This is a genomic window from Streptantibioticus rubrisoli, assembly GCF_024436055.1.
GTDB lineage: Bacteria > Actinomycetota > Actinomycetes > Streptomycetales > Streptomycetaceae > Streptantibioticus_A > Streptantibioticus_A rubrisoli.
In genome coordinates this window covers 1-57,671 of the sequence record NZ_JANFNH010000036.1, presented here as the reverse complement: position 1 = coordinate 57,671, position 57,671 = coordinate 1, and the positions used below count along the sequence as shown (strand labels likewise).

At 72.0% G+C, this 57,671-nt stretch carries 49 protein-coding genes and 1 pseudogene (1 of these 50 running past the window's edge); 32 read left to right on the top strand and 18 right to left on the bottom strand.

Going from position 1 to position 57,671, the window contains the following annotated elements; translation table 11 throughout:
- The 3 genes from NON19_RS24370 to NON19_RS24360 form a co-directional block, all read left to right on the top strand.
- Positions 1-28, top strand: the final stretch of a protein-coding gene (locus NON19_RS24370) for a CinA family protein (RefSeq protein ID WP_255931203.1). It extends 497 nt beyond the left edge of the window; only the last 28 of its 525 coding nucleotides appear in the window; the start codon falls outside the window, past its left edge; it ends in the stop codon at positions 26-28.
- Between the two features lie 109 nt (positions 29-137).
- A complete protein-coding gene (locus tag NON19_RS24365) occupies positions 138-506 on the top strand; it encodes a helix-turn-helix domain-containing protein (protein ID WP_255931201.1) in 369 nt (122 codons plus the stop codon).
- Between the two features lie 136 nt (positions 507-642).
- On the top strand, positions 643-1,119 hold the full coding sequence (locus tag NON19_RS24360) for a Dps family protein (RefSeq protein WP_255931199.1): 477 nt from the start codon (positions 643-645) through the stop codon (positions 1,117-1,119).
- A 610-nt stretch (positions 1,120-1,729) separates the two neighbouring features.
- On the opposite strand, the gene NON19_RS24355 is transcribed toward NON19_RS24360, so the two are convergent.
- The 3 genes from NON19_RS24355 to NON19_RS24345 all read right to left on the bottom strand — a co-directional run bounded on the left by NON19_RS24355 (position 1,730) and on the right by NON19_RS24345 (position 8,304).
- The gene (locus NON19_RS24355; RefSeq protein ID WP_255931197.1) at positions 1,730-2,533 is read right to left on the bottom strand and encodes an Fpg/Nei family DNA glycosylase; all 804 of its coding nucleotides are present in this window, start codon (positions 2,531-2,533) and stop codon (positions 1,730-1,732) included.
- Positions 2,534-2,548: 15 nt separating this feature from the next.
- Positions 2,549-7,264, bottom strand: a complete 4,716-nt coding sequence (locus tag NON19_RS24350) for an ATP-dependent helicase (RefSeq protein WP_255931196.1) — start codon at positions 7,262-7,264, stop codon at positions 2,549-2,551.
- 86 nt (positions 7,265-7,350) lie between these two features.
- Complete coding sequence (locus NON19_RS24345) at positions 7,351-8,304, bottom strand: hypothetical protein (RefSeq protein WP_255931195.1); 954 nt, start codon at positions 8,302-8,304, stop codon at positions 7,351-7,353.
- 100 nt (positions 8,305-8,404) lie between these two features.
- Here NON19_RS24345 and NON19_RS24340 point away from each other — a divergent pair, with 100 nt between their 5' ends.
- The 3 genes and pseudogenes from NON19_RS24340 to recX form a co-directional block, all read left to right on the top strand.
- Positions 8,405-8,599, top strand: a complete 195-nt coding sequence (locus NON19_RS24340; protein WP_255931194.1) for a DUF3046 domain-containing protein — start codon at positions 8,405-8,407, stop codon at positions 8,597-8,599.
- Between the two features lie 315 nt (positions 8,600-8,914).
- Positions 8,915-10,033 carry a recombinase RecA gene (gene recA, locus NON19_RS24335; protein WP_255931193.1) on the top strand — a complete coding sequence of 373 codons (1,119 nt, stop codon included), beginning with the start codon at positions 8,915-8,917 and terminating at the stop codon, positions 10,031-10,033.
- Positions 9,934-10,602, top strand: a pseudogene (gene recX, locus NON19_RS24330) (recombination regulator RecX); the annotation flags it as partial. The gene recA and the pseudogene recX, both read left to right, overlap by 100 nt.
- Here recX and NON19_RS24325 read toward each other — a convergent pair.
- The 6 genes from NON19_RS24325 to NON19_RS24300 form a co-directional block, all read right to left on the bottom strand.
- The gene (locus NON19_RS24325; protein ID WP_372514266.1) at positions 10,587-11,015 is read right to left on the bottom strand and encodes a rhodanese-like domain-containing protein; all 429 of its coding nucleotides are present in this window, start codon (positions 11,013-11,015) and stop codon (positions 10,587-10,589) included. The pseudogene recX and the gene NON19_RS24325 sit on opposite strands and share 16 nt — an antisense overlap.
- Positions 11,016-11,017: 2 nt before the next feature.
- Positions 11,018-11,572, bottom strand: coding sequence for a cupin domain-containing protein (locus NON19_RS24320; protein WP_255931192.1), 555 nt, complete (start codon positions 11,570-11,572; stop codon positions 11,018-11,020).
- A 236-nt stretch (positions 11,573-11,808) separates the two neighbouring features.
- Positions 11,809-13,524 (bottom strand): FAD-dependent monooxygenase, encoded by a 1,716-nt coding sequence (locus tag NON19_RS24315; RefSeq protein ID WP_255931191.1) that lies wholly within the window; start codon positions 13,522-13,524, stop codon positions 11,809-11,811.
- Between the two features lie 134 nt (positions 13,525-13,658).
- Entirely contained in the window at positions 13,659-14,447 is a 789-nt protein-coding gene (locus tag NON19_RS24310; RefSeq protein ID WP_255931190.1) for an amino acid ABC transporter permease, read from the bottom strand.
- The gene (locus NON19_RS24305; protein ID WP_255931189.1) at positions 14,444-15,094 is read right to left on the bottom strand and encodes an ABC transporter permease subunit; all 651 of its coding nucleotides are present in this window, start codon (positions 15,092-15,094) and stop codon (positions 14,444-14,446) included. The genes NON19_RS24310 and NON19_RS24305 overlap by 4 nt, the downstream gene beginning before the upstream one ends.
- Positions 15,095-15,174: 80 nt before the next feature.
- Positions 15,175-15,963 (bottom strand): amino acid ABC transporter ATP-binding protein, encoded by a 789-nt coding sequence (locus NON19_RS24300; protein ID WP_303654258.1) that lies wholly within the window; start codon positions 15,961-15,963, stop codon positions 15,175-15,177.
- Between the two features lie 281 nt (positions 15,964-16,244).
- Between NON19_RS24300 and NON19_RS24295 the strand changes: the two genes are divergently transcribed.
- Both NON19_RS24295 and NON19_RS24290 read left to right on the top strand, forming a co-directional pair.
- Entirely contained in the window at positions 16,245-16,949 is a 705-nt protein-coding gene (locus NON19_RS24295) for a response regulator transcription factor (RefSeq protein WP_255931188.1), read from the top strand.
- Positions 16,949-18,364 (top strand): sensor histidine kinase, encoded by a 1,416-nt coding sequence (locus NON19_RS24290; RefSeq protein WP_255931187.1) that lies wholly within the window; start codon positions 16,949-16,951, stop codon positions 18,362-18,364. Before NON19_RS24295 ends, NON19_RS24290 begins: the two co-directional genes overlap by 1 nt.
- Here the strand turns inward: NON19_RS24290 and NON19_RS24285 are convergent.
- Positions 18,354-19,340: a TAXI family TRAP transporter solute-binding subunit gene (locus NON19_RS24285; protein WP_255931186.1), complete on the bottom strand. Its 987-nt coding sequence runs from the start codon at positions 19,338-19,340 to the stop codon at positions 18,354-18,356. The genes NON19_RS24290 and NON19_RS24285 overlap by 11 nt on opposite strands.
- Positions 19,341-19,423: 83 nt before the next feature.
- Here NON19_RS24285 and miaB point away from each other — a divergent pair, with 83 nt between their 5' ends.
- The 3 genes from miaB to NON19_RS24270 are packed head-to-tail and all read left to right on the top strand — an operon-like array spanning position 19,424 to position 21,909.
- Positions 19,424-20,902, top strand: coding sequence for a tRNA (N6-isopentenyl adenosine(37)-C2)-methylthiotransferase MiaB (miaB, locus tag NON19_RS24280; protein WP_255931185.1), 1,479 nt, complete (start codon positions 19,424-19,426; stop codon positions 20,900-20,902).
- Positions 20,903-20,933: 31 nt separating this feature from the next.
- On the top strand, positions 20,934-21,149 hold the full coding sequence (locus NON19_RS24275) for a hypothetical protein (protein WP_255931184.1): 216 nt from the start codon (positions 20,934-20,936) through the stop codon (positions 21,147-21,149).
- A 46-nt stretch (positions 21,150-21,195) separates the two neighbouring features.
- Entirely contained in the window at positions 21,196-21,909 is a 714-nt protein-coding gene (locus NON19_RS24270; protein WP_255931183.1) for a class III extradiol dioxygenase subunit B-like domain-containing protein, read from the top strand.
- A gap of 89 nt (positions 21,910-21,998) precedes the next feature.
- Here the strand turns inward: NON19_RS24270 and NON19_RS24265 are convergent, their stop codons facing one another.
- A complete protein-coding gene (locus tag NON19_RS24265; RefSeq protein ID WP_255931182.1) occupies positions 21,999-22,205 on the bottom strand; it encodes a gliding motility protein in 207 nt (68 codons plus the stop codon).
- Positions 22,206-22,325: 120 nt separating this feature from the next.
- Here NON19_RS24265 and miaA point away from each other — a divergent pair, with 120 nt between their 5' ends.
- The 7 genes from miaA to hflX all read left to right on the top strand — a co-directional run bounded on the left by miaA (position 22,326) and on the right by hflX (position 30,511).
- Complete coding sequence (gene miaA, locus NON19_RS24260) at positions 22,326-23,264, top strand: tRNA (adenosine(37)-N6)-dimethylallyltransferase MiaA (RefSeq protein WP_255931181.1); 939 nt, start codon at positions 22,326-22,328, stop codon at positions 23,262-23,264.
- A gap of 96 nt (positions 23,265-23,360) precedes the next feature.
- On the top strand, positions 23,361-23,858 hold the full coding sequence (locus NON19_RS24255; RefSeq protein ID WP_372514265.1) for a hypothetical protein: 498 nt from the start codon (positions 23,361-23,363) through the stop codon (positions 23,856-23,858).
- Between the two features lie 118 nt (positions 23,859-23,976).
- A complete protein-coding gene (gene dapF, locus NON19_RS24250) occupies positions 23,977-24,870 on the top strand; it encodes a diaminopimelate epimerase (protein ID WP_255931180.1) in 894 nt (297 codons plus the stop codon).
- 49 nt (positions 24,871-24,919) lie between these two features.
- Entirely contained in the window at positions 24,920-25,045 is a 126-nt protein-coding gene (locus NON19_RS24245) for a hypothetical protein (protein WP_255931179.1), read from the top strand.
- Positions 25,035-27,155 (top strand): RelA/SpoT family protein, encoded by a 2,121-nt coding sequence (locus NON19_RS24240; protein WP_255931178.1) that lies wholly within the window; start codon positions 25,035-25,037, stop codon positions 27,153-27,155. The genes NON19_RS24245 and NON19_RS24240 overlap by 11 nt, the downstream gene beginning before the upstream one ends.
- Before the next feature lie 268 nt (positions 27,156-27,423).
- On the top strand, positions 27,424-28,869 hold the full coding sequence (locus NON19_RS24235) for a M1 family metallopeptidase (RefSeq protein ID WP_255931177.1): 1,446 nt from the start codon (positions 27,424-27,426) through the stop codon (positions 28,867-28,869).
- A 136-nt stretch (positions 28,870-29,005) separates the two neighbouring features.
- Entirely contained in the window at positions 29,006-30,511 is a 1,506-nt protein-coding gene (gene hflX / locus NON19_RS24230; protein WP_255931176.1) for a GTPase HflX, read from the top strand.
- A gap of 239 nt (positions 30,512-30,750) precedes the next feature.
- Here the strand turns inward: hflX and NON19_RS24225 are convergent, their stop codons facing one another.
- Positions 30,751-31,890: a trypsin-like serine peptidase gene (locus NON19_RS24225; protein ID WP_255931175.1), complete on the bottom strand. Its 1,140-nt coding sequence runs from the start codon at positions 31,888-31,890 to the stop codon at positions 30,751-30,753.
- Positions 31,891-32,260: 370 nt separating this feature from the next.
- On the opposite strand from NON19_RS24225, the gene NON19_RS24220 reads away from it, so the two are divergent.
- The 5 genes from NON19_RS24220 (at position 32,261) to NON19_RS24200 (ending at position 40,460) form a co-directional block, all read left to right on the top strand.
- Positions 32,261-33,655, top strand: coding sequence for a diaminobutyrate--2-oxoglutarate transaminase (locus NON19_RS24220; protein ID WP_255931212.1), 1,395 nt, complete (start codon positions 32,261-32,263; stop codon positions 33,653-33,655).
- Between the two features lie 232 nt (positions 33,656-33,887).
- The gene (locus NON19_RS24215; protein WP_255931174.1) at positions 33,888-35,813 is read left to right on the top strand and encodes an IucA/IucC family protein; all 1,926 of its coding nucleotides are present in this window, start codon (positions 33,888-33,890) and stop codon (positions 35,811-35,813) included.
- Between the two features lie 28 nt (positions 35,814-35,841).
- Positions 35,842-36,600 carry a GNAT family N-acetyltransferase gene (locus NON19_RS24210; protein ID WP_255931173.1) on the top strand — a complete coding sequence of 253 codons (759 nt, stop codon included), beginning with the start codon at positions 35,842-35,844 and terminating at the stop codon, positions 36,598-36,600.
- A 37-nt stretch (positions 36,601-36,637) separates the two neighbouring features.
- Complete coding sequence (locus NON19_RS24205; RefSeq protein ID WP_255931172.1) at positions 36,638-38,392, top strand: IucA/IucC family protein; 1,755 nt, start codon at positions 36,638-36,640, stop codon at positions 38,390-38,392.
- Between the two features lie 82 nt (positions 38,393-38,474).
- On the top strand, positions 38,475-40,460 hold the full coding sequence (locus NON19_RS24200) for an ATP-dependent DNA helicase (RefSeq protein WP_255931171.1): 1,986 nt from the start codon (positions 38,475-38,477) through the stop codon (positions 40,458-40,460).
- Positions 40,461-40,565: 105 nt separating this feature from the next.
- Here the strand turns inward: NON19_RS24200 and lexA are convergent, their stop codons facing one another.
- On the bottom strand, positions 40,566-41,336 hold the full coding sequence (gene lexA / locus NON19_RS24195; RefSeq protein WP_255931170.1) for a transcriptional repressor LexA: 771 nt from the start codon (positions 41,334-41,336) through the stop codon (positions 40,566-40,568).
- A 550-nt stretch (positions 41,337-41,886) separates the two neighbouring features.
- Between lexA and nrdR the strand changes: the two genes are divergently transcribed.
- Together nrdR and NON19_RS24185 are read left to right on the top strand one after the other, a co-directional pair.
- Positions 41,887-42,483: a transcriptional regulator NrdR gene (gene nrdR, locus NON19_RS24190; RefSeq protein ID WP_255931169.1), complete on the top strand. Its 597-nt coding sequence runs from the start codon at positions 41,887-41,889 to the stop codon at positions 42,481-42,483.
- 200 nt (positions 42,484-42,683) lie between these two features.
- Positions 42,684-45,596 carry a vitamin B12-dependent ribonucleotide reductase gene (locus NON19_RS24185; protein WP_255931168.1) on the top strand — a complete coding sequence of 971 codons (2,913 nt, stop codon included), beginning with the start codon at positions 42,684-42,686 and terminating at the stop codon, positions 45,594-45,596.
- A gap of 60 nt (positions 45,597-45,656) precedes the next feature.
- Here the strand turns inward: NON19_RS24185 and NON19_RS24180 are convergent, their stop codons facing one another.
- The gene (locus NON19_RS24180) at positions 45,657-46,061 is read right to left on the bottom strand and encodes a VOC family protein (RefSeq protein ID WP_255931167.1); all 405 of its coding nucleotides are present in this window, start codon (positions 46,059-46,061) and stop codon (positions 45,657-45,659) included.
- A gap of 98 nt (positions 46,062-46,159) precedes the next feature.
- Between NON19_RS24180 and NON19_RS24175 the strand changes: the two genes are divergently transcribed.
- The 3 genes from NON19_RS24175 to NON19_RS24165 all read left to right on the top strand — a co-directional run bounded on the left by NON19_RS24175 (position 46,160) and on the right by NON19_RS24165 (position 48,650).
- Positions 46,160-46,765, top strand: coding sequence for a DUF4937 domain-containing protein (locus NON19_RS24175; protein WP_255931166.1), 606 nt, complete (start codon positions 46,160-46,162; stop codon positions 46,763-46,765).
- The gene (locus NON19_RS24170; protein WP_255931165.1) at positions 46,753-47,718 is read left to right on the top strand and encodes an RNA polymerase sigma-70 factor; all 966 of its coding nucleotides are present in this window, start codon (positions 46,753-46,755) and stop codon (positions 47,716-47,718) included. Before NON19_RS24175 ends, NON19_RS24170 begins: the two co-directional genes overlap by 13 nt.
- 122 nt (positions 47,719-47,840) lie before the next feature.
- Positions 47,841-48,650 carry an SDR family oxidoreductase gene (locus tag NON19_RS24165; protein ID WP_255931164.1) on the top strand — a complete coding sequence of 270 codons (810 nt, stop codon included), beginning with the start codon at positions 47,841-47,843 and terminating at the stop codon, positions 48,648-48,650.
- Here NON19_RS24165 and NON19_RS24160 read toward each other — a convergent pair.
- Positions 48,623-49,249, bottom strand: a complete 627-nt coding sequence (locus NON19_RS24160) for a TetR/AcrR family transcriptional regulator (protein WP_255931162.1) — start codon at positions 49,247-49,249, stop codon at positions 48,623-48,625. The two genes, NON19_RS24165 and NON19_RS24160, sit on opposite strands and share 28 nt — an antisense overlap.
- A gap of 163 nt (positions 49,250-49,412) precedes the next feature.
- Between NON19_RS24160 and NON19_RS24155 the strand changes: the two genes are divergently transcribed.
- The 3 genes from NON19_RS24155 (at position 49,413) to NON19_RS24145 (ending at position 51,871) form a co-directional block, all read left to right on the top strand.
- Positions 49,413-50,318, top strand: a complete 906-nt coding sequence (locus NON19_RS24155; RefSeq protein WP_255931161.1) for an ADP-ribosylglycohydrolase family protein — start codon at positions 49,413-49,415, stop codon at positions 50,316-50,318.
- 201 nt (positions 50,319-50,519) lie between these two features.
- Positions 50,520-51,215: a ribonuclease HII gene (gene rnhB / locus NON19_RS24150; protein ID WP_255931159.1), complete on the top strand. Its 696-nt coding sequence runs from the start codon at positions 50,520-50,522 to the stop codon at positions 51,213-51,215.
- 47 nt (positions 51,216-51,262) lie between these two features.
- Positions 51,263-51,871, top strand: a complete 609-nt coding sequence (locus NON19_RS24145; RefSeq protein WP_255931158.1) for a hypothetical protein — start codon at positions 51,263-51,265, stop codon at positions 51,869-51,871.
- Between the two features lie 41 nt (positions 51,872-51,912).
- Here the strand turns inward: NON19_RS24145 and NON19_RS24140 are convergent, their stop codons facing one another.
- Both NON19_RS24140 and NON19_RS24135 read right to left on the bottom strand, forming a co-directional pair.
- Positions 51,913-52,506, bottom strand: coding sequence for a hypothetical protein (locus tag NON19_RS24140; RefSeq protein WP_255931157.1), 594 nt, complete (start codon positions 52,504-52,506; stop codon positions 51,913-51,915).
- A 195-nt stretch (positions 52,507-52,701) separates the two neighbouring features.
- A complete protein-coding gene (locus tag NON19_RS24135) occupies positions 52,702-54,873 on the bottom strand; it encodes a RecQ family ATP-dependent DNA helicase (protein ID WP_255931156.1) in 2,172 nt (723 codons plus the stop codon).
- Positions 54,874-55,039: 166 nt separating this feature from the next.
- Between NON19_RS24135 and NON19_RS24130 the strand changes: the two genes are divergently transcribed.
- Positions 55,040-56,317: a DUF4192 domain-containing protein gene (locus NON19_RS24130; RefSeq protein ID WP_255931155.1), complete on the top strand. Its 1,278-nt coding sequence runs from the start codon at positions 55,040-55,042 to the stop codon at positions 56,315-56,317.
- A gap of 50 nt (positions 56,318-56,367) precedes the next feature.
- Here the strand turns inward: NON19_RS24130 and NON19_RS24125 are convergent.
- Positions 56,368-57,671: alpha/beta fold hydrolase (locus tag NON19_RS24125; RefSeq protein WP_255931154.1), on the bottom strand; the 1,304-nt coding region annotated here is incomplete at its 5' end.

Below are 57,671 nucleotides of genomic sequence, written 5' to 3'. Positions count from 1 at the left end.
GGATACGGAACAGCACGGGGGAATTTGATGTTTGCAGCCCTTAGTGAACACGTCATCGCTCCCCGCACGGCTGCTGCCGGAGGCGGTACGGTGGGGCGAGAAGCTTACGGATCCGCGGTCCGAGGAGGGAGCCACCGATGATCCTGCTCCGTCGCCTGCTGGGTGACGTGCTGCGTCGGCAGCGCCAACGTCAGGGCCGCACTCTGCGCGAGGTCTCGGCATCGGCCAGAGTCTCGTTGGGCTACCTGTCTGAGGTAGAGCGCGGCCAGAAGGAAGCTTCCTCCGAACTGCTCTCCGCGATCTGCGACGCCTTGGACGTGCGGATGTCCGAGGTCATGCGCGAGGTCAGCGATGAGCTGTCGCTCGCCGAGCTGGCGCAGTCGGCGGCCTCGGAGGTGGCGGCCGTGCCGGTGCGGTCGATGTTGGAGACGGTCACCCATGTGCCAGGCACTCGTGTGACGATCAAGCCACCGCAGGCCGAGGCCGTGGATGTGGTCGCGGCCTGATCGTTTGCGGCGGTGAAAGCCGTTGGGGCCGGGCTGTCATGGCAGCCCGGCCCTTCGCGTGTTTCACGCGGCCGGAGTGGGCAGGCGCACGGACGAAACGGACTTAAGGCTCCCGCCCGCCCGAGGAGGTAACACCATGGCTGTCGTGAAGACCGCGCTGTCCGACGAGGCCCGCAAGGTGGCCGCGGACACGTTGCAGGGTGCGCTGGTCGACCTCGTGGACCTCGCCCTGCTGGCCAAGCAGGTCCACTGGAACATCGTCGGACCGCGCTTCCGTTCCGTGCACCTCCAGCTCGACGAGGTCGTCAGCACCGCGCGAAGCTACTCCGACACCGTCGCCGAGCGGTCCGCCGCGATCGGTGTGCCACCGGACGGCCGAGCGGAGACGGTCGCCAAGACCAGCGGCGTCGCCACCGTGAAGGACGGCTGGATCAACGACAAGGACGCGGTGGACATCCTGATCGCGGCACTGGCCGCGATCATCGAGCGGATGCGCGAGCGCATCAAGGCCACCGAGCAGCCCGACCTCGTCACGCAGGACATCTTCCTCGGGCTGACCGCCGCGCTGGAGAAGCACTACTGGATGTTCCAGGCCGAGAATGTGAGCGTTTGAGCGATCACTCGATGTAGTGAACCGTCGCTGTATGTGTTCGCATGGTGCTCCCATCGAGTGAAGACCGCTCCGCTCGTCGTACCAGAGGGCTAATGATCACTCGCACGGGGCATCGCACCCTGTATGGGAGCCCGGTCGGCTCCTTGTCGCAGCCTCGGGGATGTCGGAGGCGGCCATGGACGCTCGATGGGTGGCGGATGCTTCCCAAAGGGAACGGCGCGGCGCGGTCGTGTGGCGTCGCGTACGGCGGATCGCGGCTGGGGTCTTCGCTCTGCTGTGGTGCTGGGCGGTGCTGCGGGTGGCGGTACACCCCGCGCAGACCGGCCCGGTTGAGCAGGGGTTCGCGGTGAGCGGCTGGACGCTGGGGCTGCTGCCGGTGCATGTCACGCCATGGCGGCGCGGCCGGTGTGGGCGCGGGGGTACGCGGTGTGCGACCGCGCGGGGCGGTAGCGGGAGTGCGCCCGCGCGGCCGCTGCCGCCGCCGCGAAGGCCGGGCGGATACCCGCCCGTTGGCGCCACGGCGGTCTCCGCGGTGGGCGCGGAGCCGCGAATACGGCGGCCCGGAAAGGGGCGTTGAGCCGCGGCGCCCTCAACTGGCCCGCTGCGCGCCTCAACCGCGGGGCGGAGACGGGCCGTTCTGGCAGCTCGGGCACCAGTAGCTGACACGGGCCTCGTCGGACGGCCCCTGGCTCGCCCGGCGTACGGCCGTACCGCAGCGTAGACACGGTTGGTGTTCGCGGTTGTACACCCAGAGGGTGCCGCCGCGCCGGGGGTTGCCCGTGGTGATACGGCTGTGGCGGGCCTTGTTGGCGTCAAGGAGCTTGTGCGCCAGCGCCACCAGCCTTTCCGGAGCGGTGAGTTGACCCACCGGCGTCCAGGGCGTGACACCGCGCAGGAAGCACAGTTCCGACTTGTAGACATTGCCGACCCCGGCGAGATTGCGCTGGTCCAGCAGTGCCTCGCCGACCGGGCGGGCGGGGTCGGCGAGCAGTCGGCGCACCGCCTCGGCCGGATCCCAGTCAGGGCCCAGCAGGTCCGGGCCGAGATGGCCGACGGCACAGTCCTCCTCGGCGGTACGCAGCAGCTCAAGCACCGGCAGCCGGTAGCCGACGGCCACCGACTCGGCGGTGGCCAGCACCGCCCGGATCTGGTGGTGCGGCCCACCGCGCCACCGCTCACCGGCGGCGTAGACCCGCCAGGAGCCGTCCATCCGCAGGTGCGAGTGGAGCGTCCAGCCGCCCTCGAAGCGGGTCAGCAGATGCTTGCCGCGCGACAGCACCTCCTCGATCCGCCGCCCGGAGAAGTCCGTGGTGGCCAGCTTGGGCACCCGCAGGTCGCAGCGGACCACCGTGCGTCCCGCCAACGCCTCCCGCAGTCGGCGCGCGGTCAGCCAGACGGTGTCTCCTTCGGGCATACCTCCATCATGCCGTCAGCCGTGGTCGGCGAGGTCGCTGGAGGGCCTCAGCCGCAGGCCGCGCGGGGTCGCGTGGAAACCGGCGGCCTCCAGGGCCCTGCCCAGCGGTGAGACCAGCGCCGGCTCACCGTTGGTGCGCTCCACCGTCAGTCGGCCCAGCGCGTCGTCCCGCACCGCGTCGGCCAGCGCCCGCACCGCCGCCCGCAGCCGAGGGCTGTCCGCATCGGCGCTATCGTCCCAGGCCAGCAGCGTCTTGCCGCCGCGCTCCACGTACAGCGTCAGCTCCCCGTCCACCAGCACCACCAAGGCGCCCGCCTTGCGGCCCGGCTTGTGGCCGGGGCGGCCCTCGGTGCCCGACGGTGGATCGGGCCAGGGCAGGGCGGCGCCGTACGCGTTCGCCGGGTCGGCCGCGGCCAGGACGACGGCGCGCGGCGTCGTGGACTGCGGCTGCTCACGCTCGCGCGCGTTGTACACGGCGCGCAGCCGGTCCACGGCGCCGTCCATGGCGAACTGGGCCGCGCCCAGGCCCTCCACGACATAGCCGCGACGGGCCTGCCCGCTCTCCTCGAACGCGGACAGCACCCGGTACACCGCCGAGAAGCCGCCCTCGACGCCTTCGGCCGCGACCGCTCCCCGGGTCACCACACCGTGCCGGTCCAGCAGGGTGTGCGCCAGCGCGTGCGCCCGCACCGTCGGGTCGGCCTCGGCCTGCGGGACCAGCGACCACCGCCCGGCCGCGGTCGGCGGGCCGGTACGCGACGCGGTGGGCCGCGGTATCGCGGAGCCGTACCGGCCGCGCGGGATGGCCCTCGGCGCCCGATGCGCCGTGGAGCCCGCCGTGCGGCCCGAACCGAGCAGGGCACGCAGCGGGGTGATCGTGTCATTGGTGAGCCGCCCCGACCAGACCAACTCCCACAGCACATCGACCAGTTGTGGATCGGTCGCCTCCGGCATGGTGGTCCTGACCTGGTCGGCAATCTGCCGGAAGAACAGGCCGTAGCCGCCGGACAGGGCGTCGAGGACCGCTAGGTGCAGCGGTGTCAGCTCCAGCGGCAGCGCGGGCGGCAGCAACACCCCGGCGGTGTCGGCGAGATGGAGCGTGACCCAGCCGTCCTTACCGGGCAGCGCACCGGCGCCGGACCAGATCACCTCACCGGAGGCGGTGAGCTGGTCGAGCATCGCCGGGGTGTAGTCGACCACCCGCGACGGCAGCACCAGCTTCTCCAGCGCGGAGGCGGGCACCGCGCAGCCCTGCAACTGCTCGATCGCGCGCACCAGTCCGTCGAGGCCGCGCAGCGCCCGCGTACCGACCTGCTGCCACTGGGGGAGGAACGCGCCCAGCGCGCTGGGCGGCACCGGCTCCAGCTCCTGCCGCAACGCCGCCAGCGACCGGCGGCGCAGCCTGCGCAGCACCCCGGCATCGCACCACTCGTGGCCCAAACCGTCAGGCCGGAACTCCCCCTGCACCACCCGGCCGCCAGCGGCCAGCCGGTGCAGCGTGGTCTCGGCCACCGCCGAGCCGACGCCGAAGCGGGCCGCCGCGTCGGCGGCCGTGAACGGGCCGTGGGTGCGCGCGTACCGGGCGAGCAGATCGCCGAGCGGATCCTTCACCGGTTCGGTGAACGCCTCCGGCACGCCCACCGGCAGTGCCGTGCCGAGCGCGTCCCGCAGCCGTCCGGCGTCCTCGACGGCCGCCCAGTGCTCGGCGCCGCCGATCCGGACCCGGATCGCCCGCCGGGCGGCCTCCAACTCCACCGGCCAGCCCGGCTGCGCGCCGCGCTCGGCCAACTCCTCGGTGGTGAGCGGGCCCAGTATCCGCAGCAGATCGGCGACGCCCTCGGCGTCCTTGACTCGCCGGTCCTCGGTCAGCCACTGCAGTTCGCGCTCCAGTTCCGCCATGACGTCGGCGTCCAGCAGCTCGCGCAACTCCGCCTGGCCGAGCAGTTCGGCCAGCAGCCGGGAGTCCAACGACAAGGCGGCGGCGCGCCGTTCGGCGAGCGGGGAGTCGCCTTCGTACAGGAACTGCGCCACATAGCCGAACAGCAGGGAGCGGGCGAACGGGGACGGCTCGGGAGTGGTCACCTCCACCAACCGGACCGCGCGCCCCTCGATGTCGCCCATCAGCTCCACCAGGCCCGGCACGTCGAACACGTCCTGCAGGCACTCGCGGACCGCTTCCAGCACGATCGGGAACGAACCGAACTCCGAGGCCACCGAGAGCAGTTGGGCCGCCCGCTGGCGCTGCTGCCACAGCGGTGTCCGCTTGCCCGGATTGCGGCGGGGCAGCAGCAGGGCGCGGGCCGCGCACTCGCGGAACCGGGAGGCGAACAGGGCCGATCCGCCGACCTGTTCGGTGACGATCTGCTCGACCTCGCCCTTGTCGAAGACCACATCGGCCGCGCCCACCGGGCTTTGCTCGGTGTCGTACTCCGCACCGGCCTTCAGCGGATCGACGTCCAGCAGGTCGAGGCCGAGCAGATCGGCGTCGGGCAGCCGCAGCACGATGCCGTCGTCGGCGTGCATCACCTGGGCGTCGAACCCGTACCGCTCGGCGAGCCGGGCGCCGAGGGCGAGCGCCCACGGGGCGTGCACCTGCGCGCCGAACGGGGAGTGCACCACGACCCGCCAGTCGCCCAGTTCGTCACGGAACCGCTCCACCACGATGGTCCGGTCGTCCGGGACATGGCCGCACGCCCGGCGCTGCTCGTCCAGATAGGCCAGCACGTTGTCCGCCGCCCAGGTGTCGAGTCCGGCTGCCGTGAGCCGGGTCCGCGCCAGCTGTGGGTCCTGACCGCCGATCTCGCGCAGGAACGCCCCCACGGCGCGGCCGAGTTCGAGGGGGCGGCCGAGCTGGTCGCCCTTCCAGAACGGCAGCCTGCCTGGCACTCCGGGGGCGGGGGAGACCAGCACCCGGTCGCGGGTGATGTCCTCGATCCGCCAGGAGGTGGTGCCCAGGGTGAACACATCGCCGACCCTGGACTCGTAGACCATCTCCTCGTCCAGCTCCCCGACCCGGCCGCCGCCCTTCTTCGGATCGGAGCCCGCGAGGAAGACGCCGAACAGGCCGCGGTCCGGGATGGTGCCGCCCGAGGTCACCGCCAGCCGCTGCGCACCCGGCCGCCCGGTGACCGTGCCCGCCACCCGGTCCCACACCACGCGGGGCCGCAACTCGGCGAACACGTCCGAGGGATAGCGACCGGCGAGCATGTCCAGCACCGCGGTGAACGCGGACTCCGGCAGCGCGGCGAACGGCGCGGCGCGCCGCACCAGCGCCAGCAGCTCCTCCACGTCCCAGGTGTCCATCGCCGCCATCGCGACCAACTGCTGGGCCAGCACGTCCAACGGGTTGGCGGGGATCCGCAGCGCCTCGATGCCGCCCTGCCGCATCCGTTCGGTGACCACGGCGGACTGCACCAGGTCGCCGCGGTACTTGGGGAAGACGATCCCCTTGGAGACCGCGCCGACCTGGTGCCCGGCCCGGCCCACGCGTTGCAGCCCGGAGGCGACCGACGGCGGCGACTCGACCTGGACCACGAGGTCCACCGCGCCCATGTCGATGCCCAGCTCCAGGCTGGAGGTGGCGACCACGGCGGGCAGCCGCCCGGCCTTCAAGTCCTCCTCGACCAGCGCCCGTTGCTCCTTGGAGACCGATCCGTGATGCGCCCGGGCCAGCACCGGCGGGGCGCCTTTTCCGCCCCCGGAGCCTCCCATCAGCTGGGCCGGAGCGTGGTCCTCCGGCAACGGCTGGCCGATGGTCCGCTCGTAGGCGATCTCGTTGAGCCGGTTGCACAAGCGCTCGGCCAGCCGACGGGAGTTGGCGAACACGATCGTGGAGCGGTGCGCCTGCACCAGATCGGCGATCCGCTCCTCGACGTGCGGCCAGATCGACGGCCGCTCACCACCGTCCGAGCCACCGGCGTCGGACACCGGGGAGCCGCCCAGCTCCCCCAGGTCCTCGACCGGGACCACGACCGACAGGTCGAACTCCTTCTGCGAGCCCGGCTGGACGATCGTCACCTTGCGCCGCGGCGACAGGAAGCGGGCCACCTCGTCCACCGGCCGTACCGTCGCGGACAGCCCGATCCGCCGGGCGGGCCGGTCCAGCAACTCGTCCAGCCGCTCCAGGGACAGCGCCAGATGCGCGCCGCGCTTGGTCCCGGCGACCGCGTGCACCTCGTCCAGGATCACCGTCTCCACACCGGACAGCGCCTCACGGGTGGCGGAGGTCAGCATCAGGAAGAGGGATTCGGGCGTGGTGATCAGGATGTCCGGCGGCCTGCTGGCCATCGAGCGGCGCTCGGCGGCCGGGGTGTCCCCGGACCGGATGCCGACCCGCACGTCCGGCTCCGGCAGCCCGAGCCGCACCGCCTCGTGCCGCAGCCCGGTCAGCGGGCTGCGCAGGTTGCGCTCCACGTCCACCGCGAGCGCCTTGAGCGGGGAGACGTACAGCACCCGGCAGCGGCGCTTGGCCTCGGCGGGGGCGGGGGTGTTCGCCAGCCGGTCCAGGGAGGCCAGGAAGGCGGCGAGCGTCTTGCCGGACCCGGTGGGCGCGACGACCAGCACGTCGGACTGCTGCGCGATGGCCCGCCAGGCGCCCGCCTGCGCACTCGTAGGCGCGTGAAAGGCGCCCGTGAACCACGCACGCGTGGCGGGGGCGAAGCACTCCAGGGCCGACGCCGGATCCGGCTCCCGCCCCGGATCCGGCGTCTCGCGCCGCTTCCCGATCGACATGCCATCCATCGTGCCTCGCCCCACTGACAATCGGGCTGACCAGCGGGTTCGGGGGTGCGTGTGCGGTGGCGGGGCTCGCGCGGCGGCTAGGCGACCTCCCGCCCGTAGGCGCGCAGGGTGAGCAGGGCCTCGATGGTCCGGACCGGGCGGCGTTCCAGGTGGGCGGTCGGCGTCCAGGAGTGGGAGCGCGCTGGCCAGCCGCCGTCCGGGGCCTGGGCGGCGGCCAGGAAATCGAGGGCGCGGTCCATTTCGGCGCTGGTGAACCACCGGCGTGCGAGCGAGTCGGGGGAGCGCGCGAAGTCGTACGCGTGATAGTGGTGCTCGTGGTAGCGGTGCTCGTCGGGAGCGTGTTCCGGTTCCAGTACCGCCAGCCGCTGCCCGCGCACCAGGCGGCCCAGCCGCTCCGCGGCCGCCTCGGCGCGGGGCCGGTCCGGGACCCCGTCCAGGAACGCCACCGCTGCCTGGATCTGCCGCGGATCGGGGTGCGCCAGGGCCTCCACCGCCGTCCAGCAGAAGTCGGTGGCCCGAAACAGCCAGGCGTGCCAGACGCCGTTGCGGTGCAGTACGCCCACCACCGGGCCGGTGGCCAGCAGGTCGCCCGCGGGCTCCATGGGCGCCGCGGTGGGTTCGGGCGGCAGGCACGCCGCGGGCAGCGCGCCGTCCGGGGTGGACGCCGAGGTGAGGTAGCGGCACAGCCGCTCGGCGCGCTGGCCGCCGCAGCGTCCGATCTCGTCCAGCACCCGCAACGCGTGTACCGCGTGCGCCGGTTGGCTGACCGGGCCGCGCAGTTCGGGCTCCAGGGCGTGCCCGTAGCCGCCGTCCTCGTTGCGGTACGCGGTGAGCGCGGTCTCGACGGGATCGGCGCCGCCGTCCAGGAAGTGGTAGGCGAACCTGCGCTGTTCGAGCACCCGGGCGGTCAGCCACACGAAGCGCTCGGCGCGGGCGAGCGGCGAGGTCAACAGGGTGGCTCCGGTCAGGGAGCCGGGGGCCAGGGGGCTGGTGGGCGGGGAGCTGGAGGAGGGGACTGCGGATCCGGCCATGGCCGCACAGTAGGGCGCCGCCAGCCCGCTGCCTACGGCTGTGACCAGGGTGCACCCGTCGGTGCGAAAGCGGCCGCCTCCAGGGCGGGATACTGGGGGCATGAAGTTGACGGTCTTCTGGGAGCGGATGAGCGCGCACTTCGGGGAGGCGTACGCCGACTCGTTCGCCCGTGACCACGTGATGTCCGAACTGGGTGGGCGCACGGTGTACCAGGCGTTCGAGGCGGGCTGGGAGGCCAAGGATGTGTGGCGGGCGGTCTGCCGGGCGGTGGACGTGCCCGCGGAGCGGCGCTGACCGCCGCGTCTTCGGCGCTGCCGGTACCCCTGTGACCTGCGGCTTCGTGGTTATCCACAGGGGCTGGCGGGCCGCTTGACACAAAAATCGAACATCCATTCTTATGGGGTGTGCTGGACCGCTTCTCCGAGATCTCCCCGAGACTTCTCCGGGCTTCTCCGGGCTTCTCCGGGGTTCTTCGGGCTTCTCCGGGCTTCTCGGGGGTTCTCTGCGGTCCGAAGCGGCCTCGCGGACGGCGTCGGGGCGCATTGTCAGTGGCAGGCGCTAGCGTCGGTGGACGTGAAGCGATCGACTCAAGCGAACCGGGTGGAACCCATGGCAGGAACCGACCGCGAGAAGGCGCTCGACGCCGCGCTCGCACAGATTGAACGGCAGTTCGGCAAGGGCGCCGTCATGCGCCTCGGCGAGCGGCCGAACGAGCCCATCGAGGTCATCCCGACCGGGTCGACCGCACTCGACGTGGCCCTCGGCGTGGGCGGCCTGCCGCGCGGCCGGGTGGTGGAGGTGTACGGTCCGGAGTCCTCCGGTAAGACCACCCTCACCCTGCACGCGGTGGCCAACGCCCAGCGGGCTGGCGGCGCGGTCGCCTTCGTGGACGCCGAGCACGCCCTCGACCCCGAGTACGCCAAGAAGCTCGGCGTGGACATCGACTCGCTGATCCTGTCCCAGCCGGACAACGGCGAGCAGGCGCTGGAGATCGTGGACATGCTGGTGCGCTCCGGCGCGTTGGACCTCATCGTGATCGACTCGGTGGCCGCCCTGGTGCCCCGGGCCGAGATCGAGGGCGAGATGGGTGACTCCCATGTCGGCCTGCAGGCCCGGCTGATGAGCCAGGCGCTGCGGAAGATCACCGGTGCGCTGAACCAGTCCAAGACCACCGCGATCTTCATCAACCAGCTGCGTGAGAAGGTCGGCGTGATGTTCGGCTCGCCGGAGACCACCACCGGTGGCCGCGCGCTGAAGTTCTACGCGTCGGTGCGGCTCGACATCCGCCGTATCGAGACGCTCAAGGACGGCACCGAGGCGGTCGGCAACCGCACCCGGGTCAAGGTCGTCAAGAACAAGGTGGCCCCGCCCTTCAAGCAGGCCGAGTTCGACATCCTCTACGGCCAGGGCATCAGCCGGGAGGGCGGCCTGATCGACATGGGCGTGGAGAACGGCTTCATCCGCAAGGCCGGTGCCTGGTACACCTACGAGGGCGACCAGCTCGGCCAGGGCAAGGAGAACGCCCGCAACTTCCTGAAGGACAACCCCGACCTCGCCGACGAGATCGAGAAGAAGATCAAGGAGAAGCTGGGCATCGGCGTCAGGACCGAGGCCCCGGGCGGTGAGCCGGGCGCCGACGCGGCGACGGCGAGCGCGGCCGAGCCGGTGGTGGCGGCCACCCCGGCCAAGACCGGCAAGGCGGCCAAGTCCGCGGCGGCCAAGGCCTGACCATGGCGTGGCCGGAAGGGTCCGGCGACGGACCCCCCTCGTCCACCGCGGAGCGGGACCTGCCGCGCGATCCGGAGGAGCGGGCCCGTGCGCTGTGCCTGCGCCTGCTCACCGGAACTCCCAGGACCCGTAAGCAACTTGCCGATGCCATGCGGCGGCGGGAGGTGCCCGACGAGGTCGCCGAGCGGGTGCTGTCCCGCTTCGAGGACGTGGGCCTGATCGACGACGCGGCGTTCGCGGACGCCTGGGTGGAGTCCCGGCACCATGGCCGGGGCCTGGCCCGGCGGGCGCTCGCCCGCGAACTGCGCACCCGCGGCGTGGAGTCCGCGGTGATCGAACGCGCCGTGGAGCAGCTTGACTCCGCGCGGGAGGAGGAGACCGCCCGCGCCCTGGTGGAGCGCAAGCTGCGCGCCACCCGCGGTCTGGACCAGGACAAGCGGATACGGCGGCTCGCCGGAATGCTCGCCCGCAAGGGGTACCCGGAGGGGCAGGCGCTACGAGTGGTCCGGCGAGCGCTGGAGGAAGAGGGCGAGGAGGCCGAGTTCCTGGACGGCTATCTGCCGGAGTGAGCGAGCGATGCGGCGACCTGACCGGCGCAGGGGGAGACCGGCAGGCCCGCCGCCCGCCAGGCCTGGAAACCGCCGACCAGATCGGTGGCCCGGTGCAGGCCGAGCGCTTGGAGCGAGACCGCCGCGAAGCTGGACGCGTAGCCCTCGTTGCACAGCACGATGATCCGGCGGTCGTGGTCGGTCGCCTCGGCGATCCGGTGGTCGCAGAGCGGGTCGAGCCGCCACTCCAACTCGTTGCGTTCCACGATGACAGCGCCCGGAACCGTACCGTCGCGCTCGCGGAGCGCGGCATAGCGGATGTCCACCAGCAGTGCCCCATCGTCCACCGCCGCCCGGGCCTGGACGGCCGTCAGCCGAACCAGCCGGGCGCGGGCCTCGGCCAACAGGGCGTCCACGCCATGGAGTTCGGCCACGGTCACCACTCCTGCGGGCGTTCGACCAGCGCCAGGCGCAGCACCCGGCCGCTCCTGCTGTAGCGCCGCATCATCGGCAGCGGCGGGTAGTACACATGCACCGAGACGGCATGATCCTCCTCGGAGGCGTTGACGACCTGGTGCACATGGTACGGGCCGAAGGCGCGGCCGCGGCCGACCGGAAGCCGGCGTGTGCGGTCCACATCGGCGGTGAGCTCCAGCCGCTGCCAACCGGCGGTCGGCAGCGGAACGGCGACCGAATCCTCGGTCAGCTCGCCCACGGCGGTGGCGAACGCACCCCGTGACCCACCGTGGTCATGCCAGCCGGTCTCGGCGCCCGGCGGCCAGCCGATCAGCCATGCCTCACTGCCGCCCGGCCCCTTGAGACGCAGCCAGGTGCGTTCCACCGGGTCGAGCGGCAGCCGGGCCAGTACCTCGGGGTCGGCGGCGGTGCGGCGGGCGAAGTCGAGCAGTTCGGCCTCGGTCACGGCGGCCGGGGAGGCAACGGGTGCGGGGCGCGCCGAACGGTCGGCGCGCGACAGGTCGTTGAGCGGCAAGGGGAACCGTCCCAGAAGATCGCGAGGAAGCGCGGACCATGCCGCGCGGGATGCAGGACCGGATCAACGGGACGGCCGACACACGCAGCCCGCGTAGCGGACCAGGTCCAGATGGACCCTCCGCACAAGGCGCAGCTCGGTGTCAGTCACGCTGTGGAGTGAACCACGGCCCGAAAGAAGGGGTCAAGCCGGGATCGACCGATCTGTCGTGATTCGCCGGGCCGTTCACACACCCGTCATGAGCGCAACTGGGCAGTGGCGCCCGCACTCTCGTCCACCTCCGGCGCACCGGCGTCCGGTGGGCCGTCCACGCCCAGGCCCGCCGCGCCCTCGTCGGCGGGCCGCTGCCGGGGCGGGCCGCCCCTGGCCACGTCGGCGTAGGCGTACAGATCGGTGGGACGGCAGCCGTTCATCGCGCCCACCACATGGCCGTCCGGGCGGATCAGCAACACGGTGTGCGCGGTCGCGCCCGGATAGTTCTCGGCCACCAACAGCTCAGTGCGGGTCGGCAACGCCGCGACAGCGGCGGTCAGTTGGGGCATCAGACCGGCGGTCAGCCAGTGCCTGCTGTCCCACACCCCGGTGCCCGGCGCCACCAGCACCGCCAGCAGATCGCGGCCCAGCCGCTCCCGCAGCCGCCCGCGGGTGCCGTCCAACGCCACCACCGGCACATCCGCGGCCTCCGAGCCAGGACCTGCGACCACGCCGGAGCCCAGCGCCGCGCGGCTGGCGCCACGGGGAGTGGTCAGCGCCAGCGGCGACCGATCGTAGACCGGCGGCGCGCCGAGCAGCCCGCGGCCGAGGTGACCGTCGGCCAGCAGTTCGGTGTGGCGGCTCATCGGCCCGGACAGCAGCGAGCGGCGCACCGTGTGCCAGGCCCCGGAGCTGCGCAGCAGCGGCAGCGCCTGGTCGGCGGCGCGCAGCCGGGCGCCCACCGCGTACCGCCGCTCGGCCTGGTAGCTGTCCAGCAGGGTGTCCGAAGCGCCCTGGTGCCAGGCGATGGCCAGCTTCCAGGCCAGGTTCTCCGCGTCCCGCAGCCCCTCCTCAAGCCCCTGCGTGCCCAACGCGCCCAGCAGATGGGCGGCGTCCCCCGCGAGGAAGGCCCGCCCGGACCGCCAGCGCCGCGCCAGCCGCTGGTGCACCGGGTACTCGGCGGAACCCAGCAGGTCGTACGCGGGCACCGTCCCCTCGCACCACCCGGCGAGGGTGGACCGGATCAGCGCCACCAGGGCGTCCGCGGTCAGCGGCTGACCACCTGGCGGCAGCGACCAGTCCACCCGCCACACCCCCCGCGGCAGCGGACGCGCCAGTACCTGCGAGCCCCGGCCGCCCGGCGGATCGCGGTGCAGCAGCGCGGTGCCGGGCTCCGGCAGGTCGACGCGGAGCGCCGCGACGGCGTACCGCTGCACGGCGGTGCGGCCGGGGAAGCGCACCTCAAGCAGCTTGCGCAGCGTGGAGCGCGGACCGTCGCAGCCGACCAGATAGCTGCCGCGCCACCAGGTGTCAGGCGGCCCGGAACCCCCTGCGGCGCTACGGGTGTGCACGCTCAGGCCGTACTCGTCCTGCTCGAAGGCGTACAACCGGCTGCCGGGCGCGACCTTGATCAGCTCCTGTCCGGCGAGTGCCTCGCGCAGACCCTGCCGCAGCCGGTCCTGCGGCAGGTGCAGCGGCGACGGCTCGGCGTCGGCGTCGAACTCGACGTACTGCACCTCCTGACGGCGGTTCAGGGTGCGCCAGGCCGTCCAGCGCGCCGCGTCGGTGTGCACGGCCGTGTAGCCGAGCCGGGCGAGCAGTTCGGCGGTCCGCGGGCGCAGCACGACGGTGCGCTCCGGCTGCCGCTCGTGCCAGGACGAGCCGTCGTCCAGCAGGATCACCGGGACGTCGTGCCGGGCGAGGCAGAGGGAGAGAGCCAGACCGGTGGTGCCCGCACCCGCGACGATCACCGGGTCCATGCGGCGGATCCTCGGTGTGCGAGGGGAATGGCGGTTGCTGCCCGGCGTTCGATCACATTGTGTATGCAACCCACTGCCGCTACCTGCGTCAAGCGCCGCCACGGCCAGTGCGCCGCCGGGTGCCGCCGTCCGACTTAGCCGCGCCCCCGTGCGCCCAGCCGTTCGATCCAGCGGGCCAGCGCGGACAGCGCCAGGCACAGCGCGACATAGAGCGCGCCGGTGGCGGTGAGCAGCGCGGCGTACGGATGGCCGCCGGACGCCACGGTGTTGGCGGCGGCCAGCCGTCCCACGTGCAGGAGCTCCGGATAGCCGATGAGGTAGCCCAGCGAGGTGTCCTTGAGGGTGACCACCAACTGGCTGACGACGGTCGGCAGTACCGTCCGTAGCGCCTGCGGGACCAGCACCGTCGCCAGCACCCGGTATCCGCGCATGCCGACGGCGTATCCGGCCTCCGTCTGCCCCCTGGGCACCGCGTCGATCCCGGCCCGCAACAACTCGGCCTGCGCACAACCGTGGTGAAGGGCGAGCCCCAGCACCAGCGACCACAGCGGCGGCAGGGCGCCCGCGTACAGCGCGAAGACCAGGACGAGCGGCGGCAGTGCCCGGAAGAACGCCACGACCCCCGTCGCCGCCCAGCGCACCGCCCGGCACCGGGACAGCCGCCCCGCCGCGAGCAGCGCGCCGAGCGCCAACGAACCCACACCGGCCAGCGCGAACGCCTTCAGCGTCGCCAACACCCCGTCCGCCAGGCGCTGTTGCAGCTCGGGGGAGCTGAACAGCTCCCAGGCGCTCCCCTTGGCGGACAGCCGCAGCACCGTGAAGCCGACCAGCGTGAGCAGCGCCGCGGTGGCGGCGACGGCGTGGATCCGGATTCGTCTGCGCGCCTTGGGGCCGGGCGCGTCGAACAGCACGCCAGCGTTCATCCGGCCACCGCCAGCCGCCGCTCAAGCAGCCGGAACGACTCGCTGATGACGAAGGCGAGCAGCAGATACGCCACGGCGATCCAGACGAAGACCCCCAGAACGTCATGGCCGATCGCGCTCAACCGCCGCTGCTGGGCGAACAGTTCGGTGACGCCGAACGCGCCCGCGATCGCGGAGTTCCTGGTGAGCGCGGCCAGCAGGCCGCCGATCGGCGCGACGGCGGCCCGGCCGACCTGCGGCAGCACGACCAGCCGTAGCGCCTGCCAGGAGGTCATGCCCAGGCTGCGGGCCGCCTCGGCCTGCCCCAGCGGCACCGAGCCGACCCCGCGGCACAGCGCCTCGCCGACGAACGCCGAGGTGTGGCAGCCCAACGCGCCCACCGCCAGGGCGAAGTGGCCGACGCCGACAATCCGTGCGGCCGCGAACACCGCGACCAGGAACAACAGCGTGACCGGGGTGTTGCGCAGCAGCGCTGTCCACACCGTCCCGACGAGCCGCACCGGGGGCACCGGGCAGACCCGGCAGGCGGCGACCAGCGCGCCCAGCGCCAGCGAGAGCGCCGCGCTGACCGCGGTGAGCAGCACGGTGCCGAAGAAGCCGCGACGGAACAGGTCCAGGTCGTCGAGGAGGTCGAGGGGTACGTGCACGGGTACACCTTTCCGGCAGACGGCGGACGCGTGGGCGCTGGCGGCCGGTCGGCGGTGTCAGTGCCGGTGACACCGTGACCTCAGTGGTGCAGGACCTTCGACAGGAAGTCCTTGGCCCGTTCGCTGCGCGGACTGCCGAAGAACCTCGCGGGCGGGGCCTGTTCGACGATCCGGCCGTCCGCCATGAAGACCACCCGGTGGGCCGCGGAGCGCGCGAAACCCATCTCGTGGGTGACCACGATCATGGTCATCCCGTCCCGGGCGAGCTGCCGCATGACCTCCAGCACCTCGTTGACCATCTCGGGGTCCAGCGCCGAGGTCGGCTCGTCGAACAGCATCACCTTGGGCTCCATCGCCAACGCCCGGGCGATCGCCACCCGTTGCTGCTGGCCCCCGGACAGCTGTGCGGGGTACTTGTCCGCCTGGCCGCCCACCCCGACCCGGTCCAGCAGGGCGCGCGCGGTGCGCTCGGCCTTCTCCCTCGGCGTCCTGCGCACCTTGATCTGGCCCAGCGTGACGTTCTCCAGCACCGTCTTGTGCGCGAAGAGGTTGAACGACTGGAAGACCATGCCGACCTCGGCGCGCAACCGGGCCAGCTCCCGCCCCTCCTCGGGCAGCGGTCTGCCGTCGACGGTGATGGCACCGGAGTCGATGGTCTCCAGCCGGTTGATCGTGCGGCACAGCGTGGACTTGCCGGAGCCGGAGGGGCCGATCACCGCGACGACCTCACCGCGCGCCACGGTCAGGTCGATGTCCCGGAGCACGTGCAGCGCGCCGAAGCGCTTGTTGACGCCGTCCAGCACGACCAGCGGCTCGCCCGGGGGCGGTACGGCGCGCTCTGGCGCCGGTGACACCTGGGAGTCGCTCATCGGGCGGTCGCTCCATGTTCGACGGGTTGGCTGGACCCTATGATCCCGTCCGGTCCGCGTCAGTACATCTGAGCGGAACTTGAGCATGGGCTGTCGCTACCCTGCGCGACGGTCATGTCGCGCTGTGTAGAAGGCGGTTGGGTACGTTGCGTACCGGCTGGGTAACGGTGTGCGGTTCGCCCCGGGGTCCTCTTGACGGGACACCCGGGTGTCGGGGTGTATTCGATGCGGCCGGGGTGCGCACTCCGGGGTACGGACAGGCACGACTGGGGGAAGAGCGGATGCGGCTGTTGCTGGTCGAGGACGACGACAGGGTCGCCGCCGCGCTGTCCGCGGTGCTCGCCAGACACGGCATCGACGTGGTCCACGCCCGCAGCGGCGAGGAGGCGCTGCGCGCCCTGCTGCCGGACGGCGGCCCGCCGTTCGCCGTGGTGCTGCTCGACCTGGGGCTGCCCGACCAGGACGGCTTCGAGGTGTGCGGCCGCATCAAGCGCAGCACCGACACCCGGGTGATCATGGTGACCGCCCGGGCCGACGTACGCTCCAGGATCCACGGGCTCAACCTGGGTGCCGACGACTATGTGGTCAAGCCCTACGACACCGGCGAGCTGCTGGCCCGCATCCACGCCGTCAGCCGCCGCCCGCCCGAGCACCGGGACCCGCAGGGGCGCGCGGACGACGCGCAGGCCGCGGTACGGCTCGGACCGGTCGCCATAGAGCTGCCCACCCGGCAGGTGGCGGTCGACGGTGAGCTGGTGCAGCTGACCCGCAAGGAGTTCGACCTGCTGGCGCTGCTCGCCCAGCACCCCGGAGTGGTCTTCCGCCGGGAGCAGATCATCAGCGAGGTGTGGCGCACCAACTGGGAGGGCACCGGGCGCACCCTGGAGGTCCATGTCGCCTCGCTGCGCTCGAAGCTGGGGCTGCCCGAGATGATCGAGACGGTACGCGGGGTCGGCTACCGGCTCGTCGTCCCGGCCGCCCGGTAGTGCGCACCCGCCTGCTTCCGCTGCTGCTGGTCCTGATGGCGGCGGTGCTGATCGCGCTCGGGTTCCCGCTCGCCGCCAGTCTGGCCGCCGCCGAGCAGCAGCGGCTCATCGTGGACCGCATCGACGACACCACGCGGTTCGCCGCCATCGCCCAGTACGTCACCGCCAGCAGCGAGCCGGACGGCACCATAGTGGTCAACGAGGGCGAGCGGGAGTCCACCCTGCGCAGCGAACTCGCCCGCTACGAGGACCTGTACGGCATACGCGTCGGCGTCTTCTACCGCAACGGCTCTGTGATGGCGGTGGCCCCCGAGCGCTGGCTCGCCCGCCGCCAGGTCACCGCCGACCCGTCGTTCCAGGAGGCGCTCGCCGGACGCCGCAGCCACAACCCGCCGCAGGTGTGGCCGTGGCAGCACAGCCGGATCACCGTCGCCTCACCCATCGTGCGGGACGGCGACGTGGTCGCCGTCGTCCTCACCGACTCGCCCACCGGCGCCATGCGCTCCCGGGTGCTGCACGGCTGGCTGCTGATCGCGGGCGGTGAACTGGCCGCCACGGTGGTGGCCGTGCTCGCCGCGATCCGGCTGACCGCGTGGGTGCTGCGGCCGGTGAAGGTGCTGGACCGGGCCGCCCACGACATCGCCACCGGACGGCTCGCCTCGCGCGTGGCGGCGGCGGGCGGGCCGCCGGAACTGCGGCGCCTGGCACGGTCGTTCAACGAGATGGCCGACAACGTCGAGGAATCACTGGAGCAGCAGCGCGCCTTCGTCGCGGACGCCTCCCACCAACTGCGCAATCCGCTGAGCGCGCTGCTGCTGCGCATAGAGCTGCTCAGCCTGGAACTCCCCGAGGGCCACGCCGAGATCGCCTCGGTACGGGAGGAGGGCAAGCGGCTCGCCACCGTGCTGGACGACCTGCTGGGCCTGGCCACCGCCGAACACACCGCCGCCAACCTGAAGTTGGTCGATGTCGCCGCGATCGCTATCGAGCGCCTCGACGCCTGGCGGCCCGCCGCCGACCGGGCCGGGGTCAGGCTCCGCCACCGGGGCGCGACGGCGGCGACCGGCTGGGCCGACCCGATCGCGCTGTCCAGCGCCCTGGACGCGGTGGTGGACAACGCGGTGAAGTTCACCCCGAGCGGCGAGGACGTGGTGGTCACCGTGGTGACCGGTGCCGACACCGTCCAGGTGGAGGTGGCCGACGGCGGCCCCGGGCTCACCGAGGACGAACTCGCCCGGATCGGCGACCGTTTCTGGCGCAGCCCGCGCCACCAGAACGTGGACGGCTCGGGGCTGGGCCTGTCCATCGCCCGGGTGCTGCTCGCCAAGGGCGGCGGCACGATCGGCTACGCCCCCAACCAGCCGCGGGGACTGCGGGTGTCGCTCACCGTGCCGCGCAGCGAACCTACGGCTTGACCGACAGGTAGTAGCGGCGTGCGCCCTCGTGCAGCGGCAGCGGATCGGTGAAGATCGCGGTGCGCAGGTCGACCTGCTGTGCCGAGTGCACCACCGCGCCGATGCTGTCCCGGCTGTCGATCACCGTCTGGGTGACCCGCTGCACCAGGGCGGGGTCGGTGCGGTCCGTGGTGACTAAAAGGTTCGCCACCGCGATCGTCTCCACCGACTGGCCGTGCTGCACGTTGGGGTAGGCGTCCGGGGGCATCACCGCCGCCCGGTAGAAGTCGGCGGCGGCGCCGAGCCGGTGCAGTGGCTTTATCACGTCGTCGAGTGGCACCAGCTTGACCGGGTACTGCCCGGCCAGCCGCTGGATGGCCAGGGTGGGCAGCCCGCCGGACCAGAAGAACGCGTCCAGCCTGCCGGACCTCAGCAGGCTCGGCGCGGTGTCCACGCCCGCGGGCACCGCCGTCAGGTCCCGGTCCGCGTCGAGCCCGGCGGCCTTCAGCAGCCGCCGGGCGATCAGGCTCACCCCGGAGCCCGGCTGGCCGATGCCCACCCGCAGCCCGCGCAGGTCGTACACCGATTTCACCTTCGACCCGGCGGGCACGACCAACTGCATGTAGTCGTCGTACAGCCGGGCCACCGCCCGCAGATGCGTAGCGCCGGGCCCGTGGTAGTCGGCCGCGGCGTCGGCCTGCGAGAAGGTGAAGTCGGCCTGGCCCGAGGCCAGGTACTCCAGGTTCTGCACCGACCCCTGCGACGGCTTCAGCCGCACCGCCACCCCGGGCAGGTCACGCCGCAGGTCTCCCTGGAGCAACTGCCCGTACTTCTGGTACACCCCGTCCGGCACCCCGGTGGCGACGGTCACCGGCCCGCGCGGATACGGCTGCGCGGTCGAGTGCAGCACCACCCACAACACCAGCACGACCCCCAGCCCCAGGGCGGTGCCCACCCGAACCGCCCGTCGCCGCCTGACCGGTAGCCGAAACCTCATGACCCGCGATCCTGCCAGCTCGGCCGGGCCTTGATAAGGGCGCGGCGGGGGGTGCGGTGGAACACGTACCCTGGTGGATTGAGATGAGCGCGAAGACATATGAGGTGCGCACCTACGGGTGCCAGATGAACGTCCACGACTCCGAGCGGCTGGCCGGGCTGCTGGAGGACGCGGGGTATGTGCGGGCATCCGGTGGTGACGACGCCGATGTGGTGGTCTTCAACACCTGTGCGGTGCGGGAGAACGCCGACAACCGGCTCTACGGCAACCTCGGGCAGCTCGCGCCCAAGAAGGCCGCGCGGCCCGGGATGCAAATCGCGGTCGGCGGCTGCCTGGCGCAGAAGGACCGGGACACCATCGTCAAGAAGGCGCCCTGGGTCGACGTGGTCTTCGGCACCCACAACATCGGCCAGCTGCCGGTGCTGCTGGAGCGGGCCAGGATCGCCGAAGAGGCGCAGGTCGAGATCGTCGAGTCGCTGGAGACGTTCCCCTCCACGCTGCCCACCCGCCGCGAGTCCGCCTACGCGGCCTGGGTCGCCATCTCCGTCGGCTGCAACAACACCTGCACGTTCTGCATCGTCCCGGCGCTGCGCGGCAAGGAGAAGGACCGCCGCCCCGGCGACATCCTGGCCGAGGTCGAGACGCTGGTCGCGGACGGCGTCATCGAGGTCACGCTGCTCGGCCAGAACGTCAACGCCTACGGCTCCGACATCGGCGACCGCGAGGCGTTCAGCAAGCTGTTGCGCGCCTGCGGCAACGTCGAGGGGCTGGAGCGGGTGCGGTTCACCTCACCGCATCCCCGGGACTTCACCGACGACGTGATCGCGGCGATGGCCGAGACGCCGAACGTGATGCACCAGCTGCACATGCCGCTGCAGTCCGGCTCCGACACCGTGCTCAAGGCGATGCGCCGCTCCTACCGGCAGGAGCGCTACCTCGGCATCATCGAGAAGGTGCGCGCCGCCATGCCGGACGCCGCCATCTCCACCGACATCATCGTCGGCTTCCCCGGCGAGACCGAGGCGGACTTCGAGCAGACCCTGCACGTGGTGCGCGAGGCGCGCTTCGCGCAGGCCTTCACCTTCCAGTACTCCAAGCGGCCGGGCACCCCGGCCGCCACGATGGACGGGCAGATCCCCAAGGAGGTCGTCCAGGAGCGCTACGAGCGGCTGGTCGCGCTCCAGGAGGAGATCTCCTGGGAGGAGAACAAGAAGCAGGTCGGCCGCACCCTTGAGGTACTGGTCGCCGAGGGCGAGGGCCGCAAGGACGACGCCACCCACCGCATGTCTGGCCGGGCCCCCGACAACCGCCTGGTGCACTTCGAGCGCCCGGCGCAGCCGGTGCGGCCCGGCGACGTGGTGACCGTCGAGGTCACCTACGCCGCCCCGCACCACCTGCTCGCCGAGCGCCCCGCCCTGGCGGTACGGCGCACCCGGGCGGGCGACGCGTGGGAGCGGCGCAACGCCGCGCCCGCCGAGCCGAAGGGCGTGATGCTGGGTCTGCCGACCATCGGCGTCCCCGCGCCCTCCCCGGCTCCGGCCAACGCCTGCGGCTGCGACTGACGCGCGGGGCCGGGGGGACGGCAATGGCCAGGTGGGGCTGATCGTCGAGCAGCACGTCGGCGGCCGGGGCGACCACGTGACGTGGCGCGCCGAGGTCGTGGGCTATGCCGACGGTCCGCGTGAGCAGGCGGTGCTCCCGCCTCCCGAGCCCGCTCGCCCCGCGCCGCCTCCCGCCGATCCGGACCGGCTCTGGGACGCCGACGTTCCCGAACGTCCCTCCTGGCTCGGCCGGGACGACCTGCCCTGAGGCCGCCAGCGCGGCGGCGCGCGGCCGCGTTGCTACGCTGCCGAACATGCTGGTCGCCGCCGCCGTAGTGCCCTGTCCGCCGTTGCTGGTGCCCGAACTCGCGGCGGGTGCCGCGCCCGAGCTGGACGAGCTGCGGGCCGCCTGTGCGGACGCCGTCGGGGTGCTGGCCGCCGCCCGGCCCGACCGCCTCGTGGTGCTCGGGCCCGCCGAGCAGTCCGGGCGGGGACCGCACCCGCAGGGCGCCACCGGGTCGTTCCGGGACTTCGGCGTCCACCTCGACGTCACGCTGGGGGAGCGGCAGGGCGAGGCGCCCGGGCGGCTGCTGCCTGCGTCGCTCGCGGTCGCGGCCTGGCTGCTGACCCGTACCGAGTGGACCGCCGCGCCGGTCGAGGGCCTCGGCGTCGGGGAGCCGCTGGCCCCGGAGTCCTGCGCCGAGCTGGGGCGGGAGCTGGCGGCGTCCGCGCGGCGGGTGGCGCTGCTGGTGGCCGCGGACGGCAGCGCGCGGCGCAGCCTGAAGGGGCCCGGCTACTTCGACGAGCGGGCCGAGCCGTTCGACGCGTCGGTCGCCGCCGCGCTGGCGCACGCGGACACCGACGCGCTCGCCGCCCTGGACGCCAAGCTGGCCGCCGAACTGCTGGCCGCGGGCCGGGCGCCCTGGCAGGTGCTGGCGGGCGCGGCGCGGGGCGCCGGACTGCGCGGCGAGTTGCTGTACGACCAAGCGCCGTACGGCGTCGGGTACTTCGTGGCCACCTGGTCCTAAGGCCGGGCGGTCGCATGCGACGGGCCGCGGAGCGTGTGGCGCCGCGGCCCGTCGGCTGGTGCCAGGCTGTCAGGTCCGGGGCGGGCGGCTCAGCTGCGGGCGCCTTCGCCGGTCTCGCTGTCGGCCGCCTTGTCGGCGGACTGCTGCTTGGGGATGCCGACCTGGTCGGCGGACTCCGCGGGCTTGGCCGACTCCTCCGGTGTCTCCTCCGGTGCCGTACCGGCACTCTCGGCCTGCGTCGCCTCGGTCGCCGACTTGGTGGACGAACCACGCCGAAGCCAATCGAAAACACCCATTACATACTCCAGACCTTGCTCGTGCGGGGAAAAACCGCGTCCGCTCGGGCAACGACCGCACACCTGACCAGTCACGTAACTCGATCGAGGGTGGTGCGCGGCATTTGGGAGACTGGGGAGGTGAACAACGCTGTCCCGTCCCCCCGCCCCCCTCGGGTGATCGCCGTCGTCGGCCCCACCGCTGCCGGAAAGTCGGACCTGGGCGTCGCCCTGGCCCAGGCCCTCGGCGGCGAGGTCATCAACGCCGACTCCATGCAGCTCTACCGCGGGATGGACATCGGCACCGCCAAGCTCACCGAGAGCGAGCGCCGTGGTGTCCCGCACCATCTGCTCGACATCTGGGACGTGACGCGGGCGGCCAGCGTCGCCGAGTACCAGCGGCTGGCCCGCGCCGAGATCGACCGGCTGCTGGCGGCCGGGCGCACCCCGGTACTGGTCGGCGGCTCCGGCCTCTACGTACGGGCCGCGATCGACGCCCTGGAGTTCCCCGGCACCGATCCCGAGGTACGGGCCCGGCTGGAGCGGGAGCTCGCGGAGCACGGCCCCGGTCCGCTGCACGCCCGGCTGGCCGCCGTGGACCCTCAGGCGGCGCGGCAGATCCTGCCGAGCAACGGGCGCCGCATCGTGCGGGCGCTGGAGGTGGTGGAGATCACCGGCCGCCCGTTCACCGCCAACCTGCCCGGCCCCGACCCGGTCTACGACGCCGTCCAGATCGGCGTGGACGTACCGCGTCCGGTGCTCGACGAACGGATCACCCTGCGGGTCGACCGGATGTGGCAGGCCGGACTGCTGGACGAGGTGCGGGCGCTGGAGGCCGTCGGGCTGCGCGACGGGCTGACCGCCTCGCGTGCGCTGGGCTACCAGCAGGTGCTGGCGCACTTCGCCGGTGAGTGCGGCGAGGACGAGGCGCGCGCCGAGACGGTACGCGCCACCAAGCGCTTCGCGCGCCGTCAGGACTCGTGGTTCCGCCGTGACCCCAGGGTGCACTGGATCAGCGGCGGCCTAGCGGAACTCGCCGACCGGGCAATGGCGTTGCTCGAACGGGCGGTCACAGCCTGATCACGTGATGGCCACGGGACGCCCCGGCGGGGGTTGACCGCCCTGACGCCGTGCCATTATCAAGCACGGGCTACATCGGACGAGGTGGGAGGGCGTGTGGCGATGGAGGCCGGCCCTCGTGACCGACCCGGGCAGGACCAGCGGCGGACCGCGGACGATCTGCCGCACCGGCGCCCGGACAGTGAGCTGGCGGCCCTCCCGTTGACCGACGACGGCCCCGCCGAACACCAGACGGACCCGGAAGCGGAATCCGACGCGCAGTCCTTCCGGGAACTGCGCCCGCAGCGGCGGATGCGCATCTGGCAACTCGTCCCGATCGTCGCGCTGGGCACCGTGGGTTCGCTGATGTTCGCCTTCCCGCTCGCCTTCGAGTTCGGCGACGGCGGACCGGTGGTCGCCATGCTCGGCCTGCTGCTCAGCTGCTGCTCGGCGGGCTGGGCGATCATGGCCGCCCGCCGGGTCGGCTACACCTGGCCCGGTCTGCCCGCCCGGGGCTCCGGCGAACGCCCCGACTGGCGCTTCGTCGCCGGTTACACCGCCTTCGCCCTCCTGGTCGCCCTGCTGGCGGTCTGGCGCGTCGCCCGGCTGCGCTGACCCGTCACGGCCTCCGCCGCGAGCGGATCCGCGCCGCGACGGCGAGCCACCCCACCCCGTGGCCCGCCGGTCTCCACGCCGCGCACCCCGCCAAAGGCCACCGGATACGATCGAAGGCGTGAACGCCCCAGCGCAGCCCCTGCCCTTCCTCAAGGGCCACGGCACCGAGAACGACTTCGTGATCGTCCCCGACCCGGACGGGCGGCTCGACCTGTCCGCCGCGGCCGTGGCCCGGCTGTGCGACCGCAGGGCGGGCATCGGCGGCGACGGCCTGCTGCGCGTCGTACGGTCCGCCGCGCACCCGGAGGCCGCGGCGATGGCCGACGAGGCCGAGTGGTTCATGGACTACCGCAACAGCGACGGCAGCGTCGCCGAGATGTGCGGCAACGGGGTGCGGGTCTTCGCCCGCTACCTGGAGCGCGCCGGGCTCGCCGAGCCGGGCGACCTGGCCGTCGCCACCCGCGCCGGGATCCGCCGCGTCCACCTCGCCAAGTCCAACCCGGACGGCACCCCCGGCGACGTCACCGTCCACATGGGCCGCGCGCTGCTGCCGCCCGGCGAGGTGACCGTCACCGTGGGCGAGCGGTCCTGGCCCGCCCGGAACGTCAACATGGGTAATCCGCACGCCGTGGCGTTCGTCGCGGACCTCGCCCACGCCGGGAAGTTGTTCGACGCACCGCTGGTGAGCCCCGCCGACGCCTACCCCTCGGGCGTCAACGTCGAGTTCGTGGTCGACCGCGGCCCGCGCCATGTGGCGCTGCGGGTGCACGAGCGCGGCTCCGGCGAGACGCGTTCGTGCGGTACCGGCGCGTGTGCCGTGATGGTCGCCGCCGCCCGCCGCGACGGGGTGGACCCGGCCGTCACCGGCAGCCCGGCCCGCTACACCGTCGACGTGCCCGGCGGACGGCTGCGGATCGCCGAACACCCGGACGGCACCGTGGAGATGACCGGTCCCGCGGTGATCGTGGCGGAGGGCGTCATCGATCCGCACTGGCTCGCGACGGCCAACTAGCCCGCAAATCTGTCGGTATTCGCGTTCCCCCTAAAGGGTGATCCAACGGGTGATCCGGATCACCCTGGGCGAGAGGCCCACAGCAGCCGGTGGCGGGCTCGGTAGCATCAAGCACCGGCGCGGCATCCAGCACGCCGCCGGTGGATGGCTGCCGGAGGTGCCCGATGAGCGCTAAGAACGCCGCCCAAGCGGTGACCGCACCCCAGGAGACCGAGCGCAGGCGCGGTTTGACCCGCCTTGACCTGCGCAGACTGGGCCGCGCCGCGCTGTTGGGCGCGGCAGGCGGCCGCGACCGGCTGCCGGACGCCATCGAACACATCGCCAAAGTGCACCGCGGCCACCATCCACGCGCCGACCTCGACGCGTTGCGCCGCGCGTACGTGCTCGCCGAGGCGTCGCACCGCGGCCAGTTCCGCAAGAGCGGCGAGCCGTACATCACCCATCCGCTGGCCGTCACCTTGATCCTGGCCGAACTCGGCGCGGAGACAACGACGTTGACCGCCTCCCTGCTGCACGACACCGTCGAGGACACCGATGTGACGCTCGATCAGGTAGGCGAGCAGTTCGGCGAGGAGGTGCGCTACCTCGTGGACGGCGTCACCAAGCTGGAGAAGGTGGACTACGGGGCCGCCGCCGAACCCGAGACGTTCCGCAAGATGCTGGTGGCCACCGGCAACGATGTCCGAGTGATGTCCATCAAGCTCGCCGACCGGCTGCACAACATGCGCACCCTCGGCGTGATGCGCCCGGAGAAGCAGGCCAGGATCGCCAGGGTCACCCGGGACGTACTCATTCCGCTCGCCGAGCGGCTGGGCGTGCAGGCGCTCAAGACCGAGCTTGAGGACTTGGTCTTCGCGATCCTGCACCCCGAGGACTACGCGCGCGCAAGGGAGTTGATGCTGGAGCACAACTCCCGGCCGGACCCGCTGGAGAAGGTCGCCGACGAGGTACGCGCGGTGCTGCGGGACGCCGGGATCGCCGCGGAGGTCGCCATCCGCGTCCGGCATGTGCTCTCCGTGCACCGGGCGCGGCTCAAACGCGGCGGACAGTTCGGCGGCAGCGAGTTCGGCCGACTGCTGGTGCTGGTCGGTGAGGACGCCGACTGCTATGCCGTACTGGGGGAGTTGCACACCTGCTTCACTCCGGTGATTGCGGAATTCAAGGACTTCATCGCGGCGCCGAAGTTCAACCTCTACCAGTCGCTGCACACCGCCATCGCCGACCGGCACGGCGCGATCACCGAAGTCCTGGTGCGCACCCGGCAGATGCACCGGGTCGCCGAAGCGGGCGTGGTGGCGCTCGGCAACCCCTATACGACGGCGGACAGTTCGGACGACGGCGAGCGCACCGACCCCACCCGGCCCGGCTGGCTCTCCCGGCTGCTGGAGTGGCAGCGCGACGCCTCCGACCCGGACACGTTCTGGACCGCGCTGCGCGACGAACTCGCCCAGGACCGGGAGGTCACCGTCTTCTCCGTGGACGGCGGAACCATCGGCCTGCCCGCCGGGGCCACCTGCGTCGACGCGGCGTACGCGCTGCACGGCGAGGCGGCGCACACCTGCGTGGGTGCCAGGGTCAACGGCCGCCTGGCCTCGCTGGGCACCGCGCTGCGCGACGGCGACACCCTGCACCTGCTGATGGCCGCGGGCTCCGGTCCCTCCCCGAACTGGCTGGCTCACGCGCACACCCCGGCCGCGCGGATCGCCATCAGCCGCTGGCTGGCCACCCACCCCGAGGAGCGGACCGAGGAGGAGCCCACCGCCCAGCAGGGGGCATCCCGTCCGGTGCGCACCGCCCAGCAGGCACCGGCCGCGGAACCCATCGCGGTCACCGACCGCCCGGGCGCGGCGGTACGGCTGGCCGGCTGCTGCACGCCGGTGCCGCCGGACGCGGTCACCGGGTTCGTCATCCGCGGCGGCACCGTCGCCGTGCACCGCACCGAGTGTCCCGCGGTGGCCCGGATGACCTCCGCCGGGCGGGCGCCGCAGACCGTGCGGTGGCGCACCGGGACGCCCGTCGCCGGATACCGGGTCACCGTCCGTGCCGAGGCGCTGGGCCGCCCACACCTGCTGGCCGACCTCACCGAGGCGATCTCCGCCGAGGGCGTCGGCATCCTGGCCGCCGACGTGGAACCCCCGCAGGAACAGCGGGTCCGCCACACCTACACCATCGAACTGCCCGAGCCGGGCGCCCTGTCCGCGCTGATGCGCGCGATGCGCCGGGTGCCCGGGGTCTACGACGTCTACCGCACCCAGGCCCGCCCGATGGCCGCCGCCCGCGGCTGAGGGCCTCCGGCGGATCGCGTTGCGCCGTCGGGCGCGCCAGAGCTCAAGGGGGTTCCTGGGGGCCTGCCCCCGAGAAGGCCCCGCCGCGATGGTGAGCAACCATGACGTTCCGGACCGGCGGTGCTGAACCAGCGAACCCGCGAACCAGCTGAACCCGCGAACCCGCGAACCAGCTGAACCGGCCGGATTCCTCCGGACAGGCGCCATCGGGCGCGAACCCCGCCGCGCCGCCCGCTGAGGCGGCCGAGGCGCTGATAAGCGGTGTTCCATGTTCGCGACCACTGTCGGCCGGACCCTCGTGGCCGCCGCCACCGCCCTCGCCCTGACCGGCGCCCAGCAGCCCGGCACACCGGTGGTCGGCCGCGGCGACCGGCTCTACCCGGCGGTCGGCGACCCGGGGTACGACGCCACCGCGTACGACATCTGGTTCGGCTACCGGGGTCCCGGCAGGCCGCTGGACGCGGTCACCCGGATCCGGGCGCGCGCGGTGACCGCGCTGGACGGCCTCCAACTGGACTTCACCGGCGCGCGGGTCTCCTCGGTGCTGGTCGACGGGCGCCCGGCGCGGTTCGCCCGGCGAGGGGAGCGGCTGCTGGTCACGCCCTGGCGGCACATCCGCGCCCGGGAACCCATGAGCATCACCATCACCCACACCAGCGACCCGCACGGTCTGCCGGGCGACGGCGGCTGGATCCGCACCCCCGACGGGCTGGCGATGGGCAACCAGCCGGAGTCCGCGCACCGCGTCTTCCCCTGCAACGACCACCCGTCCGACAAGGCCCGCTTCACCTTCCGGATCACCGCCCCCAACGGCGTCACCGTGGTCGCCAACGGGCTGCCGCGGGGCGCGCCGCGGGTGACCCCCGGCGGCACCACCTGGACCTACCGCACCGCGCATCCGATGGCCACCGAGCTGGCCCAGGTCTCCATCGGCCGCTCCGCGGTGCTACGGCACACCGGCCCCGAGGGACTGCCGTTGCGCGATGTGGTGGCCGTCGCCGACCGCGACCGGCTGGCCGCCACCCTGGCGCTGACCGCCGGGCAGATCTCCTGGATGGAGGCCCAGGTCGGCCGCTACCCGTTCGAGACGTACGGGATCCTCGACGTCGACACCACCACCGGCTACGAACTGGAGACCCAGACCCTGTCGCTGTTCGAGCGCCGGATCCTGCTCGCCCCCGAACGCCTGGCCGCGCCGCTGATGGTGCACGAACTGTCCCACCAGTGGTTCGGCGACAGCGTCACCCCCGCCACCTGGTCCGACCTGTGGCTCAACGAGGGGCACGCCACCTGGTACGAGTGGCGCTACCGGGCGGAGAAGAAGTACGGGCCGACGCTGGAGCAGCAGGCCCGCAGCGCCTACCAGCGGGACGCCGCCATCCGCCGCCTGGCGGGCCCGCCCGCGCGGCCCGTTCCGGCCACCCGCGGCCAGCTGTCGATCTTCCGCGACAACGTGTACTCCGGCGGCGCACTCGCCCTGTACGCGCTGCGCCAGGAGATCGGTGACGCGGCGTTCCGGCGGCTGGAGCGCGCCTGGGTCACCGTGCACCGCGACGGCAACGCCTCCACCGCCGACTTCATCGCGCTGGCCTGCCGGATCGCCGGGCGCGACCTGTCCGGTTTCCTGCGCGCCTGGCTCTACGGCACGACCACCCCGCCCATGCCTGGACACCCCAGGTGGCGGCAGGGGGTGCCCCCGGTGAAACACGCGTGACGTGGCCGCCGTACCGTGCGACCATCGTCGAGGCGGCAGCCGTGGGAATCCTCCGGCTCCGCGCGGCGTTGTGCACATACGACGGACGGTCCTGGCCGCCCGCGCCGCAACCCATTTCCCGGACGCAAAGGAACAAATGACCAACTCCACTGCTCCCTCCTCGGCCCACGAGGCCGACCGCCAGCGCCTCAACGAGAGCCGTCGGGCCCACGCCCTGATGGACGAGGGCATCGCGTGGAGCCAGGAGATCGACGGGGAGCGGGACGGCGACCAGTTCGACCGCTCGGACCGCGCGTCGCTGCGCCGCGTCGTGGGCCTGTCCACCGAGCTTGAGGACATCACCGAGGTCGAGTACCGGCAGCTGCGCCTGGAGCGCGTGGTGCTGGTCGGTGTGTGGACCGACGGCACCGTCGAGGACGCCGAGAACTCCCTGGCCGAGCTGGCCGCTCTCGCCGAGACCGCGGGCGCCCTGGTCCTGGACGGCGTGATCCAGCGCCGCGACAAGCCCGACCCGGCCACCTACATCGGCTCCGGCAAGGCCCAGGAGTTGCGCGACATCGTCGTGGAGACCGGTGCCGACACCGTGGTGTGCGACGGTGAGCTCAGCCCCGGCCAGTTGATCCACCTGGAGGACGTGGTCAAGGTCAAGGTGGTCGACCGTACCGCGCTGATCCTTGACATCTTCGCCCAGCACGCCAAGTCCCGGGAGGGCAAGGCGCAGGTCTCGCTGGCCCAGATGCAGTACATGCTGCCCAGGCTGCGCGGCTGGGGCCAGTCGCTGTCCCGGCAGATGGGTGGCGGTGGCTCCGGCTCGTCCGGCGGCGGCATGGCCACCCGTGGCCCCGGTGAGACCAAGATCGAGACCGACCGGCGGCGGATCCGCGAGAAGATGGCGAAGATGCGCCGGGAGATCGCGGAGATGAAGACCAGCCGTGACCTCAAGCGCAAGGAGCGCAAGCGCCACCAGGTCCCGTCGGTGGCCATCGCGGGCTACACCAACGCGGGCAAGTCCTCGCTGCTCAACCGGCTCACCGGGGCGGGCGTCCTGGTGGAGAACGCGCTGTTCGCCACCTTGGACCCGACCGTACGCCGGGCCGAGACCCCCAGCGGCCGCCTCTACACCCTCGCCGACACCGTCGGGTTCGTCCGGCACCTGCCGCACCACCTGGTCGAGGCGTTCCGCTCCACCATGGAGGAGGTCGCCGACGCCGACCTGATCCTGCACGTGGTGGACGGCGCGCACCCGGTCCCCGAGGAGCAGCTCGCCGCGGTGCGCGAGGTGTTCCGCGACGTCGGCGCGCTCGACGTGCCGGAGATCGTGGTGGTCAACAAGGCGGACGCGGCCGATCCGCTGGTCCTCCAGCGGCTGCTGCGCAACGAGAAGCACTCCATCGCGGTCTCCGCCCGCACCGGCCGCGGCATCGGCGAACTGCTGAAGCTGATCGACGACGAACTGCCCAGGCCCGCGGTGCGGATCGAGGCGCTCGTGCCGTACACCCACGGCGCGCTGGTCTCCCGGGTGCACGCCAGCGGCGAGGTCCTCGCCGAGGAGCACACCGGCGAGGGCACGCTGCTCACCGCCCGGGTGCACGATGAACTCGCCGCTGAACTGGAGCCGTTCGCCCTCGCGGTCCGCCGCTGAGCGCTCCGCCGCTGAGCGCTCCGCTGGGGAGTGCGGCGACATGCCTTCGTTCGTCTGCGGCGCCGTCGTGGCTGATCGCTGATCGCGCCCACGCGGCGGAGCCGCACATGAACACAGCCCCGCGCCCCTTCAGGCGCTGCCGAACCGCAGGTCTTCCGCCGACCTGCTTAGCGTGCCCGAGTAGGGCTTGAGGCCCGCTCCCCACCGATCGGGAGCGGGCCTCAACTGGTCTCAGATGCCTACTGGTTGGCGAACTTCTGGCTGATCGCCTGGTAGACACCCTGTGCTTCCGGACCGAGGTGCGGCCCCGCCAGCCAGGTGTTGTCGGCCGGGCCGATGGAGGTGTTGGACACCAGCGCCACCTGGCCGTTCGGCATCTTGGCGAACCAGCCGCCGCCGGAGGAACCGCCAGTCATCGTGCAGCCCAGCCGGTACTCGGTCGGCATGCTCGGGTCCAGCGACAACCGGCCCGGCTTGCCCTGGCAGTCGAACATCTTCTGGCCGTCGAACGGCGGCGCCGCCGGGTAGCCCCAGGCGCCCACCGAGTTGAACTGGTTCACCGGCGGGGCGTTGAACCACACCGGCAGCGCCGCGCCCACCGTCTCCTGGAGCGACTTGCCGTTCGGGTCCTCCGGCTTCACATGCAGCACCGCGAAGTCGTACGGGGAGCCGTAGCCGCCGGTCTCCGACCCCGTGGAGATCCACTGGCTGGAGGTCTGCGCCCAGTCCGCCCACCACACCCCGTACGGGGCGACCTCGTTCTGCGGGGCGCCGTTGATCTGGGAGGCGGGCAGGGCCTGGTCGTTGTAGGACGGCACGAAGGCGATGTTGCGGTACCAGCCGCCCTTGGCCCCCGCGTGCACACAGTGGCCCGCGGTCCATACCAGGTTGGACTTGCCCGGGTGCGCCGGGTCGTCGACCACCGTGCCGGAGCAGACGAACGAGCCCTGCGGGGTGTCGAAGAACACCTTGCCCACCGGTGCCGCGTTGTTGTGGTACGGCGTCAGCACCGGCTGCGCGGCCTTCGGCGCGGGCGCCGGGTCGGAGACGCCCTGGTCCTGGCCGATGCTGGTCGGAACCTCGTTCGGGCTGTCCTTCGCCTGGCTCATCCGGGACGGCTTCCACAGGTTCTTGATGACCGGGTTGATGAAGTCGGCCGCCTGGTGTGCCCAGTGGTCCCACTTCTTCCAGTCGCCCTGCTTCCACTTCTGCAGGTCCTGGGCGCTGGGCGGTTTGGGCGCCGACTGATCGCCCTGGGCGGCGGACGCGCTCGGCTTGGCGTCGGTGCCCGGCTGGTTGGGGCCGCACGCGGTGGCCGACAGCGCGATGACCGCGGTGACGGCCGCCGTGGCGAGGGCGGACCGGCGGATGGCTGGCATTGGGTGTTCTCCCCCTGGTGTCTCACGTCCGAGGACGTCGAGGACGTCGCGGACGTCAAAGCACTGATGTGTCCTTGTCATGCTCCGGCATGGAGCGATGCACCATCATGCCGGTGCTGATGGGGACGGATTCCGGGGGGTGTGTGGTTCCCGTGTGAAGGTTGGGGTCCGTGCAGCGGTGCGCCGCCCGCCCCGTCAAGGATCTGCGCGGCGGCCGTTGCCCGCCGCCGCCAAGGGCGTTGATACGGGGAGGGGGATCCCCCTTCAGACTCCAACGCCGACCTCCCAGGAGGACCCGTCCGTGGCCGCAACGCCATCCACCGCACTCGCCTCCACGCCGACCCAGCCCGCCGATCGGCCCGCAACCGCGGTGCCCGGCACCCGGGTTGACGGTGGTGGCGGCGGGGATGCCGAAGCGATCCTGCGGCGGCAGACGGCACGGGAGTCGGCGGCGCGCACCTACGCCCGGTCACTGCCGATCGTGCCGGTACGGGCCCGCGGCATGACCATCGAGGGCGCCGACGGCCGCCGCTACCTCGACTGCCTTGCCGGTGCGGGGACTTTGGCGCTCGGCCACAACCACCCGGTGGCGCTGGAGGCGATCCGCTCCGTACTGGACTCCGGGGCGCCGCTGCAGGTCCTCGACCTCGCCACCCCCGTCAAGGACGCCTTCACCACCGCCCTGTTCGAGACCCTGCCGCCACAATTGGCCCACGGCGCACGGATCCAGTTCTGCGGCCCCGCCGGAACCGACGCGGTGGAGGCCGCCGTCAAGCTGGTGCGCACCGCGACCGGGCGCGGCGGACTGCTCGCCTTCTCCGGCGCGTACCACGGGATGACCTCCGGCGCGCTCGCCGCCACCGGCGACACCGCCGCCCGGGCCACCGTCGGCGAGGCCGACGCCCGGGTGACCCGACTGCCCTACCCGTACGACTACCGCTGCCCGTTCGGCGTCGGCGGGAGGAGGGGCGCGGAACTGTCGGCGCGCTGGACGGCCAGCCTGCTTGGCGACCCCAAGGGCGGTGTCCAGCCACCCGCCGGGATGATCGTCGAAGCCGTCCAGGGCGAGGGCGGAGTGATCCCGGCCCCCGACACATGGCTACGCCGGATGCGGGAGATCACCGAGCGGCACGGCGTCCCGCTGATCGTCGACGAGGTGCAGACCGGAGTGGGCCGCACCGGCGCCTTCTGGGCGGTGGAGCACAGCGGGATCGTGCCGGACGTGATGGTGCTGTCCAAGGCCATCGGCGGCAGCCTGCCGCTCGCCGCGATCGTGTACCGCGCCGAACTCGACGCCTGGCAGCCGGGAGCACACGCCGGAACGTTTCGCGGCAACCAACTCGCCATGGCCGCGGGGCTGGCCACCCTGCGTTACGTACAGCAGAACCGGCTCGCTGAACGGGCCGCCACCGTCGGCGCCCGGATGCTGACCAGGCTGCGCGGACTCGCCGCCCACCACCCCTGCATCGGCGACGTACGCGGCCGCGGCCTGATGATCGGCGTCGAACTGGTCGACGCCGACGGCGGCCGCGACGAGTACGGCGCACCGCCCGCCGCGCCCCAACTCGCCGCCGCGGTAAGGGCGGAGGCGCTGCGCCGCGGACTGATCGTGGAACTCGGCGGACGGCACGGCAGCGTGGTGCGGCTGCTGCCGCCGCTGATCATCACCGACGAGCAGACCGAGGCGGTGCTCGACCGGCTGACCGACGCCATCGCCGCCGCCGAGCGGCTGGCGCGCAAGTCGAAGGCGAGCGGCGCGAAATGAACCGGGGGCGGTGCGCGGTGCGCGGGACGCGCCCGGAGCACGCGGAGCGCGCGGCGCGCGCCCGGATCCGGTGGCACGCGGTCGCGCACCCAGTGATCCCGAACCGGGGCATCGCACCTCCCCGGGGTGGGGTAACCCTCCGTCGTACCTCGCGCCGCCCCGCTGGACGGCGTACCGCCGACCACCGCTGCCAGGCCGTCCCACCGTCGTCCACCCCCCACGGAGCACAGCGATGACCTCCCACCCGCCCCTGGCCGACAGCGTGGCCGACGCCACCCCCGACGCCGACTCCGACACCACCCGGGCCACCCCGCCCGGCCCCGCCCGCGGCCCCGCCACCCCACCCGCGCCCCGCCGGGCCGACACCGACCCAGCCGAGCACGATGGCGGGACCCACGCCGGGACCCATACCGGGCCGTGGGACGCCGACCCGCTGGAGCAGCAGGACGCCTACGCCACCGCCAACCACGCCGGTGTGGAAAGCCTGTTGCGCTGCTGGGTCCGGGAGACCGGCGGCACCCCGGACCCGGACGGCACGCTGCGGCTCCCGCTCATCGCCACCGGCATCACGCTGCGCGTACCCGTACGGCACTGGTCCGCGGTCGGCACCCACCGCTTCGGCCCGCCCGCCATGCCCTCCGGGGCGCCGGTGGACGCCGTCACGCTCGCGGTGCTGCTCGCCCGCGAGACCGGCGCCGCCGCCGCGGAGGCCGCCGACCTGGCCGCCCGGGTCGCCGACTCGGTGGGCCGCACCACGGTCTTCGTGGCCGACCGGCGGGCCAACCCGGCCGCCCCGCCCGGCACTTCGCCGTTCCTGGACGCCGAGCAGTCGCTGCTGCTCGGCCATCCACTGCACCCCACCCCCAAGAGCCGCCAGGACCTGTCCGGCGCCGAGGCCCGCGCCTACTCGCCGGAGGCTCGCGGCGCGTACCCGCTGCACTGGATGGCCGTGGACCGCACGGTACTGGCCACCGACTCCGCCTGGACCGACCGCGGCCGCACCATCCCCGCCGACCGCATCACCGCCCAACTCGCCGGACCCGCACTCACGTTGCCGCCCGACAGCGTGGCGCTGCCGCTGCATCCCTGGCAGGCCCGTGAGGTACGGCACCGCCCCCAGGTGCGCCAACTCCTCGACGCCGGACTGCTGCACGACCTCGGCCCGTACGGCACCCCCTGGCATCCCACCTCCTCCATCCGCACCGTCTACCGACCCGACGCGCCCGCGATGCTCAAGCTGTCGCTCGCCGTGCGGATCACCAACTCCCGCCGGGAGAACCTGCGCAAGGAACTGGTCCGCGGCGTGGAGGTGCACCGGCTGCTGCGCAGCGGGCTCGCCCGCCAGTGGCACGCCGACCACCCCCGCTTCGACATCGTGCGCGACCCCGCGTGGCTCGCCGTCGACTCGCCCGACGGCGAACCCGTTCCGGGGCTCGACGTCGTACTGCGGCACGTCTCGTTCGGCGCGCACGACGACGTCAACTGCGTCGCCGGGCTGACCTCTGAGCGCCCCTGGCCCGGCTGCCCGCCGACCACCGCCCGCTCCCGGCTCGCCGACCTCATCGCCCGGCTCGCCGCCCGAACCGGCAGACCGGGACCAGCCGTGGCCACCGAGTGGTTCCTGCGCTATCTGCACACCGTGGTCAGCCCCGTGCTCTGGCTGGACGGTCACGCCGGTGTGGCACTCGAAGCCCACCAGCAGAACACCCTCGTGCTGCTGGACGCCGATGGCTGGCCGACCGGCGGACGCTATCGGGACAACCAGGGCTACTACTTCAGGGAGTCCCGGCGCGCGGAACTCGACCAGCGCCTGCCCGGTATCGGCACCGCCAGCGAGACCTTCGTCTGCGACGAGGTGGCGGACGAGCGGTTCGCCTACTACCTCGGTATCAACAACGCCCTCGGCCTCATCGGCGCGTTCGGCGCCCAGCGGCTCGCCGACGAACAGGTGCTGCTCGCCGCCTTCCGGCGATTCCTCACCCAGGCCGCCACCGACAGCCGCTCCGCCCTCCCCGAGCGGCTGCTGCACGCGACCACCCTGCGCTGCAAGGCCAACCTCCTCACCCGCCTGCACGGCCTTGACGAACTCGTGGGCCCCGTCGACACCCAGTCCGTATACGTCACCATCCCCAACCCCCTTGCCGTTCCAGCGGCGTGACACAACCAGGAGAGGAGGGGCGCCGACGATGCCGCCCACCGACTCCAGCACCAACACCGACAGTATCGACGCCACCACTGACAACCGCCCCCACCAGAGCACCGACAGCGGCGACGACACCCTGGACCTCCCCCTGGACCGCGACGCCGTCGACCTGGTCATCCCGCCGACCGTCCCGGCGGCGGGACCGGGCACGCTCACCCGCGGCCTGGTCGACGACCTGCTCGACGACATCAGCGGCTGGGGACCGGTCAGCACCCCGCACGGCGTCTTCCAACTCGTCCCGGTCGTCCCCGACCGCGACGTACCCATCATCACGCGGTGGATGAACGATCCGGCGGTCGACGAGTTCTGGCAACTGGCCGGGCCCGAGGAGACCACCCGGCGCCATCTGAGCACCCAACTCGACGGCGACAGCCGAAGCCGCCCCTGCCTCGGCGTCCTGGACGGCACCCCCATGAGCTACTGGGAGATCTACCGCGCCGACCTCGACCCGGTCGCCCGCTACTACCCGTCCCGCCCGCACGACACCGGAATCCACCTGCTCATCGGCAGGGTCGCCGACCGCGGCCGGGGCCTGGGCACCGCCCTGCTGCGGGCCGTCGCCGACCACGTCCTCGACCACCGGCCCGCCTGCGCCCGGGTCATCGCCGAACCCGACCTGCGCAACACCCCTTCCGTCGCCGCGTTCCTCGGCGCCGGATTCCGCTACGCCGCCGAACTCGAACTGCCCGACAAACGTGCGGCGTTGGTGATCCGCGACCGGGCACTGCGCCATCTGCTGTAACCCGCAACCGCCACTCCCTCGTCCCAGGAGCCGCTACGTGCTACACCGACCCGCAGAACTCGACCCTGGAATCTGGATCCGCTGCGCACGCCGTCTGCTCGCCAAGATGATCGGCGAGTTCTGCTACGAGGAGGTGCTCACCCCGATCCCCCAGGACGAAACGGGCGGCTACCGGCTGGACCTGGCGGACGGCGTCACCTACCGCTTCTCGGCCCGCCGCGGATCGTACGGAAGCTGGCGGGTCGACCCCCGGTCGATCACCCCCACCGGCGACCCACTGCACTTCCTCACCCACGCACACCGCCAGCTCGGTGTCACCGGAGACACCCTCGGCCACCTGGTGCGGGAGCTCAACGCCACACTGATCGCCGACGCCCGACTGGACGCCGCGGCGCTGGACGTCGGCGAACTCGCCGACCTGGACTACGCCGAACTGGAGGGCCAGCAGACCGGCCACCCCTGGATCGTGGTCAACAAGGGCCGCCTCGGCTTCTCCGCCACCGACGCCGCCCGCTGGACCCCGGAGGCCCGCCGCGCCCAGCCGCTGCCGTGGATCGCGGTGCGCACCACCCTCGCCGCCTACCGCGGCGTACCGTCGCTGGACGGGCCCGACCGGCTCTACACCCGCGAACTGGACAAAGACGTACGCGAGGTGTTCGCCCGGACACTGCGCGACCGCGGCCTGGCCCCCGAGGACTACCTCTATCTGCCGGTGCACCCCTGGCAGTGGGACGAGACCGTGCTGCCATTGTTCGCCGCCTCCATCGCCGCCGACGACATCGTCCCGCTGCCCACCGACGGCGACCTGCGGCTGCCGCAGCAGTCCATCCGCACCTTCCTCAACACCAGCCGCCCCGACCGGCACACCGTCAAACTGCCGCTGTCCATCCTCAACACCCTGGTCTGGCGCGGCCTTCCCACCGAGCGAACCCTCGCCGCGCCCGCCGTCACCTCCTGGGTGCACGCGGTACGCGACGCCGACCCCTACCTACGCGACGACTGCCGGGTGATCCTGCTCGGCGAGGTCGCCTCCGTCACCGTCGACCACCCCGTCTACCGGCGGCTGCCCGAAGTCCCCTACCAGTACAAGGAGTTGCTGGGCGCGATCTGGCGCGAACCACTCACCGGACACCTCGAACCGGGGGAGCGTGCCCGAACCCTCGCCGCGCTGATCCACACCGATCCCAAGGGGCGGGCCTTCACCGCGGAACTCGTCCGCCGCTCCGGGCTCGCCCCGCACACCTGGCTGCGCCGCCTGTTCGCCACCCTGCTGCCGCCGCTGCTGCACTTCCTCTACCAGTACGGAACGGTCTTCTCCCCGCACGGCGAGAACGCCATCGTCATCTTCGACGAGGACGATGTACCGGTCCGGCTGGCGATCAAGGACTTCGTGGACGACATCAACGTCAGCGCCGAACCCCTGCCGGAACACCGCACCATGCCGGAGGCGGTGCGCGAGGTACTGCTCACCGAACCGCCCGCGTTCCTCACCCAGTTCATCCACTCCGGCCTGTTCGTCGGCGTCTTCCGCTACCTCGCCCCGCTGTGTGAGGAGCAACTGGGCGTCCCCGAGGAGGAGTTCTGGGGCCTGGTACGCGACGAGGTGCTGCGCCACCAGGACCGCTTCCCCGAACTGAAGGAGCGCTTCGTCACCTTCGACCTGCTCACCCCGCGCATCGAACGGCTGTGCCTGAACAGGAACCGGCTGCACCTCGACGGCTACCGCGACCGCCCGCAGCGCCCGCACGCCGCCGTCCACGGCACCGTACCCAACCCGCTGTACGCACCGTGACCGCGGCGGTTCGCTGAGTGTCCGGCGGGGGTGGCGGTTTCCGGGACCGTTGTCAGTGGCGGCACGTAGGGTGGGGACTCCTATGAGCAAGCCCGACCTCACCGAACTGCTGCACGCCGCCGTCACCGCCGTGGGCGGTGTGGAGCGCCCCGGCCAGGTCGCCATGGCCCAGGCCGTGGCGGCCGCCGTTGACGACGGCAACCATCTGCTGGCCCAGGCCGGGACCGGGACCGGAAAGTCGCTCGGCTATCTGGTCCCGGCACTGGCACACGGCGAGCGGGTGGTCGTGGCCACCGCGACCCTCGCCCTCCAGCGCCAGCTGGTCGAGCGCGACCTGCCGCGCACCGTGGCCGCGCTCGGCCCCCTGCTGCGCCGCGAACCGCAGTTCGCGATGCTCAAGGGCCGCTCGAACTACCTGTGCCTGCACCGGCTGCACGAAGGCGTCCCCAGCGAGGAAGAGGACGGCCTGTTCGACCCCATGGAGCAGATGGGCGGGCCCACCAGCAAGCTCGGCAAGGACCTGGTGCGGCTGCGGGACTGGGCCGACGAGACCGAGACCGGGGACCGCGACGCGCTCACCCCCGGGGTCTCCGACCGTGCCTGGTCCCAGGTCTCGGTCACCTCCCGGGAGTGCCTGGGCGCCTCCAAGTGCGCTTACGGCGCCGAGTGCTTCGCCGAGGCGGCCCGGGAGCGGGCCAAGCTGGCCGATGTCGTGGTCACCAACCACGCGCTGCTGGCCATCGACGCCATCGAGGGCGCCCCGGTGCTGCCCAGCCATGAGGTGCTGATCGTCGACGAGGCCCATGAACTGGTCTCCCGGGTCACCGGTGTGGCCACCGGCGAGCTGACCCCGGGCGGCGTCAACCGCGCCGTGAAGCGGTCGGCCAAACTGGTCAACGAGAAGGCCGCGGACGCGCTGCTGACCGCCGCGGAGGGCTTCGAGCGGGTGATGGAGCTGGCGCTGCCCGGCCGCCTGGAGGAGGTCCCGGAGGACCTGGCGTACGTACTGGCCGCGCTGCGTGACGCCTGCCGACAGGTGATCACCTCGCTCGGTGAGGTCCGCGACCGTTCGGTGGCGGACGAGGACGCGGTGCGCAAGCAGGCGCTGGCGTCGATCGAGAACGTGCACGGCGTGGCCGAGCGGCTGCTGGAGCAGTCCGAGTACGACGTGATCTGGTGTGAGCGGCACGACCGGTTCGGCGCCTCGCTGCGGGTCGCGCCGCTGTCGGTGTCCGGGCTGCTGCGCGAGAAGCTGTTCGCGGAGCGCTCGGTGGTGCTGACCTCTGCGACCCTCAAGCTCGGCGGGGACTTCAACGGGGTGGCGGCCTCGCTGGGCCTGGCCCCGGAGGGCACCGAGGGAGACGATCTGCCGGTGTGGCAGGGCATCGACGTCGGCTCGCCCTTCGAGTACCGCAAGCAGGGCATCCTCTATGTCGCCAAGCACCTGGCCACACCGGGCCGTGAGGGCAGCCGCACCGACATGCTGGACGAACTCGCCGAGCTGATCGAGGCCGCGGGCGGCCGGACGCTGGGGCTGTTCTCCTCGATGCGGGCCGCCCAGGCGGCGGCCGAGGCGCTGCGCGGCCGACTGGACTTCCCCATCCTGCTGCAAGGGGAGGAGACGCTGGGCGAGCTGATCCGTACCTTCGCCGATGACGCCGGTACTTGTTTGTTCGGCACGCTGTCGCTGTGGCAGGGCGTGGATGTTCCCGGTCCCAATTGCCAACTCGTGGTGATGGACAGAATTCCCTTCCCGCGCCCTGACGACCCATTGATGAGCGCCCGGCAAAAGGCCGTTGAGGAAAACGGCGGCAATGGGTTCATGGCGGTGGCCGCCACTCATGCGGCGTTGTTGATGGCGCAGGGGGCGGGTCGGCTGATCCGTGCCACCGGTGACCGGGGTGTGGTGGCGGTGCTCGACCCACGGCTGGCCACGGCGCGGTACGGGGGGTTCCTGCGGGCCTCCATGCCGGAGTTCTGGTACACCACGGACCGCAACCAGGTGCGCCGCTCACTGGCCGCCATCGCGGCGGCCGCGGACACGGCCGCGGCGGACACGGCGGGCTGAGCGGGGCGGGGTCGAGCCCGGCACCGGTGCGACATGGCGGGTCCCCGGAACCGTGCGGGGTTCCGGGGACCGGGCGCATCCTGCGGCGGCGTTCGGGCGGGGCGTTCACACCCGGCGCAGTACGGCCACCACCTTGCCGAGGATGGTCGCCTCGTCACCGGGGATCGGCTGGTAGGCGGCGTTGTGCGGCAGCAGCCACACATGCCCGTTCTCCCGCTTGAAGCGCTTGACGGTGGCCTCTCCGTCCAGCATCGCGGCCACGATGTCCCCGTTCTCGGCGACGGGTTGGCGGCGCACGGTGACCCAGTCGCCGTCACAGATGGCCGCCTCGATCATCGAGTCACCGACCACCTTGAGGACGAACAGCTCGCCGTCGCCGACCAGTTGGCGGGGGAGCGGGAAGACGTCCTCCACCGACTCCTCGGCCAGGATCGGCCCACCAGCCGCGATCCGGCCGACCAGCGGCACGTAGGATGCCGACGGCTTGCCGGTGGTGTCCGTGGGCTGCGAGTGCGGGGCGTCGGAACCGCGCACCTCGTAGGCGCGGGGGCGGTGCGGATCGCGCCGTAGGAACCCCTTGCGCTCCAGCGCCATCAGCTGGTGGGCCACCGAGGACGTGCTGGACAGCCCGACGGCCTGACCGATCTCCCGCATCGACGGGGGGTAGCCTCGGCGCTGTACCGAATCCCGGATGACCTCGATGACCCGGCGCTGCCGGTCGGTGAGCCCAGAGCTGTCGGCACGGATGCCCGGCGGACGGCCGGGCAGCGAGCGTCCTGGCTTCGCGGTGTCGTCGTTCATCGCGTTCATCGGATCAAGCCGGTCCTGGGAGCGGTCCTGGGCGCTGATGGTCGCGCTGTCTGCGGTCGTGGTCACGGCGGCCCCTCTCTGTGTTCTCCCTAGTGAGACAACGGTAGTTGCTTTCGAAAGGTTGCGCCAAACACACGTTCGAGTGAAAATTTATGATTCACCTGTCGTGATCAAGTTATCGGGTGTATAGGCCGGAAATTCCCGTCTCGACGGCGTCGGCCGCCCGAATCAGACCGTCTCAGGTACCGCACGTCTCAGGTACCGCACATCTTCCGGCTCGCCCTCCCGAAGGCCCGCGCCGTACCCCACCGTCGTCCGTGTGGCACCCAGCGTGACCCCCGAGGCCGCCCGCACACCGTACCCGGGCCTCACGTAGGCTCGGGCTGCGCCGCGCCGCCGCGACACGCGAGTACGGCACCTCGGCCTCTGGTACCAGATCTAGTGGTTTGATGTGGGGTGGCTACCCACAAGTTGTGGTTCCCGCGGTCTGCAGGACTCCGGGGATCGCCTATGCTTGAGGCTGCTTCGCGGGGCCCAACAGGCCGTGCGCAGCGTGTTATTCCATACCGCGCGACGGCCGTCCGCGCGCGGACATCAGGGTGAGGAGGGAGAGGACATGCACTGCCCCTTCTGCAGGCACCCAGACAGCCGCGTGGTCGACAGCCGCACCACCGACGACGGAACCTCGATCCGGCGGCGCCGCCAGTGCCCCGACTGCGGTCGGCGGTTCACCACGGTCGAGACGGCGTCCCTGATGGTGATCAAGCGCAGCGGGGTGACCGAGCCCTTCAGTCGGGACAAGGTCATCGCCGGGGTGCGCAAGGCCTGCCAGGGCCGCCCGGTCACCGAGGACGCGCTGGCCCAGCTCGGGCAACGCGTCGAGGAAGCGGTCCGGGCCACCGGCAGCGCCGAACTGTCCACCCATGACGTGGGACTGGCGATACTCGGCCCGCTCCAGGACCTCGACCTCGTCGCCTACTTGCGGTTCGCCTCGGTCTACCGGGCCTTCGACTCGCTCGAGGACTTCGAGGCGGCCATCAACGAGCTGCGGGCTGGCGGCGGCGGGGCCGCCGCGTCCCCCTGCGCCACCCGGCCATCGGCCGACAGCCCAGGTCAGCGGCATGGGGAAGCCCGCGCCCCGCGGTCGGCGGACCCCCGCGGCACCGACGGGGGCGCGGCCGTCCCCGTCCCATCCGGCCCGGCCTCGCCCTGAGGCCGGGCGGCCCGGCGCGCCCCCATCGGGCGCCCGCGGCCCTGCCCCCACGGGGCCACGCGGCGCGGCATCCCGCGAACCGCGACACACAGCAGGACACAGACTTCGTCCGGTGCCACGGGCGCCGAGGCGGCAGACAACACCGTGCGGCGGGAAGAACCGTGGCACTTCAGGGCGTTTTGCCCGTATAGGGAGGCGGCATGACAGAGACGACGAGCGGCTCGGCACGTAGCTCTCGCTCCAAGGACGGAAACGCTGAGAAGGCCGGGAAGGCAGTGAAGACCACCAGGACCGCCAAGCCCGGCAAGGGCCTGCGGATCGAGCGCATCCACACCACTCCCGGCACGCACCCGTACGACGAGGTGGTCTGGGAGCGCCGCGACGTCGTCATGACCAACTGGCGCGACGGCTCGGTCAACTTCGAGCAGCGCGGCGTGGAGTTCCCCGACTTCTGGTCGGTGAACGCGGTCAACATCGTCACCAGCAAGTACTTCCGTGGCGCCGTCGGCTCCGCCAGCCGTGAGAACAGCCTCAAGCAGCTCATCGACCGCGTGGTGAAGACCTACCGGGCCGCGGGCGAGGAGCACGGCTACTTCGCCTCCGACGCGGACGCCGAGATCTTCGAGCACGAACTGGCCTACGCCCTGCTGCACCAGGTCTTCAGCTTCAACTCCCCGGTGTGGTTCAACGTCGGCACCGCCCAGCCGCAGCAGGTGTCCGCCTGCTTCATCCTGTCCGTCGACGACTCGATGGACTCGATCCTCGACTGGTACAAGGAAGAGGGGATGATCTTCAAGGGCGGCTCTGGAGCCGGCCTGAACCTCTCCCGCATCCGCTCCTCCAAGGAACTGCTCTCCTCCGGCGGCAACGCCTCCGGCCCGGTGTCCTTCATGCGCGGCGCCGACGCCTCGGCAGGAACGATCAAGTCCGGTGGCGCGACCCGCCGCGCGGCCAAGATGGTCGTCCTGGACGTGGACCACCCCGACGTCGAGGCCTTCATCGAGACCAAGGTGAAGGAGGAGGAGAAGATCCGCGCGCTGCGCGACGCGGGCTTCGACATGGACCTCGGCGGCGAGGACATCACCTCCGTCCAGTACCAGAACGCCAACAACTCGGTCCGGGTGAACGACGAGTTCATGCGGGCGGTCGAGAAGGGCGAGAAGTTCGGTCTGCGCGCCCGGCTGACCGGCGAGGTCATCGAGGAGGTCGACGCCAAGAGCCTGTTCCGCAAGATGGCCGAGGCCGCCTGGGCCTGCGCCGACCCCGGCATCCAGTACGACGACACCATCAACCACTGGCACACCTCGCCGGAGTCGGGCCGGATCACCGCCTCCAACCCGTGCAGCGAGTACATGCACCTGGACAACTCCTCGTGCAACCTGGCCTCGTTGAACCTGATGAAGTTCCTGCGCGACGACGACCAGGGCAACCAGAGCTTCGACGCCGAGCGGTTCGCCAAGGTGGTCGAGCTGGTCATCACCGCGATGGACATCTCCATCTGCTTCGCCGACTTCCCCACCCAGAAGATCGGCGAGACCACCCGCGCCTTCCGCCAGCTGGGCATCGGCTACGCCAACCTGGGCGCCCTGCTGATGGCCACCGGCCACGCCTACGACAGCGACGGCGGCCGGGCGCTCGCCGGTGCCATCACCTCGCTGATGACCGGCACCTCCTACCGGCGCTCCGCCGAACTGGCCGCGGTCGTCGGCCCGTACGACGGCTACGCCCGCAACGCCGACGCCCACAAGCGCGTCATGAAGCAGCACTCGGACGCCAACGCCGCCGCCACGCGCATGGACGACCTGGACACCCCGGTGTGGGCCGCGGCCACCGAGGCCTGGCAGGACGTGCTCCGGCTCGGCGAGAAGAACGGTTTCCGCAACGCCCAGGCGAGCGTGCTGGCCCCCACCGGCACCATCGGCCTGATGATGGACTGCGACACCACCGGTGTCGAGCCGGACCTGGCGCTGGTGAAGTTCAAGAAGCTGGTCGGCGGCGGCTCGATGCAGATCGTGAACAACACCGTGCCCAAGGCGCTCAAGCGGCTCGGCTACCAGCCGGAGCAGGTCGAGGCGATCGTCGCGCACATCGCCGAGCACGGCAACGTCATCGACGCCCCGGGCCTGAAGCCCCAGCACTACGAGGTCTTCGACTGCGCGATGGGCGAGCGGGCCATCTCCCCGATGGGCCACGTACGGATGATGGCGGCCGCGCAGCCGTTCTTGTCCGGCGCCATCTCCAAGACCGTGAACATGCCGGAGTCGGCCACCGTCGAGGAGATCGAGGAGATCTACTTCGAGGGCTGGAAGATGGGCCTGAAGGCGCTGGCCATCTACCGCGACAACTGCAAGGTGGGCCAGCCGCTCTCGGCGAAGAAGAAGGAAGAGGAGAAGAAGGCCGAGCAGGCCGCCGCCCCGGCCGAGGTGGAGAGGGTGGTCGAGTACCGCCCGGTCCGCAAGCGGCTGCCGAAGGGCCGTCCGGGCCTGACCACCTCGTTCACGGTGGGCGGCGCCGAGGGCTACATGACCGCCAACTCCTACCCGGACGACGGTCTCGGCGAGGTCTTCTTGAAGATGTCCAAGCAGGGCTCGACCCTCGCGGGCATGATGGACGCCTTCTCCATCGCCGTCTCGGTGGGCCTGCAGTACGGGGTGCCGCTGGAGACCTACGTCTCGAAGTTCACCAACATGCGCTTCGAGCCCGCCGGTCTGACCGACGACCCTGACGTGCGGATGGCGCAGTCGATCGTCGACTACATCTTCCGCCGCCTGGCGCTGGACTTCCTGCCGTTCGAGACCCGCTCCGCGCTCGGCATCCACTCCGCCGAGGAGCGCCAGCGGCACCTGGACACCGGCTCCTACGAGCCGGAGGGCGAGGACATGGACGTCGAGGGCCTGGCCCAGTCGGCGCCTCGCCAGGTCGACCCGCCCAAGCAGGCGCCCGCTGCCACGGCACCGGCGCCGAAGGCGGCGCACAACTCCACCGAGCTGCTGGAGATCCAGCAGGGCCTGAACGCCGACGCACCGCTGTGCTTCTCCTGCGGCACCAAGATGCGCCGCGCGGGCAGCTGCTACGTGTGCGAGGGCTGCGGCTCGACCAGCGGCTGCAGCTGAGCCGGGCATGAGGCGGGGCGTGGACCGATCGGTTCACGCCCCGCCTCCGTGCCGCGCCGGTCAGTACGACTGGAGTTCGATGAGGTTGCCCTCCGGGTCGCGCAGATGCGCGGTGCGCAGGTTGGCGCCCCACTCCGGGCGGTCGCGCGGCTCCACCACGACCATGGCGCCGTGCGCGGCGAGCTTGCGCGCGGCCTCCTCCACGTCGTCGACCCTCAGCACCAGCATCGCGGTGTCCTGCCCGGGCGCGTGCGACGGGAGCGCCTCGGTGCCGACGGTACGGGCGATCGCCTCGCGCGAGTACAGTACGAGCACCGCCTGACCGTCCACGTCCCAGTTCGCGTACCCGTGTTCGGGCAGCACCTTCACCGGCTCCACCGCGAGCAGGTCGCGCAGTGCCGCGGACCAGAACCGGGTCGCGGAGTCGAAGTCACGGACCAGCAGGCGTGGGTACAAAGCGTCCATGCGCCTGATCGTACGGCCGTGCCCACAAGGGGAGTTGACCGGGTGACGGGCTCCACCGCGGGCGCGGGGCAGGCACCGCGCGGCCCTAAGATGGCGCGGTGCTGGTGAAGTGGAGTCGCTGCCGCGTGCTGGACCGAGAGGGGTTCGAGCGCGGGCAGCGTGAGTGGTCGGGGTTGCTGGGCGAGCCGGGGTTCCGGGGGCAGGGCGGTGGGTGGGGGCGCGGCCGCCCGAATGAGGCGCATGTCTTCTGCTTCTGGGAGAACCGCCGGTTCTACGACATGTTCATGGCCGGACCGCACGACTCCATAGCCGCGGCCCAGGCGGGCACCTACGACCGCGCCGATGTGCGCCTGTTCGAGCAGCGTCAGGAGGTGAAGGTGGGGTTCCGCGCCCAGTTCCGGGACGCGGACCTGGTGCGCGTCGCACACCTTCGGGTGCGTCCCGAGCAGGTGGAGCACTTCATGACGATGCAGGAGAAGGTGTGGAACCCGGCGATGGCCGGGTCGCCGGGGATGCTCAGGGGCGTCTTCGCGGAGGGCGCGGGAAGCGAGTTCCTGGTGCTGTCGATGTGGGACTCCTCCACCGAGCGCGGCAAGTACCGCCCCGCCGCGGTCGGCAGGCTGGAGCAGCGGGCGGAGTTGGACGCCGACCTGGTGTCGGTGGCGGGTGACATCATCGACGTGGTGCAGGCGTGGACGGTGTGAACTCCTCCCCGGTTCAGACGGTTTCGCCGGGCGCCGGGCGCTCGTGCCGTTCGGCGGCGGTGGCGGATCCGGCCGCCGTCTTCGAGCGGGAGCGCTCGCGGCTGTTCGCGGTGGCCTACCGGATGCTGGGCTCGGCCGCGGAGGCCGAGGACGTGGTGCAGGACGCCTATCTGCGCTGGCAGGGCGCTGACCGCGGTCAAGTGGCCGCTCCCGGCGCGTGGTTGGTCAAGACGGTGGTCAACTTGTGCCTGAACGTGCTGGATTCGGCACGGCTGCGCCGTGAGCGGTACGTCGGCCCGTGGCTGCCGGAACCGGTGCTGACCGCGGACGGCGCGCTGGGACCGCTGGAGAGCGTGGAGCGGCGCGAGTCGGTGTCCTTCGCGCTGCTGGTGCTGCTGGAACGGCTGACCGCGGCGGAGCGCGCGGTCTTCGTGCTCCGTGAGGCGTTCGGTTACCCGCACGCGCGGATCGCCGAGGTGCTGGAGCTGTCCGAGGACAACTGCCGCCAGTTGCTGCGCCGCGCCCGCAACCGGGTGGGCGGGCCGCAGGCCCGCTTCGACGCGCCCCTGGAGCAGCGGCGACGGATGGTCGAGGAGTTCCTGCGAGCCGCCGCGGACGGTGACCTGGCCGGTCTTGAGGAGCTCCTGGCGCAGGACGTGGTGTCCTGGGCGGACGGCGGCGGCACGGTGTCGGCGGCCAGGCGGCCGGTGCTCGGCCCGTCGAAGGTGGCGCGGCTGGTCGCCGGGCTGGTGGTCAAGTCGCCGCCGGGCCTTCGGGTGGAGATCGCCGAGGTGAACGGCGAGCCCGCGCTGGTCGCGCTGCTGAGGTCCAAGGTGCTGGGCGTGCTGGTGCCGGAGTTCAGCCGGCAGGGCATCGTCGGGCTGCGCAACGTGCTCAATCCCCGCAAGCTGGAGTTCTTCGGCCGGCAGTGGGCCGAGCGCACCGCCGCCTGACCCGCGGTGTCACATTCCGGCGGGCTGCGCGGTCTGTTCCGTGAGATCTCTGCCGGGAGATCCGCGGGCGGCCGACCGGTCCTCGCGGGTGGTCCCGGCCCACACGGAGGGAAGGGACGGCGATGGACACGGTTTTGGTGACCGGCGGTACCGGTGTGCTCGGGGCCGCGGTGGTACGGCGGCTGGTGGCCGACGGGCGGCGGGTGCGGGTGCTCAGCCGGCGCGCCGAGCGGCCCGCCACGGTGCCGCGGCGGGCGCAGTGGGCGGTGGGCGACCTGACCAGCGGCAGCGGGCTGGACGCGGCCTTGGACGGGGTGGGCGCGGTGGTGCACTGCGCGAGCGACCCCCGGCACTGGAAGAACGACATCATCGGCACCCGGCACCTCATCGCCGCCGCCCGGGCCGCCGGATCACCGCACCTGCTGTATGTGTCGATCGTCGGCGTCGACCGGGTGCCGTTCGGCTACTACCAGGCGAAGCGGCGGGTGGAGCGGGAACTGGAGGACTGCGGACTGCCCTGGACGGTGCAGCGGACCACCCAGTTCCATGACCTGCTGCTCGCGATGGCGCAGCAGCTGACCCGGCTGCCCGTGGCGTTCGCCGCGCCCGGGCTGGTCTTCCAGCCGGTCGACGTGGGCGAGGTCGCGGACAAGGTGGCCCAGCTCGCCGTCGGCGAGGCCGCCGGACGCGTCCCGGACATGGGGGGACCGGAAGTCCTGAGCGCGGCGGAGGTGGTGGACGCGGTCCTGCGGGCGCGCGGACGCCGTCGGCCGGTGGTGTCGGTGCCGCTGCCGGGCAAGCTGGCGAGGGCGGTGCGCGACGGCGGGCTGCTGGCCCCCGAGCACGCCGTGGGGCAGCGCCGCTTCGCGGACTTCGTGGCGCACGCCCCGCTGACCGACCGCCGCTACGGGGCAGCGCAGCGCTCCGCCTGATGCGGCCCGCCCGGGCTCAGCAGCCGCCACAGCGCGAGGCTGAGCCTCGCGGCCAGGTCGTCGTCGACCGGGGCGTGCTGGCTTATCAGCCGGTACCACATCGTGCCGAAGGCGAAGTCGGCGGCGAGGTCCAGTGGGACCTCCTCGTCGCTGAGTTCACCGCGCCGCACGCCCCGCGCCAGGACATCGCGCAGCGCCGCCCGGCGCGGGCCGATCACGGTGCCCTGGAGCCGGGCGGACAGCTGCCCGTCGTGCTGCGCCTGCGCCATCAGGCCGACGAGCGCGTGCCCGGTCAGCTCCCGTGCGAGCCGGAACGTGGTATCCAGCAGCGTGCGTACGTCTGCCAGGGTGTCGCCGGTGTCCGGGGCGAGCCGGGCACCTTGGCGGTGGACGAGGTCGCGCAGCGCTTCGAGCAGCACGGCCTCCTTCGTCGGCCACCAGCGGTAGACCGTCTGCCGCCCCACGCCCGCGGCGTGCGCGATCCCCTTGATGGTCAACGCCTGGTAGCCGTCGCGTTGGCACAGCCGCAGCGCCGCGTCCAGCACCGCGCGCCGGGCCGTCTCGCTGCGGGGTCTGCCGCGCGCCGCCGTCTCCGCCATGACGCCACTTTACAGGACACCGTGCCTCGTTTTAGGGGGGTCGCGGTGGTCGTTCGGGTGTGGCGGCTCATACGGTGGGCGCGCGCCCCAGGTCGTGCGCCCGGTGAGTTTGCGCACACGGTGATTGACCCTGTTCAGGGGTGATGTCAGAGTTTCCGTCGCCATGACCGTTGACCCTCTACTGCCCGAACGTTTCGAACGGGCCCTCGCCAGCCTGCGCGGACTGTCCGTCGGTGACGCGCTGGGTTCGCAGTTCTTCGTGCCGTCCAACTACCCCGCCCTGCAAAGCCGCCAGTTGCCGCCCGGGCCATGGCAGTGGACCGACGACACCGAGATGGCCTGCTCGGTGTTGAACGTCCTCGTCCGGCACGGCCGCATCGACCAGGACGACCTGGCCCGCTCCTTCGCCGAGCACCACGACTTCGACCGCGGCTACGGTCCGACGGTGAACCGCATGCTGCGGCTGATCCGGCAGGAGGGCGCCGACTGGCGGGAGCTGGCGGCGGGCGTCTTCAACGGGCAGGGCTCCTGGGGCAACGGGGCCGCCATGCGCATCGCACCGCTCGGCGCCTGGTACGCCGACGACCCCGTCCAGGCCACCCACCAGGCGGAGATCTCCGCCTACACCACACACCAGCACCGTGAAGCGGTGGTCGGCACGATGGCGGTGGCCGCCGCCGCGGCACTGGTGGCCGCCCCCGAGCCGCCGAAGGACCCGGCCGAACTGCTCGGCGCCGTGATCGACCTGGTGCCGCGCAGCGCCGTGCAGGCCGGACTGCGCCGCGCACGCGACATGCTCGACTACGCGGACGTGGGAACCGTCGCCGCCGTGCTGGGGTGCGGGCGGCGCACCAGCGCGCACGACACCGTGCCGTTCGCCCTGTGGGCGGCGGCGCGTCACCTCGACAACTTCGAGCAGGCGCTGTGGACCACGGCGCGCGCTGGCGGCGATGTCGACACCACCTGCGCCATCGTCGGCGGTGTGCTGGCCGCCCGGCGCTCGGGTGCCGCCCCCGAGGAGTGGCAGCGCCGCACCGAGCGGCTCCCCGAGTGGCTGGTGCGGCCCTGACGGTCCGCCGTACGGTCCTTCGCCTTTCCGTTCCGCTTGCCGCCGACCTGAACTGTCGAGGGTCGTCGGCCAGTTGAGGGCGCGGTGTGCTCGGCGCGTCCGGCGGGCGGTTCCGCAACGGGTGCTGGCGGGGCGGGGGTGTGCGGCGGGGGGACGGTGCCGGTCCACCGCTCGAACAGGGGGCGTAGGCTTGGCATTGCCATGCCGTACGAACCACCCACCCACAGCGTCGAACGCTCGCTGCGCGCCACCCTCGGCGTCCGGATCGTCGCCGGGATCGACGAGGTCGGCCGCGGTGCGTGGGCGGGACCGGTCACCGCGTGCGCGGTGGTCACCGGGCTGCGCCGGCCGCCGGAAGGACTCACCGACTCCAAGCTGCTCACCGTCAAACGGCGCACCGCCATGGCCGGGCAACTCGCCGACTGGGTCACCGATCACGCGCTCGGCCACGCCTCATCCGAGGAGATCGACGAGCTCGGTATGACCGAGGCGTTGCGGCTCGCCGCCGTACGCGCACTGGAAGGATTGTCGGTGGTACCCGACGCCGTCATCCTGGATGGCAAGCACAACTACCTTGGCGACAGCTGGCAGGTGCGTACCGTGATCAAGGGTGATCAGTCCTGTGTTCCGGTTGCCGCCGCCTCGGTGATCGCCAAAGTGCGGCGCGACGCGCAAATGGCCGAACTCGGCCTGGAATACGCCGCGTTCGGGTTCGCCGAGAATGCGGGGTACCCTTCGCCGGTGCACCGTGCCGCACTGCAGGAGTGGGGGCCCACCCCATACCACCGACTGTCGTGGGCGTACCTTGACTCGTTGCCGCGCTGGCGTCATCTGAAGAAGGTCCGCAACATTATCGACGAGGCGGACGGGTCCGAGCAGTTGGGTTTCGACTTCTGACCCACCCGATGCTGTGTCCGCCCAGTGCATTTGATAGACAACTCACCATGCCTCTCTTCCCCGAGGAGCCACAGATTCACGAGAGTGTCCCGGGCCCGCGCGCCGCAGCGGGGGGAACCCGTACTCCGCAGGCCCCCCGCCCCGCCCCGGTTCCCGGTCCCCGACCCGGCCCGCGCCCGGCGCCGCCGCGCGCGCCCCGCAACCATCCGTCGCCCGGACACCCCGGTGCCGCCCGGACGACCGCCCCGGCGGGTTCGTCCGCCACGCGAGCCGCCGAGGCCACGGCGCAGATCCAACTGGTACCGGCCACCGACGCCACCGCCATCGAGGCGGCCGACAACGCGGTCGACACCCTGCTGGACTCCGGGCGCGCTCCCTCCGACATCCTGGTGCTGACCACCGGTGAGACCCACCCCTGGGCGCAGCACGAGCTGTCGTTCGGCGAGGAGTCCTACTGGCGCCAGCAGGACGAGGCCGACGACGTCTTCTACGCGCGTGCAACCGCCGAACGAGCCGTGAAGCGGCCCGTGGTGGTGCTCGCCGTGAACGGGGGCACCGACGAGGAGTCGGCGCGGGCGCTGCCCGCCGCGATGGCCCGAGCGGAGTCCCTGCTCGTCGTCTGCGGAGACCCCGAGCGGCTGCGCAGTCTGCTGTGACCGGCGCTTCGCGCCACGAGGAACGGGGGGTCGGCCCGCGGTCAGCGGGCCACCTGGCGGCGAACCGCCTGCGGCGCCGCGTCGGTTGAGCCGAGTGCCGCCGGACTTCCGGCGCGCTCCGTCCAGGAACCGGCGTGCGGGCTACGGCCACTGCGCCCGTCGCCCAGTACATGCCAGCCGCTCGGGGTGAGCGTGATGTACGCCCCGCACCGCAGCCCGTGCAGCGTGCAGGCGTCGTGCAGGCCCCACATCCACGCCCCGTCGGCCGTGGTCCAGTCAGGCCCACCGTCCCTGCACACCAGCAGCACCGCCGTGTGTACGGGGGCGCGACGGCGCAGATCGTGCGGGATGACCCGGCGCAGATGGGCGAGTATCGCGTTGCGGTGCTCCCACCCGTCGACGCTGGCCGCGCGCTGGCTGAACGAGGCACTGGCCGCTGCCCGCCCATCCGGGGCGAACACCGCCACCACCACCGTCGACGGCGACGGAAGATGACGGACGTACAGGTCCTTGACGACGTCCCGAGGTCTGGACAACAGCGGTATCCCGCATTCCGCCCACTCTTCGAGGCCCAGAATCCGACTCAGCCGGGAGGCAGCGTCGGCTCCGGTTTCCGCGGCGAAGCCGAAAGCCATGGTCCTCCCTTCGTGCGCGCGCTCAGGTACTGGACACGGGCGTACGCCGGTCGTGGGGCTCGATGAGCCTGCCGGGGGTCCGGTCCAATTCTTCCTTCCGTATGGACATGCGGCAACGAGCAATTGCCGCCACCCGACCGGAATGAACCCCTCCGCCGGTTTGATCCCGCCGGGACCCTCGAAATGGACTTGCGATCACCCCTGCGTGGCCAGGACCAGCGGCAACACTCCCCGAGCGCCGGACCGCAGCAGCAGCCGAGCCACCACCGCCAGCGTCCAGCCGGTGTCCGAGAAGTCATCCACCAGCAACACCGGCCCGGCGGCGCGGGCCAACTCGGCGGCCAGTTCCGGCGAGACGGCGAACGCGCCGTGCAGAACCCGCAGCCGCTGGGCGCTGTTGCTGCGCGGTATGCGCTCCGGCACCCGGCCCTCCGCGTAGCGGACACGGCCCAGCAGCGGCATCCGCCCTACCTCCGCGATCCGGGCCCCCAGCGACTCGATCAGCTGCGGACGCGTACGCGAGTCCACGGTGACCACACCGACCGGACGAGCCGGCGCCCCGGGATCACCACTCGCCCAACCACCAGGCCCCCTCGCCCAGTCGGCAAGCACCCGCACCACCGCGTCCACCGCGTCCGCGGGCACCGGACCGTCCAGCGCGCCCTCGGCGAACATCGGCCGCAACCGGTTGCCCCAGCCGATGTCCGACAACCTGCCGAGCGCCCGACCGGTCAACGCCTGTTCGCTGGCCGGAATCCGCCCCTTCAACTCGACACCCACCGCGGGCATCCCCGTCGGCCACATCCGGCGCGGCTCCAACTGCACACCCGGCCTGCCCAGCGCGGCCCGGGCGGCGTCCAGCGCCTCAGCGGAGACACCACCGGTGAACCGGGCACCGGCACAGTTGTCACACCGGCCACACGGCTCAGCCGCCTCATCGTCCAGCTGCCGCCTCAGATACTCCATCCGGCAGCCCGTGGTGGCCGCGTAGTCACGCATCGCCTGCTGCTCGGCCTCCCGCTGCCGGGCAACCCACGCATACCGCTCGGCGTCATACATCCACCGCTGCCCGGTCGCCGTCCACCCGCCGCGCACCCGGCGCACCGCACCGTCCACATCCAGCACCTTCAACATGGTCTCCAACCGCGAGCGGCGAAGATCGACCCGGGCCTCCAGCGCCGGAAGAGACACCGGCCGGTCCGCATCGGCGAGCACTTGAAGAGTGCGGCGCACCTGCTCCTCACCGGGAAACGCCAGCGAGGCGAAATACCGCCAGATCGCCTCGTCCTCACGGCCCGGCAGCAACAGCACCTCCGCGTGGTCCACACCGCGACCCGCACGCCCCACCTGCTGGTAGTAGGCGATCGGCGAGGACGGAGAACCGACATGCACCACGAAACCCAGATCCTGCTTGTCGAAACCCATGCCCAACGCCGAGGTGGCCACCAAGGCCTTGACCCGGTTGGCCAGCAGATCAGCCTCCGCGGTGCGCCGATCAGCGTCCTCCGTCTTCCCCGAATAGGAGGCGACGCGGTAACCGCGCTGCCGCAGGAACGCGGCAACCTCCTCCGCCGCCGCGACCGCCAACGTGTAGATGATCCCCGAACCAGGCAGCGCCTGAAGATTATCGGCGAGCCAGGCCAACCGGTGTGCGGCATCAGGAAGTTCAAGCACCGCCAGCGCCAGGCTCTCCCGATCCAGCGGACCGCGCAGCACCAACGCGCCCTCATCCCGGTCCGGCAGCCCCCCGGTACCCAACTGCTCGGCCACATCGGCGGTCACCCGGGCGTTCGCCGTGGCCGTGGTCGCCAAAACCGGCGTACCAGGCGGCAGTTCGGCCAGCATCGTCCGCAACCTGCGGTAGTCAGGCCGGAAGTCATGACCCCAGTCGGAAATACAGTGCGCCTCGTCCACCACCAGCAAACCGGTGGTCGCGGCAAGCTTGGGCAACACGTCATCCCGGAAGTCCGGATTGCTCAACCGCTCCGGGCTCACCAGCAGCACGTCCACCATGCCAGCGGCCACCTCGGCCTGCACGGCGTCCCACTCCTCGGTGTTAGCCGAATTGATCGTACGGGCCCGGATGCCCGCCCGCTCGGCCGCCTCGATCTGGTTGCGCATGAGCGCGAGCAGCGGCGAGACGATCACCGTCGGCCCGCTGCCACGCTCCCGCAGCAGCGCCGTGGCCACGAAATAGACCGCCGACTTGCCCCAGCCGGTGCGCTGGACCACCAGGGCTCTACGCCGCTGCGCGACCAGCGCTTCGATCGCCCGCCACTGGTCCTCACGCAGCCGCGCGGAGCCGGTGGCGTCACCGACGAGACGGCCGAGCACGGCATCAGCCGCGGTACGCAGGTTCTCGCTCATGCCCCCATGCAACCCGATGCCACCGACAACGCGCGAACCCCGGCCAGAACCTGTGGACAACCCGTCCCCCGAACCGGTCACCACTTTTCCAGCAGCTCATCGGACGAATTCGCGGAGTTATCCACAGGGCTGGCGGACCAGCGGCACCCCGCGAGATCTTCGCCCCATGACACACAACACCGAATCCTCACCATCCCACCCGCCCCGCGAACCACGGGTCACCCTGCGAGGCCCCGCCGACCTGGCCGAGGCACTGCCCTTCCTCCTCGGCTTCCACCCCGACGACAGCATCGTCATGGTCACCCTGCACGGAACCCGCGGCCGCTTCGGCGGACGACTACGCGTCGGCATCCCCTCCGACCCCGCCGAATGGCACCACATCGCAGCCCAACTCGCCGACTGCCTGATCGCCGAAGCCGGTCGCCCCGGCCGCCCCGACGGCATCGCCGTCTTCCTCTGCCAGGACCCGCACCCCGGCGAACGCCCCCAACAAACCATGGAACGGCTACGACCACTCGCCCAACACCTACGCACCGCGTGCGGCGCCCTCGACGTACCAGTCATGGAAGCCCTCTGCGTCAGCGACGGCCGATGGTGGTCCTACTGCTGCCCCGACATCGGCTGCTGCCCACCCGAAGGAACACCCATCCCACAAGACGGCACCTCCGTCATGGCTGCCGCCGCGGCCTACGCCGGTATCCAAGTACGCGGCTCACTGAAAGAAATGCAGGCCCGCTACGCACCACTCGGCCCACCCCGAGCCGCCCCCCAGGAAACCGCCCTCGACCAGGCCTGCGCCGAACTCGTACCCCGCATGCTCCGCGACGGAGACATCCGCACCGTCCGACACGAGACACTCGCCCTCGCCGAAGCCGCCCTCCACCGCTTCCGCACCACTCGGCCCACCTCCGACGACACCGCGGGCGACGCCCACGACGACAACCTGCTCGGCGACGCCGAGGCAGCCGCGATCATCCTCGGCCTCCAGGACCGCGACACCCGCGACCAGGCAGCCGAGTGGATGGAAGGCCAAGACGCCGCCCCCGCCCTACGACTGTGGCGCGCACTGGCACGCCGCTGCGTCGGCGCCTACACCGACCACTCCGCCGCGCCGCTCACCCTTGCCGGCTGGGTCTGCTGGTCCGTCGGGGACGAACCCGCCGCCCGCGTCGCCTTCGACCGCGCCCTGGACGCCGACCCCGAATACACCTTCGCCCAACTGCTGCACCGGGCCTGCAACCACGGCCTGGACCCGGAACCACTGCGCCAGTGCCTACGCCAGGAACGCCGAAAGCGCCTGTCACGCGGCACCACCAAGCCGCGGCCGACCAGCGGCCCCCAAAAACGCCCGGCCACCGACACCATCCCCGCCAACCACCCAGGCAGCCGCGGCCGAGCGCACCGCCCGGCCCGAACCAGGAAGGGAGACGGACGACGATGCTGAGCGCACCCCAAGAACACACCGTGCCCCGCGACGGCGCAGCCGGATCCCCCTTACAGCTCGCCCCGCGCCAGGCGGATCAACCGATCCAACACCCGACCGCTGCTCACCCGCAGCCCGTCATGCTCGTACTCGTCCGTGACCCAGGTGCGCAACCCCTTGACCGCGGCGGCGGTCTCCAACGAATCGGCGGTGTCGACGTACATGTCGTCGTGGTAGATGGCGGCCACCACAGGCACCTCGTTGCGCGCGAGCTGCTCGGTGTCGTACAGATCCGGCCAGTCCTCACGCAACGCGAGGAGTTGCGCCGCCTCCCACAGCGGTTCAAGGGCGGGATCGGTAGAGAACATCCAAGGATAGATCATCTCCCCGGTGAACAGCAGGGGGTCAGCACCCGACAGCGCCTTGTCGGCGTCGAACTGCGGGAACTCCGCGCGGACCGCCTCCGCCGCCCAGCCCGTGCACTGGCCGGAGACCGACCGCTGGCCGTAGATCGACTCGTGCAGCACCGCATAGAGCGGATTGGCCGCGAACGACAGATGCCCCTGCACCTCGGACAGGAAGGAGTCGGAGAGCGCGGGATCACCCACTCCCGGAACGAAAGCGTCCTCCAACAGGTAGTGCAGCGCGTGCGATCCGTTACCCGTCCCGAGCATGATCCCCAACGACTGGAAGGCCGCTGGCGTCAACACACCTCCGCCGGGCAACCGCACCTGGCGGTCGCGCAGATGGCGAACCACCGCGTGGGCGATCTCGGCGTCCTGCGGATAACGCTCGTAGTGCCGCCGGTTCTTGCGCTCCACACGCGGGTACGCGGCGCGGTAGACGTCCCGGGCGCTGGAACGCAGCCCGGCGAGCCCGCCGGTGATGAACGCCTCCCGCACACCCTGTGGGGCGAACGACAAATACGTCAGCGTGCAGAAGCCACCGAAGCTCTGCCCGAGCACCGACCACTGGGTATCCTCACCCAGCAGTTGACGGCGGATCAGTTCGCAGTCGGCCACGATGGCATCGGCACGGAAGTGTGCCAGATACTCGGCCTGCGCGGCGGCGTCGCCACGACTCGGCAAGGTCTGCCGGTTCGCCGGGGTGGATCGACCGGTGCCCCGCTGGTCCAGTAGCAGCACCCGGTAGTCGTCGAGCGCCCGGGTCAGCCAACCGTCCCGGCCCATCGGGCGGGGAGAGCGCCCGCCCGGCCCGCCCTGCAGGAACAGCAGCCAGGGCAGCGGCTCGCGCTCCCGGCCCACCGCCACCACCTCACGGGCATAGATCTCGATCCGCTCCCCGTCGGGCCGGGAATGGTCCAGCGGAACGCTGAAGGTGTGGTCGGTGAGCACAGCGCCGGGCTGGCGAAGGA

What these genes read in the sequence shown, in the direction of transcription:
- NON19_RS24185 (WP_255931168.1), top strand. Translation starts at nt 42,684, where the DNA reads ATGACAGAGACGACGAGCGGCTCGGCACGTAGCTCTCGCTCCAAGGAC.
- NON19_RS24215 (WP_255931174.1), top strand. Translation starts at nt 33,888, where the DNA reads ATGACCTCCCACCCGCCCCTGGCCGACAGCGTGGCCGACGCCACCCCC.
- NON19_RS24165 (WP_255931164.1), top strand. Translation starts at nt 47,841, where the DNA reads ATGGACACGGTTTTGGTGACCGGCGGTACCGGTGTGCTCGGGGCCGCG.
- NON19_RS24270 (WP_255931183.1), top strand. Translation starts at nt 21,196, where the DNA reads ATGCTGGTCGCCGCCGCCGTAGTGCCCTGTCCGCCGTTGCTGGTGCCC.
- NON19_RS24240 (WP_255931178.1), top strand. Translation starts at nt 25,035, where the DNA reads ATGAGCGCTAAGAACGCCGCCCAAGCGGTGACCGCACCCCAGGAGACC.
- rnhB (WP_255931159.1), top strand. Translation starts at nt 50,520, where the DNA reads ATGCCGTACGAACCACCCACCCACAGCGTCGAACGCTCGCTGCGCGCC.
- NON19_RS24360 (WP_255931199.1), top strand. Translation starts at nt 643, where the DNA reads ATGGCTGTCGTGAAGACCGCGCTGTCCGACGAGGCCCGCAAGGTGGCC.
- NON19_RS24200 (WP_255931171.1), top strand. Translation starts at nt 38,475, where the DNA reads ATGAGCAAGCCCGACCTCACCGAACTGCTGCACGCCGCCGTCACCGCC.
- NON19_RS24265 (WP_255931182.1), bottom strand. Translation starts at nt 22,205, where the DNA reads ATGGGTGTTTTCGATTGGCTTCGGCGTGGTTCGTCCACCAAGTCGGCG.
- NON19_RS24365 (WP_255931201.1), top strand. Translation starts at nt 138, where the DNA reads ATGATCCTGCTCCGTCGCCTGCTGGGTGACGTGCTGCGTCGGCAGCGC.
- miaB (WP_255931185.1), top strand. Translation starts at nt 19,424, where the DNA reads ATGAGCGCGAAGACATATGAGGTGCGCACCTACGGGTGCCAGATGAAC.
- NON19_RS24300 (WP_303654258.1), bottom strand. Translation starts at nt 15,963, where the DNA reads ATGAGCGACTCCCAGGTGTCACCGGCGCCAGAGCGCGCCGTACCGCCC.
- hflX (WP_255931176.1), top strand. Translation starts at nt 29,006, where the DNA reads ATGACCAACTCCACTGCTCCCTCCTCGGCCCACGAGGCCGACCGCCAG.
- NON19_RS24130 (WP_255931155.1), top strand. Translation starts at nt 55,040, where the DNA reads ATGACACACAACACCGAATCCTCACCATCCCACCCGCCCCGCGAACCA.
- NON19_RS24135 (WP_255931156.1), bottom strand. Translation starts at nt 54,873, where the DNA reads ATGAGCGAGAACCTGCGTACCGCGGCTGATGCCGTGCTCGGCCGTCTC.
- NON19_RS24315 (WP_255931191.1), bottom strand. Translation starts at nt 13,524, where the DNA reads ATGGACCCGGTGATCGTCGCGGGTGCGGGCACCACCGGTCTGGCTCTC.
- NON19_RS24210 (WP_255931173.1), top strand. Translation starts at nt 35,842, where the DNA reads ATGCCGCCCACCGACTCCAGCACCAACACCGACAGTATCGACGCCACC.
- NON19_RS24155 (WP_255931161.1), top strand. Translation starts at nt 49,413, where the DNA reads ATGACCGTTGACCCTCTACTGCCCGAACGTTTCGAACGGGCCCTCGCC.
- NON19_RS24355 (WP_255931197.1), bottom strand. Translation starts at nt 2,533, where the DNA reads ATGCCCGAAGGAGACACCGTCTGGCTGACCGCGCGCCGACTGCGGGAG.
- NON19_RS24235 (WP_255931177.1), top strand. Translation starts at nt 27,424, where the DNA reads ATGTTCGCGACCACTGTCGGCCGGACCCTCGTGGCCGCCGCCACCGCC.
- NON19_RS24225 (WP_255931175.1), bottom strand. Translation starts at nt 31,890, where the DNA reads ATGCCAGCCATCCGCCGGTCCGCCCTCGCCACGGCGGCCGTCACCGCG.
- NON19_RS24295 (WP_255931188.1), top strand. Translation starts at nt 16,245, where the DNA reads ATGCGGCTGTTGCTGGTCGAGGACGACGACAGGGTCGCCGCCGCGCTG.
- NON19_RS24140 (WP_255931157.1), bottom strand. Translation starts at nt 52,506, where the DNA reads ATGGCTTTCGGCTTCGCCGCGGAAACCGGAGCCGACGCTGCCTCCCGG.
- NON19_RS24310 (WP_255931190.1), bottom strand. Translation starts at nt 14,447, where the DNA reads ATGAACGCTGGCGTGCTGTTCGACGCGCCCGGCCCCAAGGCGCGCAGA.
- nrdR (WP_255931169.1), top strand. Translation starts at nt 41,887, where the DNA reads ATGCACTGCCCCTTCTGCAGGCACCCAGACAGCCGCGTGGTCGACAGC.
- NON19_RS24350 (WP_255931196.1), bottom strand. Translation starts at nt 7,264, where the DNA reads ATGTCGATCGGGAAGCGGCGCGAGACGCCGGATCCGGGGCGGGAGCCG.
- NON19_RS24340 (WP_255931194.1), top strand. Translation starts at nt 8,405, where the DNA reads ATGAAGTTGACGGTCTTCTGGGAGCGGATGAGCGCGCACTTCGGGGAG.
- NON19_RS24160 (WP_255931162.1), bottom strand. Translation starts at nt 49,249, where the DNA reads ATGGCGGAGACGGCGGCGCGCGGCAGACCCCGCAGCGAGACGGCCCGG.
- recA (WP_255931193.1), top strand. Translation starts at nt 8,915, where the DNA reads ATGGCAGGAACCGACCGCGAGAAGGCGCTCGACGCCGCGCTCGCACAG.
- NON19_RS24345 (WP_255931195.1), bottom strand. Translation starts at nt 8,304, where the DNA reads ATGGCCGGATCCGCAGTCCCCTCCTCCAGCTCCCCGCCCACCAGCCCC.
- NON19_RS24145 (WP_255931158.1), top strand. Translation starts at nt 51,263, where the DNA reads ATGCCTCTCTTCCCCGAGGAGCCACAGATTCACGAGAGTGTCCCGGGC.
- NON19_RS24285 (WP_255931186.1), bottom strand. Translation starts at nt 19,340, where the DNA reads ATGAGGTTTCGGCTACCGGTCAGGCGGCGACGGGCGGTTCGGGTGGGC.
- NON19_RS24180 (WP_255931167.1), bottom strand. Translation starts at nt 46,061, where the DNA reads ATGGACGCTTTGTACCCACGCCTGCTGGTCCGTGACTTCGACTCCGCG.